A 57671-nucleotide genomic window follows, 5' to 3' on the forward strand; every position below is an offset into this window, starting at 1 on the left:
CGGACACATTACAGATGGAATGGCAATTTTACAAACAGCAAACCTTGCTTCAGTTTGGGCAGAATTTGATGCTTACGAAAACCAAATTTCAGAATTCAGTAAAGGTCAAAAGATAAAGGTTATCAGCAGCGCCTATCCCGATAAAGAATTTGATGCCAATATTTCGTTTATAGATCCTGTTTTGAATACCCAAACCCGAACAGTGACTGTACGGGCAATTCTTAATAATAACAACGGATTGTTGAAACCTGGAATGTTTGTTACCGGTAAAACTGAGGCGAAAGACGCTAATGGAGGTTCACAGCTTATTATTCCAGCCAGTTCGGTTATGTGGACAGGGGAGCGCTCTTTGGTGTATGTTAAAACGAATCCCAACGAACCGGTTTTTGAAATGCGAGAAGTAGTTTTGGGCAATCGGTATCAAGATGGGTATATTATTTTATCGGGAGTAACCAACGGTGAAGAAATCGTAAACAATGGTACTTTTACCGTAGATGCGGCAGCGCAATTGCAGGGTAAAAAATCAATGATGAATCAATCTAAGAATGTATCTGCTATTTCTGAAACGAAAATAGAACTTTCCGCAGAGGCAGGGAAGAAATTCAGAAAAAGTATAAAACCTTATTTACAGATGAAAGATGCTTTTGTAAGTGAAAAAATTGAAGATATTCAGACTTTCGCACAGCTTACTTTGGAGCAAATCAATGCAATTCCCAAATCTGAAATGGAAAAAATGCAAAGTATCCATTTAACTGAAATTAAAAAAGCGCTTACTGCTATTTTGGGAACTACTGATATTGAAAATCAACGGGAACAATTTGTTGTTTTAAACCAAAACATGGTTCCTTTGATTAAGAATCTTCATAATGTGAACCAGAAATTGTATATTCAAAAATGCCCGATGGCACATAACAACCATGGTGCAGTTTGGATAAGTAGCACAAAAGAAATTTTAAATCCGTACTACGGAGAATCAATGCTTACTTGTGGCTCTGTAATCGATAGTGTTTATTGATTTTTTTATTTAAAATGCCCATCAGCAAAGTCCATATAACTTTCCCAGTCAAAGCGCGCCATATCATGAGCGCCACCACGTATGTGGTATCCTTGCATTTCAGACAGTAAGGGTTTGTTTAGTTCAGGAAGGCTTTCGGAGGGAAGGGTATTAAATCCGTAGAGCTCATAAGCTGGATTTGCATGGTACAAAGACAAATATTCCCCGTACGGGTCAGCATTTACATCCTGTTCTGCACTTCCAACGTAAACAGGTCTAGGCGCTATAAGCGCTAAAAGCATGTGCTGATCAACAGGTAGTTCTTCTTCTTTTTCTGCATATTTGTGAAACTCTGGCGTAAACCAATGTGGGAAAATTCGGTTGATAGCCTCAATGTCTTCGCCCACGTCGCGCCTAAATAAAGCAGCACCACCACAACCGGAATCATTGGAAATTACCATGGCAAACCTTTCATCCAAAGCACCCGCCCATAAAGCTGCTTTTCCAAGTCGTGAATGCCCAAATACAGCAATTTTATTATTATCAATAGAATTATCTTTTACCAAATAGTCCATGGCGGCGCTCAATCCGTAAGACCAAGCTGCTATGGCACCTGTGTTTTTTAGTTGTTCTTTGGCGAGAAGCTTGTAGATTCCTTCTTGAAATTTCGTTGGATTGTCTGGTGCAAAATCACCGTAATGCATGGTAGCAATACCGTAACCTCTGTCTAAAATACGTTCAATAGACCAACGGTTTGTTCGTACTCCACGCGATTTATCGGTAGCTGTATTATTAAAAATATAAAATGCTGGATTATCCCTTATAAATCCTTTGGGTAAAGGAATGTTTTTATCAAGGTGCACGCTATGATTTCCGAAGAAATTAAGTCCTAAAAATAAGGGTGCAGGTTGTTTTACTTTTTTTGGAAGGTAGATAAGTAAATCTGCTTTTACGGTATCACGTTCTTTTATAAAATGAATGATAATGTTTTTCTGAATGGCTTTCCCGCCGAGCGCATTTTCATCCGTAGAAGTTACCTCATGCCGAATTTCGATTTCTTCTTTTGGGAAAGTTCCGTAAACATGTGTTTCGTAAAGGTCTATCAATTCTTTTCTCCTTTTCTTTTCCCAACTACTTACGTTTTTTATTTTTTTTCCTGAATTACTTACCAAAAGTTCTGGCAGGGGATGGGTTGTATTGGTTTGACCGAAAGTGAAAATTGGAGTGGAAAAAAGCACCAAAATGGTTAAAAGGGTGGAAAATTTCATTTTGTTTATGGGTTGGTTTTTTCAAAAGTAATAAAAGGAATCCTTTTAATGGATTATGATTAACTGTTATGTTATATTTGTGACATACGAACGTATTTTAGCAATGGATATAGCCGAAAAAATAGCATCGCTCCGCAAAGAACTTTCCCAGCATAATTACAACTACTATGTGTTGGATAATCCCGAGATTTCCGATTACGATTTTGATATGAAGCTGAAAGAGCTTCAGAAATTGGAAGCAGCCAATCCAGATTTTTTTGATCCTAATTCGCCTACGGTTCGTGTAGGTGGAATGGTTACCAAAAATTTTGAAACGGTGGTGCATACACATCGGATGTATTCTTTGGATAATTCCTACTCTAAAGAAGATCTGGAAGATTGGGAAAAGCGGATACAACGTATTTTAGGCGATGCATCGGTAGAATTTACCTGTGAATTAAAATACGACGGTGCCTCTATGAGCCTAACTTATGAAAATGGTCAGTTAGTTCGTGCTATAACCCGTGGTGATGGCTTTCAAGGGGATGATGTTACCAATAATGTCAAAACCATTAGGTCGGTACCATTAAAGTTGAAAGGGAATTACCCGCCGAAATTTGATATTCGAGGGGAAATAGTTTTGCCTTTGGAAGGCTTTGCAAAAATGAACCAAGAGCGAATTGAAGCCGGAGAAGAACCGTATATGAATCCGCGTAACACGGCGAGTGGAAGTTTAAAACTACAAGACAGTGCTGAGGTGGCGAAACGTCCCTTGGAATGTTTGCTTTATAATATTGTTGGCGAAAATTTAAATGTGAGTAGCCAGTTTGAAAGCTTGACAAAAGCCAAAGAATGGGGATTTAAAGTGCCCGAAGTTGCAAAACTCTGCAAAAATACGGATGAGGTGTTGGAGTTTGTTGCTCATTGGGATAAACATCGCCATGAATTGCCCTATGAAATTGATGGCGTGGTTGTAAAAGTGAACAATTTTCAGCATCAAGACGAATTGGGATATACTGCCAAAGCCCCGCGATGGGCAATGGCCTATAAATTTAAAGCCGAGCAAGTTTCTACTGTTCTGGAAAGTATTAGCTACCAAGTGGGGCGAACAGGTGCTATTACTCCGGTGGCTAATTTAAAGCCAGTTTTATTAGCCGGAACTACCGTAAAAAGGGCTTCTTTGCACAATGCCGACCAAATTGAGAAGTTGGATGTACGAATAAACGACACGGTTTTTGTGGAAAAAGGAGGGGAGATTATTCCTAAAATTGTCGGAATCGATTTTACAAAAAGATCTCCCGAAGCCCAAGCTGTGGAATACATAACCCATTGTCCAGAATGTGACACACCGCTTATTCGTAAAGATGGTGAAGCGCAGCATTATTGCCCCAATACTTATGGGTGTCCCCCTCAAATTACAGGTCGTATCCAACATTTTATTTCCAGAAAAGCCATGGATATTGAAGGACTTGGAGGGGAAACGGTAGAATTGCTTTTCAAGGAAGGACTAATAGATAGCTATGCTGATTTGTACACGCTGAAAAAAGAAGATGTAATTCCGTTAGAACGGATGGCAGATAAATCGGCAGAGAACTTGATAAATGGAGTTGAAAAGTCCAAAGAAATTCCGTTTGAACGTGTTTTATTCGCTTTGGGAATTCGTTTCGTGGGTGAAACCGTAGCAAAGAAACTAGCGAAAGAGTACAAAAATATTGACGCTTTAATGAGCGCTTCCGCCGAAGAATTGGTGCAGGTGGATGAAATCGGAATTAGAATCGCCGAAAGTGTAGTTGAGTTTTTTCAGAATGAAAAGAATATTGCCATTATTGAAAGACTAAAACAATATGGCGTTCAACTGGAAATTGCTGCGGAACAACTTGAAAATTTAACCGATAAATTTAAAGGACTTACTTTCGTGGTTTCTGGTGTCTTTGAAAGAGTTTCTAGAAATGAACTTAAAAAATTGATTGAGGACAATAATGGGAAAGTGGCTTCCTCCATTTCCTCTAAAACTACTTACGTGGTGGCCGGGGATAAAATGGGACCGAGTAAAAAGGAAAAAGCAGAAAAATTGGGAATCCCCCTTATTTCTGAAGATGAATTTTTAGCAATGCTTTAAATGTATGGGAAATAGCAACCTTCTAAAACTCTTTTTTGGTTTTAGCATTTTATATTTTGTTACAAGGGTTTTAGATATCAATTTGGTTGCCAATATTGCCAAGGCAAGTTTAATTCCTATCGTTTTCTTTAACTATTACTTTTCCAAAGCAAAAGTGGACATCGTTCCTGTGGTTATTTTACTGTTTTGTTTTTTGGGAGACCTTTTTACCTTACATCTCACCCCTTTTACCACTCGTGCTTTTTTGGTTAGTTACGGTTTGAGTTACCTTATTTTAGCCATAGCCTGTTTCTGTACCATTCGTGATTTTGATGTTAAAAAGCTCATTTTTTCGGCTGTGCCGGTTATTATACTTTGGTTTATCTATTTCAACTATTCTATAAAAGATATTTTCGGAGAGCAAATGGGGGATTTGTATCCCTTCATAATAGTATATTCCATCGTACTGAGTTCTTTCACCATTATAGCTTTGGTGAATTATTTCAATAACGAACAGAAAATAAATCTTTATCCGGTGCTTATTTCGGTTTCTTTTTTACTGGCGGATATTATGACGGCTATCCATAATTTTATTGTGCCCTTATTTTTTTATACCGTTACCGTAGTGGTTTTAAAGGTGATTTGTTACTTCTTTTTGATGAGGTTCATCAACACTTTCGAATTTAAACGTCTATACTAATTCCTTCGGAAGACTTTTTGTTGGCGTCGAAATAAAAATCAATCCTTCCGAGGTAAATTCCGTAGCAACCTACTTGATTGATGAGAACTTTTTTACCCTTTCGATTGGTTTCTACTACTGGTTTATCCATAAACGTATGCGTATGTCCGCCAATAATAAGATCGATGTTCTCGGTGTTTCTAGCCAGTGTAATATCAGAAACTTTGTCGGAATTGTATTGATAACCCAAGTGTGAAAGGCAAATAACCAAATCGCAGTTTTCACTTTCTTTTAATTCTTTGGTAATATCTTGGGCAATGTTAATAGGATCTAGGTAGACCGTTTCTTTGTACAGTTTTTTGCTTACGAGTCCGTCCAGCTCTATACCCAAACCAAACACCCCGATTTTAAGTCCATTTTTGACATATATTTTATACCGATCCACGTTCCCGTCCATAATGGTATTTTTAAAGTCGTAATTGGAGTTGATCAGGTTGAATTTAGCATGCGGCAGTTGGGTGAACAAACCTTCAATACCATTGTCGAAATCGTGGTTGCCAATGGTAGCGGCATCATATTTCAGCATACTCATCAGCTTAAACTCAATTTCACCTCCATAAAAATTGAAATAAGGAGTTCCTTGAAAAATATCCCCTGCATCAAAAAGTAGCATGTTCGGATTTTCTTTTCGGATAGATTCAATGAGTTGGGCCCTTCTTGCAACACCTCCCGCGTTAGGATTTCTTGCGTGGTTGGCAGGGAAAGGGTCGATATGGCTGTGCACATCGTTTGTATGAAGAATGGTAAGGTGTTTTTTGGGAGTTCCGTTGCAAGCCGTGAGCGATAATCCGCCAGCACTAATAAATGCTGTACTTGCTATGGTGCTGTTTAAAAATTGCCTTCTCTTCATTGGTTATTGTTTATAAAAGCGGTTATCAATACTGGCTCTAATAGTGTCTACTTTTTGAAAATAATCAATCAATTCGTTCCGAAGTAAATAATCAAGGTCAGTAGAAGAAATAGGGTTTTTAAAAAAGTCCATTTTATCGCCTCCCGAAGCTAAATAATCGGAAGTAGCTACAAAATAGGTTTGTTCTTTATCAATACTTTCACCATTAATGGTTACGCTGTTTAACGAATTATCTTTATTTAAAACAATTTGAATTTGTTTGCAAATTGGGTGAGCGCGTTGGTTTGTTACAAGGTATTCAATCAGTTCCTCAATTTTTTCTGAAGAAAGTTCCAAAACCAATATTTTATTCTCAAAAGGCATGAGTTGATAAGCGGTCCTTCTACTAATATTTCCTTTAGGCAGCGACGCCCTTATGCCTCCGTGATTAAGCAAAACAAAATCGATATTCTTTCCCGTTCTTTTATGGAAAACTGGGTTGGATTGCTCATAAGTAATATCGGCCATTAAATTTCCGATAGCCGTGTTCAACTCGCCTTGGTCTTTAGAAAGAGAGGTCGTGCTGAAAGCTAAAGGTTCATCAAGAACTTCTTCGATATGGGTGCGGTAGGGAGTGATAAAATTTTTAAGACTGTCTATTCCCTGAAGGGAGTCGGTGATTTTAATTTCTTTACCTGAAATCTTATAAACTTTCGTAGAATTCTCTTTGCAGCTTAGAAAAACCAACATTGTTATAAATGTAACAAAATGTGTTGTTTTAATGCGCATAAGATTCTTAATTTTAATAGCTGGATGTATTGAAAGTTTTACATTTGCAAAAATAATGGAAATGTGAATGATTTTTAAGGGCCTTAAAGAAAAATCAATAAAAAAAGCAATACAATCGGCAATTACAGGACCTAATCGGTACGGTAAAGAAAACGATGTAGTACGTTCTTTAGCAATCATTATCGATTACGATAAATTGGTAGATTATAAGCCACTTTTGGATATAGCCAAAGCAATAAACGTAAGTAATGAAAACGTATCTATTGTAGGTTATGTGTCTAAAATGTATAAAAATGTAAACTATTTAATTCCGGTTTTTTCTGATGAGTCTTTCGGAATGAAAGGAAAAGTAAAAACGGAAGAAATCGGTGTCTTTTTAAAGAAGGAATATGACATTGCAATAAATTATTACTCAGAACCAAATATTTATTTGCAATTAGTTTCCGCCTTATGTAAAAGTGATTTAAAAGTAGGCATTAGTAACGAATTGGAAGCGCTAAACGATTTGGTTCTAAAGGTAGATGAAAAGGATTTTACCATGTTCAACAAAGAGCTGGTTAAGTACCTTACTATTTTAAAAAAGATATAATTATGTCAAAGTTTTTAGGAACAGGAGTTGCCCTGGTAACCCCTTTTAGAGAAGATTTAAGTGTGGATGTGGAAGCACTTGTGGATATTGTAAACCATTCCATAAACGGTGGAGTGGAATATTTGGTAGTTTTAGGGACTACTGCAGAATCTGCAACGCTTTCCAAAGAGGAAAAAGAACTTGTAAAACAAACTATTATAAACGCCAATGCCGGTCGCGTGCCATTGGTAGTTGGTGTTGGAGGGAATAATACTGCGGAAGTGGTAAATGAATTAAAATCAAGCGATTTTTCTGCTTTTGATGCCATATTAAGTGTGTCTCCTTATTACAACAAACCGACACAGGAAGGGATTTATCAGCATTTCAAAGCAATTGCAGAAGTTTCTCCTTTGCCCATCATTTTATACAACGTTCCTGGAAGAACGGGTTCGAATGTATTGCCAAAAACCATCATTAGATTAGCTAACGATTTTAAAAATATCATTGGAGTAAAAGAAGCGGCTGGTGATATTGTTCAGGCAATGAAACTTATTAAGGATAAACCAAAAGATTTTTTAATTATCTCTGGCGACGATATGATTACCTTGCCAATGGTTTTGGCTGGTGGAGCTGGGGTTATTTCCGTAATTGGTCAAGGGCTTCCAAAAGAATTTTCATCCATGGTTCGTTATGCTTTGAGAGGAAATTTAGACGATGCTAATCACATCCATTTTCAATTAATGGACATTATGGAATATATTTTTGAGGAAGGTAATCCGGCAGGAATCAAGGCTGTATTTGAAAACTTAGGTTTGAGCACTGCGTTAACAAGACTTCCTTTAGTACCAGCTACGGATGCATTGAAGGAAAAAATAAACGGTTTTCCTCTGTTGGTTACCAACAAGATAAAAGGATAATTCTTATTTGAATATACGGGATTCTTTAATAAATAGGCTTAACTGACTAACGGTTGAGCCTATTTTTTGTATGAAAAACAGGGTGGGATGCGTTAAACTAATAATAAAATTCATTGAAGCGCGTCTTACCTTAAAAAAGGACATTGAACTCATCTTGATTTTTTGTGTTTAACCGAAAATGAAGTGAAATTAGTCTAGATGAGGCACTTATTGAAAGGCATAGCATCGCTAAGGATAAGAAAAGTAACGAAATATAGGCGAATTTCAATCATTTTTTAGGAAATAGATAAAGTCGAGATGAGTTCATTATATTCACTTCGTAAAATAGTTTTTTAAATTACATATATTTAACTAATTTTGCCCGATAAAATATCTGTACTCCAATTGTTTGGAATACGTGTAATACAAATTTATTGGAGCTAAAAAATAATTACCTTCCAAAGGGTCGTAAGTTTATGAAATATACATATTTAGCAATTTTTTTCGTTTTTACTTTTGTTAGCTGTAGCGAATACCAAAAAGTGTTGAAGGACAGTGATGTTAAGAAAAAGTACGAAATGGCAGAAAAGCTTTATAACGAAGAGGATTATAAACGTGCGAATAGACTTTTGGAGCAAATTGTACCGCAATACGTAGGGAAACCTCAAGGAGAGCGACTCATATATTTTTATGCCAATTCGTATTATCAAATGGAAGATTATTTTCTGGCGGCTTATCAGTTTGAGCGATTTTCTAAGTCTTACCCTCGAAGCGACAAGGCAGAAGAAGCGGCCTTTTTAGGAGCTAAAAGTCAGTATTTAACTTCTCCAAGATATAGTTTAGACCAAACAGAGACCGAAAAGGCAATTAGCAGATTGCAGGTTTTTATCAATACCAATCCAGAGTCTCAATACATGGAAGAAGCCAATGAAATGGTGGCTGAACTAAGGGCGAAATTGGAAAAGAAAGCTTTTGAAATTGCTAAACAATACAATAGAATATCAGATTATAACGCGTCAATAAAATCTTTTGAACTATTTTTCAAAGAATTTCCGGGATCGGTATACAAAGAAGACGCTTTGTATTACAACTTTTTGGCCAGGTACAATTTAGCAATCAATAGTATCTATTCAAAAAAAGAAGAACGTATTAACGATGCGCAGGCTGCGTACAATAAATTAGTAGCCGAGTTTAGTGAAGGCGAATATGCAAAAAAAGCTGCCAAATTAAATGAGGAATTGACCAATGAGATGGCAGATTTTAAACAATTAATGGAACAATACAGTAAATAAAAAAGTTATGAGCGAATTAAGAAATTCTGAAGCACCGGTTTCTACCGTAACGTATGATAGAAATGAAATAGATGTCCCTACAAATAATATTTATGAGGCAATCTCAATTATATCTAAGCGTGCCAACCAAATTAATGGAGATATTAAAAAGGAATTGATTGAGAAATTGGAAGAGTTTGCTACATATACTGATAGTCTTGAAGAGATTTTTGAGAATAAAGAGCAAATAGAGGTTTCTAAATTTTATGAAAAACTGCCTAAGCCACATGCAATTGCTGTGGAAGAGTGGTTAAACGATAAGATTTATTACAGAAATACAGAAAAATAGTAGGGCATGTCCATACTTAGCGGCAAAAAGGTTTTACTGGGTATTACTGGTGGTATTGCCGCTTACAAGTCGGCCTACCTAGTTCGACAATTTATAAAAGCTGGAGCAAGCGTTAAAGTGGTAATGACAGAAAGTGCAAAAGACTTTGTTACCCCTTTAACGCTTTCTACGTTATCTAAAAATCCGGTGTATTCTTCGTTTACCAATGATGAAGAAGGCAGCGAAGTATGGAACAATCATGTAGATTTGGGTTTGTGGGCAGATGTAATGGTCATTGCTCCAGCAACTGCAAACACTCTTTCCAAGATGGCCAGTGGCGCCTCTGATAATTTTTTGTTGGCTACGTACTTATCTGCTAAATGTCCAGTGTATTTTGCTCCGGCGATGGATTTGGATATGTACAAACACCCATCTACTAAAAATACATTTGATACTTTACAATCTTTTGGAAATGTAATTATACCAGCCGGTCACGGGGAATTGGCTAGTGGTTTGGTTGGAGAAGGTAGAATGGCAGAGCCTGAAGAAATTGTTTCTTTCATTGAAAAGGATGTAATTTCTAAACTTCCGCTTAAAGGAAAAAGGGTGCTTATTACTGCAGGACCTACTTATGAAGCAATAGACCCAGTCCGTTTTATAGGTAACCATTCCAGTGGGAAAATGGGCTATGCCTTGGCTAAGGAAGCCGCAAATTTAGGGGCTGAGGTGTTTTTAATTTCGGGACCTACGCATTTAGATTTGAAACACTCCCATGTGAAACTGGTTCGTGTGACTTCTTCCGAAGAAATGTACAACGCGACCCATCAGGTGTTTAATCAAGTGGATATTGCTATCCTTTCTGCAGCGGTTGCCGATTACCGACCTTCCGAAGTAGCTTCAGAAAAAATTAAAAAGAAAACAGCTGCACTTCAAATTAATCTTGAACCTACAAAAGACATCCTCGCTTCTTTAGGGGAAGTTAAAACCAAGCAGTTTTTAGTAGGTTTTGCGTTGGAGACGAATAATGAATTGGAAAACGCCCAAAAAAAGCTGAAAATCAAAAATTTAGACGCTATTGTTTTAAATTCTTTGAATGATGTAGGTGCAGGTTTTGGAAAATCAACAAATAAAGTTACTTTTATAGATAAGAAATTGAATAGCATTCCGTTTTCATTAAAGTCGAAAACAGAAGTTGCTATCGATATTTTTAATGAAATTCTGCGTCGTTTTCATGGTTAGGAAGCTTTTATGTGTCGTTTTTTTATGCGTAGCTCAATTTACATTGGCGCAAGAGCTTAACTGTACCGTGATTGTAAATTCGGAACAGGTAAATCAAACCAACCAGCAGATTTTCAAAACGCTGGAAAAATCACTTAACGATTACGTTAACCAAACCAAATGGACTAATCGTAACTACAGTAGTGCGGAGCGTATTGAGTGCAGTATGATGATTACCGTTACGAATTACGAAAACACTACCTTCAATGCAACCATTCAGGTGCAATCTAACCGTCCAGTTTACAATTCTACCTACCAATCACCTGTATTTAATTATCAAGATAAGCAGTTTACCTTTAATTATGTAGAGTTTGCTCCCATATATTTTAATCCGAATGTATTCGAATCAAATCTTACATCGGTTATCACATATTATGTTTACATAATGCTGGGAGTGGATGCCGATACTTTTACAAAAGAAGGAGGAACGCCTTATTTTAAGCAGGCACAAAATATTGTGAATCTAGCTCAAGGAAGCGGCTACAGTGGTTGGCAACAAGTTGATGGCAATAGAACTCGATGGGAATTGGTAGATAACCTTTTATCAAATACTTTTAAAGAGTACAGATTGGCACTTTATAATTACCATCGTTTGGGATTGGATAAGCTTGTGGACAATGCTACGTTGGCCAAGGAGTCCATTGCAGGTTCCATGAAATTGTTTGATCGATTGAACGACGTGCGTCCAAATTCCTTTGTGCTTCAAGCTTTCTTCGACGCTAAATCTGAGGAAATCGCCAATGTTTTTTCTGGAGGTCCAAAAGTCGATATTGTCAAATTGAAAGAAACCTTAAATCAGATTGCTCCTTTGTATGCAGATACTTGGTCTCGTATAAAATATTAGCCAAGTTACAAGTCGTAAATTATGAGTTGTTTGTTTTTAGGACGCATTAAGCAATACGCAGTAAGCTTTTTTTTGCTTCCCGCACCCAAAACCTAACACCCAACACCCATAAAACTAACATCCGTGCATCCGTGGCACTTTTCGGCAATTCATTCATAAAAAATCCACAATATTTTATTTCTGTTTGAAGAACAATTATCTTTGGGAAACTAAATTCAAGAAACTTTGTTAGCAACGCTTACTATAAAAAATTACGCTTTAATAGATCATCTCCAAGTTCGTTTTTCTGAAGGTTTTACAACCATTACGGGTGAAACCGGAGCTGGTAAATCGATTCTTTTGGGCGGACTCTCATTGGTGCTGGGGAAAAGGGCCGATTTGAGCAGTATTAAGAACAGCGAAGAAAAATGTGTGATTGAAGCAAGTTTTAAGATTGAAAACTATCAATTGGAAGACTTTTTTAAAGAATCCGATCTTGATTTTGAAAAGCAAACTATCATTAGAAGGGAAATTTTACCCAGCGGAAAATCCCGAGCTTTTATAAACGATACGCCCGTAACGTTAGATGTACTATCCCAACTAGGTGTTCAGCTTATAGATATCCATTCGCAGCACCAAACGTTGCAATTAACCGATAACGATTTTCAGTTTAAGGTGATAGATGCGGTGGCATCCAATGAAAAAGTATTGGAGAAATACACCCAAAAACTAACACAGTATCATCAAATTAAAAAAGAACTCAAAAAACTGATTGATTTTCAGCAGGAGGCAGATAAGGAATACGATTATAATTCCTTTTTGTTGCAAGAGTTAGAAGCTGCCAATTTAAAAGAAGGAATGCTTGAGGAGCTGGAGGCGACCTACGAAAAATTGAACAACGTAGAGGAGATTTCAGAGAGCATCTCTCATGCACAACAAATTTTAGGAGAAGAGCAAATAGGGACGTTAAGCGGACTCAATGAATTGAAAACGATTTTCAATAAACTTTCGCATTTTGGAGTTTCTTATAAGGAGCTGTATTCAAGGGTGCAATCTGCTTTGATTGAACTGGATGATATTCACGTGGAAATCCAACGCTTAGAGGAAGGTTTGGAAGCCGATCCTCAGCAATTGGAGGAGGTGAACAACAAGCTTCAGTTGATTTATAGCTTACAGAAAAAGCATCATGTTTTAGAGATATCAGAATTGCTGGCGGTACAAAAAGAACTGGCTGAAAAAGTTTCCAAAACAGAAAGTTTGGAAAGCGATATTAAAGAGCGGCAGTTGGAGCTTTTAAAACAAGAAGAAGAATTGGATGCCATTGCCAAAACTATTAGAACAAACAGGGAAAAGGCCATTCCTGCATTGAAAAAACATTTGGAAGCGGTATTAAAAGAGCTTGGAATGGGCAATGCACAGTTTAAAATTGATTTGGAAGCAACGAGTAAGTACTTTTCAAATGGAAAAGATGAACTTCATTTCTTATTTTCAGCAAACAAAGGAGGAAGTTTTAATGAGCTGAGAAAAGTGGCTTCTGGAGGGGAACTTTCTAGAATAATGCTCGCTATAAAATCCCTTTTGGCGCAATACATGCACTTACCCACTATTATGTTTGACGAAATAGATACGGGGGTTTCCGGTGAAATTTCCAACAAAATGGGGGAGATTATGCAACAAATGAGCAAAACCATGCAGGTATTTACCATAACCCATCTTCCACAGGTAGCCGCTAAAGGAGACGCCCAGTTCAAAGTGTTTAAAGAAGACAACCAAGGAGTGACTGCTTCCCAGATGAAAGAATTGTCGGAGGAAGAACGAGTTAGGGAGATTGCAGAGATGCTTGGTGGAAAAGAAGTTTCTGATGCTGCTACAGCGCATGCTAAGGAATTATTGCTGAAGAAAAATTAGTGCATGGCAAACGACAAAGTTGATGAATGATATCCCTGTTAAAAACAAAATAAGCCATTACGCAGACTTAAAAATAGCCCCGTTTGATCCTGCCAAACGAAAAACAAGGCCGCATAGACACCATAAATATTTTGAAATTGTTTATTTAAGCAAGGCAGAAGGATATCATTTCATAGACGATAAAGAATATAAAATCCATGCGCCTACCTTTTACTTCATAAAAAAAGATGCTGTTCATTATTGGGACATCAGTAACAATCCGGAAGGTTATGTAATAATTTTTAAAGAGGAATTTCTAGAAAACACATCCGACAAAACGCTTAATAGCTTGTTGTTTCAATTAATAAACCATCATGAAGAGCGATGCGAAAATCCGAATTTGGTAGAAACACTGTTTTCGCTATTGGTAACGGAATTCAATAAAAGTTTACATCCGAATAAGCATTATTTTGAAGGGCTGCTGAAAGCATTATTGGCACAGATTAATAAAAAATTGGAGCACAAAAATCTTTCTAAGTCAGAAGAGTTTTTAAAGTTATTGTCTGAGAGTCCTGTTAATAATGTTGGATTTTATGCAGATAAACTCGGCGTGAGCAATCAAAAACTCAATCAGTTGTGCAAAGAAAATTTTTCTAAGACTACCACAGAAATCATTGCTTATCATATAAATAAAGAAGCAAAACGACTTTTACGGTTTTCATCGAAATCTATTTCAGAAATTGCGTACACGCTTTATTTTAAGGATGATTCTCATTTTGTGCGCTATTTTAAGAAACATAACGGTATGACTCCGTTAAAATTCAGAAATACATCAAATAGACCATAATAAAATTCAAATAGACCATTTTAAGGTAAATATTACTTTTATTTTTGCCCATCGAACTAAAAACTTACCAAACCATGCGTTCTATTTTATTTTTAACTTTCTTACTTCTAATTTTTGCATTGCCTACCGTAAAGGCTCAGGTTACCGGTCGTGTGGTAGATGCCACCAATGGTGAGCCGCTGGAATATGCTACGGTAGCTATTTACAAGGCAGGTGGAAACACTTTGGTAACCGGAGTGGTAACAGGGCAAAATGGAGAATTTACCTTGGAGGATGTTAAAAAAGGAACGTATTTTTTGGAAACGTCTTTTATAGGCTATGAAACCAAAAAAGGGTCTCAATTTACGCTAGCTAAAAGGAACCAAAAGAAAGATGTTGGTGCTATAGGTATTAATCCGAGTCAGCTTTTTTTAGATGAAGTGGTTTTATCGGGAAAGAAAGCAACAGTAATTAATAAAGTAGACCGACAGGTTTACGAGACAGGCGCTTTTAAAAATAGTCTCGGCGGAAGCGGTACCGACGTTATAAAAAACTTACCATCTGTTTCAGTAGATGCTTTAGGGGAAATATCAGTTCGGGGAAGCGAAGGTTTTGTAGTGTTGTTGAACGGTAAGCCTATTCAGTCCAATGCTACTTTGATTTTGGGACAGTTACCGGCAAATGCTATAGAAAGAGTGGAGCTTATTACGGCACCATCTGCAAAATACGACCCAGAGGGAAAAGCTGGAATTTTGAACATCATTACTAAAAAAGGTGCTGCAGATGGAACTTTTACCCAAATAAATGTGCGAGGCGGTTTTCCCAGTATTGAAGATTATGACAATGCCGAACCAGCGCATCGTTATGGTGCCGATATTACACATAATATTAGAAAAGGCAATTGGAATGTTTCCATGGGCGCCAGTTACCAGCGCAACGATATTCAAGGTAGAAGGGAAGGAGACGTGTTCACCATAATAAACGATACCTTAACCCGTTTTCCTTCGGATGGAGAACGTAGTTTTGATGAGGTAAATTATTCCGGAAGGTTTACAGTGGATTTTACTCCAGACACACTAAACACCTATTCCGTTGGATTTTATGCTGGAAAGCGTTCCAAAGACCGTACGGCAGATATTTTGTATTTTGATAATCACGCAATCACCCCTGCGGATGGCGGCGATCGTATTTATACCTTCCAATATTTTAATGAAAATTTACGGATTCGGAAAGGGGATTTTGTGCTAGGAAGTTTTGATTATGCACATACCTTTAAAAACAATTCTAACATTTCAACCTCTTTTTTATATGAATATACACTGTTGGGTGGCCCTACTACGAATTTGAATCTCGGTTTTCCCGACACCAGCGTAGTTTTACAGGATGAATTTAATACCAATGATAATCCGCTTCACGGGATGCGTTTTCAAGTAGATTACCAATTTAAGCCTTTATCCATCGGTCAATTGGAGACAGGATATCAATTCAGAAATTTAGACCACACAGGGGATTTTGTATACGAACGAAGAAATCAAAATACGGGAGAGTACGAATTGGTTCCCGAATTTTCCAGTGAAGTTGATTTAACCCGTCAAATTCATTCTGGATATCTTCAACTTTCAAAATCTATGGACAAATGGGAATACAGCGCCGGACTTCGTTTAGAAGCGATGGACAGGAATTTGGATTTGAAAGATAAAATTGGAGTGGTAGATACTACGTACATGTATGATTATGTAAAGCTATTTCCTTCCGCAGCAATACAATACACGGTAAATGACGACGTAAAACTGAAAGCAGCATACAGCAAGCGCGTGGAAAGAACAACTTCTTTTAAAATGAATCCGTTTCCCGAACGTGAGCATTCAGAAACGTTGGAGCAAGGGGACCCAACGTTACGTCCGGAATTTATTGATTTGGCAGAAATAGGGGTAACCAAATCTTTTGAAGAGAAAAATTCTTTATATCTTACGGCTTATTACCGAAATGTTGATAACCTCATAAATCGTGTGAATACTGTCTATAACGATACTATTTTAAATAGAATCTATTCGAACATAGGAAGTGGTAAATCCCTAGGTTTTGAAGTGGGATCAGAAATTGAAGTGGCAGAAAAATGGTCTAATTTTGTTGGGTTGAACATTTACAATTATCAAATAGACGGTAATTTCAACGGCAAAACAATTGATGAAAACAGCTGGCAATATTCCATCAACCTGAATTCTACCTACGATTTTTCAGATACCGCTTCGCTTCAGTTTACCTTTAATTATTTATCTGAAAGGCAAACCGCGCAGGGAGAAGATTCCCGATTTTATTCCCCCAATCTTACTTTTCAGAAATCGTTTTTCAACAATCAGCTAACCGCATCCCTGCAGTGGATGAATATGGATATGGGACTTTTTGATACCAATGAACAACGAATTACAACCCAGGAACCGGGGAGCTTTTATACCACTACAAATTATGTGTATGAAGTTGATATGGTAATTTTAAACCTGGCATACACCTTTAATCAGAATAAAAACAAATCGAAGTTTATAGAAAGCGAGTTTGGAAAACGTGAATTCTAGCGGTTTTTGAAGTTTTGTCTGAAAATTTAACGAAGGGCAATTGTGCCAAAAAGGCATTTTAAAATCATCATTTAGGCTAAACGTACGGTTGTTTAGACAAACTTTTAGTTTCGGCCTGTCTAGAAAAATATTGAAAATCAAAGAAGCAGGGTGGATAAATGATAAAAATCTGTTTGAGGCCGACCGTAGGAAGGGCGAGTTATTTTTATCAGTAGCTGTGGGTTGTGTAGTATTTTCTTATATTTTTATAGCAAGCCTAGTCCCGAAGCTTCGGGATTTGGTTCGTTTTTTTATCGATGAAAAAAATGAACATATAAAGTGTAGGTACAATTAGCGCGAGTGTTATAAAATCATAATAAAGGCATTACAATTAAAATAAATTAGATAATTTTGGACTTCTTAAGTTGAATAAGCAATTAACCATAAAGAAATATGTCATATAATTTATTAAAAGGGAAGAAGGGAATCATTTTTGGAGCATTGGATGAAAATTCAATCGCCTGGAAAACAGCCATGAAGGCTCATGAAGAAGGAGCTACTTTTGTATTGACAAATGCACCTATTGCGATGCGTATGGGTCAGATTAAAGAGCTGGCTGAAAAAACCGGATCTGAAATTATTCCAGCAGATGCTACCAATGTTGAAGAGTTGGAAAACCTTGTAGAGAAATCAATGGAAATTCTTGGAGGAAAAATAGATTTTGTTTTGCACTCTATCGGTATGTCAATAAATGTTAGAAAAGGAAGACATTATACAGACGAGAAATACGATTTTACCGAAAAAGGTTGGGATGTTTCTGCGTTGTCTTTCCATAAAGTTTGTCAGACTTTGTACCAAAAAGATGCCATGAACGAATGGGGAAGTATTGTAGCTTTAACCTATATGGCGGCACAACGTGTATTCCCAGATTATAATGATATGGCAGATAACAAGGCATATTTAGAATCTATTGCTAGAAGTTTTGGATATTTCTTCGGAAAAGAAAAAAATGTAAGAGTAAATACCATTTCCCAGTCACCAACTCCAACAACCGCTGGGCAAGGTGTAAAAGGATTTGATGGATTTATAGCCTATGCAGATATGATGTCACCACTTGGGAATGCAACCGCTCAAGAGTGTGCTGATTATACCGTAAGTTTATTTTCAGACCTTACGAGAAAAGTAACTATGCAAAATCTTTTCCATGATGGAGGTTTCTCAAATACGGGTGTAAGTGATGAGGTAATGGCTAAATTCATGAAAGAAGATTAATTTGCCGAAAATAATGATACAAAGCTGTTTGAAAAGTGAGAAGCATGATTAAAATTCACTTTTTAAACAGCTTTATTGTTTATAAAAGCTAGAAAGAAGATGATGCTTGATTTCTCATTTATAATTCCTGTTTACAATCGTCCGGAAGAGATTAAAGAACTGCTGGAAAGTATGCGGGCGCTAACGGGTTCTATTCCTTTTGAAGTGGTAATCGTAGAAGACGGTTCTACCATTTCTTCGGAAAGTGTAGTAAAGCTTTTTGAAGCTGACTTGAATATTTCTTACTACTTTAAACCAAATTCTGGCCCCGGCGATTCTAGGAATTATGGTATGAAAAAAGCCAAAGGAAACTATTATATTATTTTAGATTCCGATTGTATTTTGCCACCGCAGTATTTAGAAGAGGCTAAAAAAGCGCTGGATAAGAATTATGTAGATTGTTACGGTGGACCTGATGCAGCACATGAATCGTTTACCGACCTTCAAAAAGCTATTAACTACAGCATGACGTCGTTTTTAACGACGGGCGGTATACGTGGTGGGAAAAAATCGGTTAATAAATTTCAGCCACGAAGTTTTAATATGGGACTTTCCAAAAAGGCATTTGAAGCGACTGGCGGCTTTGGGAAAATTCATCCCGGGGAAGATCCAGACCTCACCATCCGTTTGTGGAAAGCCGGTTTTGATACGGTTTTAATACCGGAGGCGTTTGTTTATCATAAACGAAGAATTTCTTGGGAAAAGTTTTATCAGCAAGTTCAAAAGTTTGGTCTAACAAGGCCTATTTTAAATAAGTGGCATCCTGAGACCAAGAAAATTACCTATTGGTTTCCATCTGTTTTTGTTTTAGGCTTTCTTGTTTCGTTGTTGTTTTGGGCCGCTGATGCACCTTTGTTGCTAAGGTTGTACGGTTTCTATTTCTTGGCGGTTTTCGCGGAAGCACTTTATAAAAATCGCAGTGCCAAAATCGCATTACTTTCTGTTTTCGCCGTGGTTGTTCAGTTTGTAGGTTACGGATTGGCTTTTGTGAAATCTACTTTTTTAATTACCTTTTCCAGTAAAAATCCGGAAGATATTTTTCCAAAACTTTTTTTTAAGTAATCGAATTAATGGCAGGGAAATTTTTCACATATTTAAAAGCGTTACTAAAAAAGCCAAAAGCATCAATTTTTTTGATGTTTTTATTCATTTCTTCCTTTATTTGGTTTTTAATTTCCCTTTCCGACAATTATATTTCCCATGTAACCTTCAATTTAAACTACATGTCCATTCCAGAGGATAAGCTGGTTTTGGGAAAACCTAAAAAGAATATAACGGTTGATATTGAAGCTTCGGGATTTAAGATATTGAACTATAGAATCTTCAGAAGGGAATTGAATTTACCGTTGGATAATTTCAAAGAAAAAAAAGGAGACCATTTTTACATGCTTCCAGCCCAGGTAGAAAATGTAATCAACAATCAGTATAAATCTTTAGTGGTGCGTAAAATGAATCAGGATTCATTGCTGCTGGATTTAGGGGTGAACAAGAAAAAGTATATAAAAGTAGACCCCGATATTCATTTTGAATTTGCTGAAGACCATCAATTGAAGGATTCATTAAGAATTCAGCCCGATTCCATTTGGGTGCGTGGCCCGGAAGATTTGGTGAAAAAAATTAAGGAAGTAACCACGGAAAAAGGGAACTATAACAACGTAAAAGGCAGTTTTGAATACGTTTTGCCTTTAAAAATCCCAGATTCCGTTAAAGAACTGGAATTTGAAACCAAAAGAATTACGATTAGCGGGACGATGGAGCGGTATTCAGAAAGAATTATTTTGGTACCAGTGCAAGTTCAAAATTTACCAGAAAACACCACGCTAAAATTGTATCCCGATAAAGTCAAACTTATTTGTAAAGCACCCATTTCGCAACTGAAAAATATAAATGAAAACGGCTTTAAAGTGGTTTGCGATTATAATGATATACAAAAAAATAGCGCCGTTGTTATACCGCGATTAGTAGAGAAACCTAAGTATGTTACATCCGTGAAAATGTTGGATATGAAATTGGAATTCTTAATAAAAAAGCAGTAATGTTTGTAGTTGGTTTAACAGGAGGCATAGGAAGTGGAAAATCTACGGTAGCCAAATTTTTCGAAGAAATGGGTGTGCCTGTATTTATTGCCGATGCCGAGGGGAAGAAATTGATGGCGAATAACGAAAGTGTTAAGGAAGCTGTGAAGTCTTTTTTGGGCAATGAAGCGTATCAAGCAGATGGTAAACCCAATACGGCTTATATTGCAGGCATTGTTTTTAAGGATAAAAATAAACTTCAGCAATTAAATTCAATTATCCATCCAGCGGTAGCGACTTCATTTAAAAGTTGGAAAGAACAGCAAACAGCCCCCTATGTCCTAAAAGAAGCGGCTATTCTTTTTGAAAGTGGAAGTTTTAAAGATTGTGACTACATTGTAACTGTGTCTGCTCCAGAGAAACTACGTATTGAAAGGGTGCTGACGCGTGATAACACTGCAAAAGAAGCCGTAGAAGAGCGCATGAAAAATCAGTGGCCCGAAGAGGAAAAAATAAAGCAATCTGATTACGTTATCCAAAATATAAATTTAGAAACTACGCGAGAACTTGTAGGAAAAGTACATTCGTTATTACTTAAAAAAAGTATTTCAACCTAAAAATTTAACATTTTTGTTAACGTTAGGTTAAATGCTTAACATACCTTATTACAAAGCCTTAATTTTGACCAAATGAGTAGACGCTTATTTGTACTTCTGGTAATCTTAATGAGTTTGTCCTTGATGGGGATTATATTCGTTCAGGGTTATTGGATTAAAACAGCAGTAGACGATAAAGAGGAGCAATTCTCCAATATGATTTCCCAAGTCCTTCATTCTGTTTCAGAGAAAATAGAAGATAGGGAGATAAGGGATTATTTCGATAAGTATATTAAGCTTAAAGATAGTATTGGAGATCTAAAAGGAGCCACCTTACGAGAGTTTTTCTTTGTTGAAAAAGATAGGAATAATAACGAAACGCTTATTTATTCCCACGGAATTTTAGAAGAAGATTATGGCATTTCTTCCACGTTCTTTGATAATAACAATGCAGATACAGCAACCATTAAAAATTATACGAGCAAACGCACTACGCAAATTTTTAAGGAGGAGTATGGTATTGATGGTAAGGTGTATTCTCCTGTAGAACGAATTGAAAAGATAGGAGGATTTTCCGCTTTAGATAAAGCACAGTTTGAGGATGTTTTTAAGGAAGCGGCTAAAAGAGTGCCAATTCATAAGCGGGTTAGTAGACAAGAAATTGAACTTTTGCTTCAGAAAGAACTTAAGAATCGAGGAGTAAAACTCAACTTTGAGTATGGAATTTTTAGCAAAGGGTTAGTGACCAAAGTTCGGTCCAGCAACAGGATACAAATGGCACAATCTCGTTACAAAACAGCCTTGTTTAAAGATAGTGAAGGGAATAGCAACTACGACTTGTTGGTGAGTTTTCCTGAAAAAAAGAAATTTCTGATTTCTTCTATAATTGAAATGGCAATACTTTCGGTGGTATTTACGCTTATCATAATCATAGCATATTCAAGTGCACTGTATCAATTGATAAAACAAAAGCAGATTTCAGAAATAAAAACGGATTTTATCAACAACATGACACATGAGTTTAAAACGCCCATTGCCACTATTAATTTGGCATTGGATTCTATGAAAAACCCGAAAGCTTTTGAAGATCCGGACAGGGTAAAGCGTTATTTGCAAATGATTCGGGACGAGAATAAAAGAATGCATGCTCAAGTAGAAAATGTATTGCGTATTTCGAAACTTGAAAAGAATCAATTGGATATAAGTAAAGATAAGGTAGATGTTCACGATATTATAGACGAAGCGATTGCTCATGTAGAGTTGATGGTGGAAAATAGGGGCGGACGCATAAAAACGCATTTAGATGCACCAAGGAGTGAAATATTAGGAAACGATTTTCATCTTACCAATATACTGGTGAATATTTTGGATAATGCTAATAAATATTCCCCGAATGCTCCGGAAATTGATGTTTATACCGAAATTGTAAAAAATAGCATTGTTATAAAAATAAGTGATAAAGGAGCCGGAATGAGTAAAGCCGTTCTTAAAAGAATATTTGAAAAATTCTATCGTGAATCCACTGGGAATATTCACAATATAAAAGGACACGGTTTAGGGCTCGCTTATGTAAAAAGCATTGTAGACGATCACCAAGGTGAAGTTTACGCAGATAGTGAAAAAGATAAAGGAAGTACCTTTTTTATAAAGTTACCTTTAATATAGAAACATGGAAACAGTAAACAAAAAGATTTTATTAGTAGAAGATGACCCCAATTTCGGGATTGTTCTTAAAGATTACCTTTCAATGAACGATTTTGATGTAACCCTAGCCAAAAATGGGATGGAGGGATATGAAAAATTCAGAAAAGATCACTACGATTTATGTATACTTGATGTAATGATGCCTTACAAAGACGGATTTACATTGGCCAAGGAGATTAGGGAAAAGGATGAAAATATTCCGATTATCTTCTTAACGGCAAAGACCATGAAAGAGGATGTTCTGAAAGGTTATAAAGTAGGTGCAGATGATTATTTGAACAAGCCCTTTGATTCGGAAGTATTATTATTTAAAATCAAAGCGATTATTCAAAGGAAGTCAACAGAATCGTTGGCCGATAGTAAGCAATTTGAATTTGAGATTGGTAATTTCCATTTAAATTCGAAGTTACGATTCTTAACTTATAAGGAAGAAGAGCCGATAAAACTATCTCCAAAGGAAAATGAATTATTACGTTTATTAGCATTGCATGAAAATGATTTAATGCCACGGGAGTTAGCGCTAACAAAAATTTGGAGAGACGATAATTATTTCACTTCCCGAAGTATGGATGTTTACATCGCCAAATTAAGAAAATATCTTAAAAAGGATGACGATGTAGAAATATTAAACATTCACGGTGAAGGGTTTAGGTTGGTTGTAAAAAGCGAAGCCGAAAACTAAGGTTGTGAAAAGTCAAAATGTTAGCAGTTTAAAATAACCTAAACTGTTTGTGATAAAAAAAGGATGTCAAAAAAATGGCATCCTTTTTTTATTGTAAAATTCTTAAAAAATTATATAATTGCATGCCAATCGCATTTTAGACCCTACCTATTTTTATAAATTTAACAATTCGTCTTCTTATTGTTAAATTACTGTAAATTTTCACTATTTTTACGGTTCAATCAACTTAAAATAAACAAATGAACAAATTATTAGTTACAATGACACTGTTATTGTACTGTGGTTTTGCGTTTGCGCAATCCGTTAGTGGTAGGGTATCAGATGGACAAGGAACCCCTTTGCCGGGAGTAACCATTCAAGTCGATGGGACTTCAAAGGGTACAACAACCGATTTTGACGGTAATTACACTTTAGCCGCTGCAGAAGGCGATGTATTAGTGTTTACCTACATCGGTATGAAAGCAATCACCAAAACGGTTGGAGCCAGTACAGTTATCAACGTAAGTATGGTAGAAGACGCACAAAGCTTGGACGAAGTTGTAGTTACGGCTTTGGGGATTTCAAGAGACAAGAAGTCGTTAGGATATGCCACTCAGGAAGTGGATGGTGATAACTTTACATTAACTAACGAGCAAAATGTACTAGGCTCTCTGTCTGGTAGGGTAGCGGGGGTTCAGGTTACTGGGTCTTCTGGAGCTAGTATGGGGGGAACTCAAAAGATAAAAATAAGAGGGGTTAACTCAATTAGTGGAGGGGATCAACCTTTAATTGTTATCGATGGAACACCAATTTCAAATGCAAACTTTTCGGGAAGTGATCAAGCAGATTATGGTAATCTCGCTCAAGATATAAATCCAAACGATATTGCGGAGGTAAATGTTTTAAAAGGACCTGCAGCTTCTGCCTTGTATGGAATTAGAGGACAGTTTGGTGTAATAATGATAACTACTAAAAAAGGGAAAAAAGGACCAAAAAAGGTAGGGGTGCAGTTTTCTTCTTCGTTCTCATTGGAGTCGGCGTATAATTTTATTCCATTACAAAATTTATATGGAGGAGGTTCAAGTCAGTCTTTCAGAACTTTACCTAATGGAGATCCTTACGTAGATATTAGTGTGGATGAGAGTTGGGGTCCGAAAATGGATGGTACTCCTGTAAGGCAAGTTTTCAGTTTTTATCCACAAGATCCAGAATACGGACAACTTACTCCTTTTGTTGCACACCCGAATAACGTTGAGGATTATTATAATACAGGGAGTACATTCAATAATAATATATCCATTACCGGTGGTAATGAAAATACCTCTATTAGATTGAGTGCGAACCATACCAATACAGAAGGTGTTGTACCTAATACACATTTAGATCGTACCAATATTGGTTTAAGTGCGAGTTTAAATTTATCTGATAAACTTACGGTATCTAGCAATATAAATTATGCAGGAAATGAAGGTCAGCGACCTTCTCAAGGGTCAGAATACGGGGGAAGTTATTTAGTGCAGTGGTTTCAAAGAAATATAGATATGAACCGTTTGAGGGATTATAAATATGATGATGGTACATTTTTGCACTGGAATTTAAGGAGACCAAGTTCAAGCACTGGAGAATTGACTAATTTTAGTCCGCTTTATTGGAACAATCCATACTTCGAAGCATATGAAAATATAAGCACGGACACAAGAGATCGTTTTTTTGGGGATATTGGGATGTCCTATAAAGTAATTCCTGAATTAGAGATAAGCGGCTTTTTAAGAACCGATATGTTTACTCAGAATATAGAGGAAAGACAGGCTTTTGGCGGAACAAGATTACCATCATATTCAATAGGAAAATATCAAAATAAAGAGTTTAATTATGAACTTTTAGCTCAATACAAAAAGTCTTGGGATAAATTTTCATTGGATGCGACTTTAGGTGGTAATATTTATAAAAGAAATTATTCCTATCTTTCTCAAAGTACTGTAGGTGGACTATCATCACCTGGATTTTATAATATCGATGCTTCAATTGATAGACCAAATACAACTTCCTATCTTCTTCAGAAAGAAATTAGAAGTTTCTATAGTTTGGTGTCTCTTGGCTATGATGGCACATATTTTATAGACGCCTCTATAAGAAATGATAATTCGTCTGCTTTACCAGAGCAGAATAATTCTTACTGGTACCCTTCAGTATCCGGAAGTGTGGTTTTTAGTGAATTAATTAACTGGAAGCCATTGAGTTTCGGTAAAATAAGAGCAAGTTATGCTCAGGCAGGTTCAGATTTAAGTCCATACCAAACAAGCGTTTATTATGGTGTTGGAACGGTATATGATGGAGTGAATACACTTTTTGTGCCAGACAGACTGAATAACCCAGTTATTGAACCTTCATTTTCAAACTCCTTTGAGGCTGGGATGGAACTTAACTTCTTCAGCAATAGACTGGGCTTTGACTTCACTTATTATCAGCAAAAAAATAAAAATCAGATATTGAATTTGGACGTATCTGGAACCAGTGGCTATAGTTCTAGTATTATTAATGCGGGACTTATAGAAAATGATGGTTATGAATTAACAGTTAGGGCTACACCTTTGCAAAGTGAAAATTTTGCTTGGGATTTTACCTTTAATATAAACAAAAATGAAAGTGAGGTAGTGGAACTTGCACCTGGTATAGATGTATACACATATGATTCTACAACCTATGCAAGTGTTACGAGTTATTTAAACTCTTATGTTGGAGAGCCATTTGGTAGCTTAGTTGGACAAGCTTATCAAAGGGATGAAGCTACTGGACAGATATTATTGGACGACAATAATATGCCTTTATATACAGATGCAACGCATAACTTTGGTTCTGTTTTGCCAGATTTTAATGGTGGTTTTCAAAATACATTCAGAATTGGTCAATTTGCTATTACAGGAATGATTGATTTTCAAGGTGGGGGGCAATTTTTTAGTAGATCTAAAATGCTAGCTGTAAGAACTGGACAAGATGCTCTAACGGTTGCTACAAACGACAACGGTATGAACGTAAGGGATCCTTTAGATCAAGGCGGGGGAGTTAAGGTTAGCGGTATTTCTGCTTCAACTGGTCAAGAAGTGACAGCTTATGTAGACGCCCGTTCCTATTATAGAAATACTTTGGGAAGAAGAATCTATGAAGAGTGGCTGTACGACGCTTCATATGTGAAGCTAAGGGAACTAAGGGTACAATACACCTTAGGAGAATCTTTAATGGATAAACTTCCTTTTGAAACCATGAGTTTATCATTAATTGCTAGAAACCCTTTAATGATTTGGCAAGAAGCTCCTGAAGGGATAAATCCTTCGGAAATATCTACGGGTGCACAATCCATTAGTTGGTATGAATCTGGACAACTACCCACCGTTAGGTCTTATGGGGTGAATTTAAATGTTACATTCTAAACAGATGAAGATGAAAAAAATAAATATATATATATTGTTAATAACACTCGTATTGAGTAGTTGTAGCAATTTTGATGATGACATCAATTCCAATCCGAATGCTCCTAATCAAGCTTCGGGAATGCAATTAATTGCACAAGCTCAATTGTCCCTTCCAGGTCTTAGCTCGTCTCCGCAAGGTGAATTTATGGCTCAATATCTGGCAGAATCTCAATATGTGGGCGTGTCTTTATATCCCATGCAAAATACTAGCTTTTATGGATGGTATCAGGGACCATTGGCAGACCTTGAAGCGGTTTTAACGTCTGAAGATTTATCTGCTGCAGATGGACCTGTAGTGAATCAATTAGCAGTGGCTAAAATTCTTAAGGCATATTATTTTTGGAATATTACAGATAGGTGGGGGGATGTTCCTTACACGGAAGCTTTAAAAGGGCAAGAAAATTTTACGCCGAAATATGATACCCAGGAGTCTATCTATAATGATTTGTTTAATGAACTTAAAGAAGCCGCTAATATGATGGTAAGCGGGGACTTAAGCAATGATATAATTTATGGAGGCGACATGCAAAAATGGAGGAAATTGTCAAACTCTATAAGACTTTTGATGGCATTGCGATTATCGGAAGTAGATCCTGCCAAAGCGCAAGCCGAATTTGTTGACGCAATGGGAGATGGTGTACTTTCTTCCAATGAAGATAATTTATTTTTTCAGCATTTGGCTGAAGCCAATAATCAAAATTATTGGTATTCCCAAATTGTGGACAGAAACCGGGAGTGGTGGGCGATAACTGAAGGCATGGTTTCTCAAATGAAGCCTTACGATGATCCTAGATTACCAATTTATGCTAATCCTGCACGAAGTAATGGAGAATACGTGGGTATGTTGTATGGGGAGGAAGAAAATATTGGGACAGAGGAATATTCATTACTTGGTGATGATATCTACGCTCAAGATGCCCCAGTTTATCTGCTAACCTATGCACAGGTTCTTTTTGCTATGGCAGAGGCATCAGAACGTGGTTGGATAGCTGGTGATTCAGAAGGTTATTACAAGACAGCAATTGAGAATTCAATTTTGCAATGGACTGGAACTACAGATGGTGTTTCGGATTATTTAGCACAACCCGATATAATGTTTAACGGGAATTCTGCTATGGAACAAATTGCTTTACAACGTTGGATTCATCTGTATATGTTTGGTTACGAAGCGTGGGCAGAATGGAGAAGAACAGGATTACCGGATATATTTGTTTCACCTAATGGAGTGGATATTCCAACAAGACTTGGTTATCCAGACAATGAAGCTTTTAATAATGAAGAAAGCTATAACGAAGCTATTCAGAGACAATTTGGTGGTCAAAATGATATTTATGGCAAGATTTGGTGGGATAAATAGAAAAATACTACTTTTCCTTTAATTTACAAACGGCTCGATTTTCGAGCCGTTTTTTTATTCCCTCTCCTTATCAATAATCTATTTGTTGAATTTTTCTTCGACTTATTAAGTGTCGTATTTCAGAAACAGCTTAAACTATTCAATAAGCCTTCATAAAAACTACACTACTCTTTCTTTTTAATTTTAAGACTATTTTATGTTAAAAACAGCTTATATTCTTTAAATTATATTTTATTTCTATATTTTAATGCTTTATTTCATTAATTTGATTGGTGATATAAATATTTAAACAACTTAAAATTTGAATATGAATAGAGTATTAATTACAATGACACTGTTATTGTACTGCTGTTTTGCTTTTGCACAATCGGTTAGCGGTACAGTAACAGATGCACAAGGGACACCATTACCAGGAGTAACTATCCGGGTAGATGGAACTTCTATCGGTACCACCACCGATTTTGACGGAAATTACACCATAAGCACTTCACAAGGAAATGTTTTAATATTTACCTATGTCGGCATGAAGACTATAAGCAAAACTGTTGGGACAAACGCGGTTATAAATGTCAGCATGATGGAAGACGCCCAGAGCTTGGATGAAGTTGTAGTTGTAGGGGCTTTTGGTCAAGCTGCCAAGAAAAAATCAGTCAGTAATGCAATTCAATCGGTTTCCTCAGAGCAGTTACTGGAAGGGAACCAAAATAATATGGTTAATGGCTTGCAGGGAAAGGTGTCGGGAGTTACCATTTCGAATTCTGGCGGTGCTCCAGGAGCTTCTTCCGTGATTTTAATTCGAGGAGGTAATTCTATTACGGGAAATAATCAACCGTTATTTGTGGTGGATGGTATTCCCATAGATAACTCTACTGAATCGAGTTCTCAAGTTGCAAGCATAAACCGGGCATCGGATATTAATCCAGAAGATATTGAGAGTATTTCGGTTTTAAAAGGACCAACAGCAGCGGCTTTATATGGTATTCAGGCATCAAATGGTGCGGTAATAATAACTACCAAGAAAGGAAAAGCCGGCGTTAGTAAAGTAAGTTATTCCGGTTCGCTGTCAGTCGATCAAATTTTGGGTACTCCAGATGTTCAGACTATATATGGACAAGGTGAAGAAGAGTCGGACGGAGAGATTAATCCAGAATCTTCTTTTTCATGGGGTAATAAAATCCTTGATGGATCACCAATTTATAGAAATATTGATGATTTCTACAAAACCGGGATTACACAAAATCATAACGTTAGTTATTCCGCAGGAAGCGAAAAAAGCAATATCTATTTTTCAATTGGTGACATTTCCCAAGATGGGATTATTCCTAGTACAGCTTACGATAAAACGTCCTTCAAAATAAATGCAAATTCAAAGTTTGGAGAAAATTTTACCGTTGGCGTTTCCGGAAATTATATAAATACTTCTATTGCAAGTACAAGACAGGGTAATGCTACTGGTGGTAGCTTTAACAGTTTGCTGTCATATCCTGTAAACGTGAATGCAAGAGATTATTTAAATCCGGATGGCTCCCAGAAGAAATTTTTCAGCGATCAGCAATTCGATAATCCTTATTGGAGTATCGCAAACAGTCCCAATACCAACGATGTCAGACGTTTAATAGGGGTTATAAACTTGAATTATCAATTTTTAAACGACTTTCATGTAACCTACAAAGTAGGTACGGATGATTATAATGAATATAGTAAAAGAATCACTGGAAATGGATCTTTGGTAGAAAATAGAGAAGATGGTTTTATAAGTCAATATGAAAAAGACCACTCCAGGTTCACTTCCATGTTGTTGTTGCGGTACAATAAGAAAATAACGGAAGATATTACTTTAGATGCCATGATGGGTAATTCGATTGAAGAGTTGGATATTCGTACGACCTACACTTCTGGAGACGGATTTCAAACACCGGGCATATACAGTGTGGCCAATGTGGCAAAAGAAGATCAAACAGTTAATGAGTTGATTCGTCGGAAAAGAATTATAGGTTTGTTTGGTGAGTTAAAGCTTGGTTGGAAGGATGCTCTATTTTTAACAGCAACAGGAAGAAATGATTGGACCTCGACGATCCGTCCTGAAAAAAGGTCTTTCTTTTATCCTTCCGTAGGAGCGGCAGCGATACTTACCGATTTGTTCGAAATTCCAACCGATGGCACCCTAAACTATTTAAAGTTAAGAGGTACATGGGCTAAAGTAGGTAAAGATGCACCCATAGGGGCTTTGGAAAGCTCATTAGGTAAAAACATTAATGGCTCCGCTAGTTCGGCCTATGCTTGGAATGGGGTTAATGTAGGGAATCCTGATTTAGAGCCAGAATTTACCGATAGTTATGAAGTGGGGGCCGAAGTAAGATTTTTGAACAATCGGTTGTCTCTGGATATGTCCTATTATTATAGTTTATCAGATAATCAGATATTGAGGGATATTCGGGTGCCCCCAACAACAGGAACCTTTTTTGCCACACTCAATGGCGGATCTATAAAAAATACCGGATTTGAAGCTTTACTCTCCGCAAAAATCTTAAGACCGAAGAACAATGGATTATTCTGGTCTTCTGATTTCAATTTTGGGATGAATCAAAGTACTGTGGAAGAGCTGCCTGGCTTTTTAAATGAAGTATATCTTTCCGATTCATTTACTTTTCGAAACTCAGCAGCAGGAGCAGCTATTTTAGATGGTTCTCTATTCGGATTGAGAGGTAGGCAGCCAACAAAAGACGATAATGGTAATATCATTATTGATGATAGTGGCTTACCCGTTTTAACAGATCAAACTTATCCAAACGTAAATAGAATGCCAGATTGGACTCTAGGGATAACAAATACGTTTAGATATAAAGGAGTTTCTCTTTCTTTTTTATTGGATATAGTTTATGGGCAGGACGTGTACAACGCTACCGAGTCGGCCATGATTTACTACGGACAAAGCCCTATAACGCTCGATAGGGGTGAACAAGTTACTTTTACAGGTGTAGACCCAGTTGGGAACCCTAGGGAAGTTACCACTACAAAGGACCAAAACTATTATACTAATTATTACTCCTTAGATTCTAACAATTTTATTGAAGACGGTTCATTTGCCCGATTAAGATATATAACATTATCCTATAGGTTTCCAAGGGAACTAATCGAAAAATTCTCGTTGTCCTCATTGGAATTATATACCACGGGAAGAAATTTATTCACAATTACGAATTATAGTGGAGTAGATCCAGAGGTTAATACTTTTGGAGCAGGGGTATCTGGTGCAGGTTCCACCTACATCGATAATCTCGGTACTCCAAACACCAAAGGCTTTGACTTGGGTTTGAAATTCACATTTTAACATAACAACAATGAAGATAGTAAAATATATATATATACGACATTATTGATAGTAACTGTTTCGTGTTCAGATGATTATTTTGATGTGAATACTTCTGAAACAGCTCCAACTACAAAATCACTGGCACCCCAATACAGAATTCAAGGTGCTATTGAAAATACTACCGGTACGGCCCAATATAGGGGAACGCGGGAAGTTCTTGGAATTGTACAATATGGATCACAAAATGTGGCGAACTATTATTCAGAAACCTGGAGCTCTTTTTTAACATCAGGTAGCTATTTTTTCTGGCAAAATGCGTATGTGTATGCTTTGCCAAATACTGCAGATTTAATTGTTTTAGGCAGGGAATACAACGCCCCCAATTATGTAGCGGTTGGTAAAATTTTAAGGGCCTATGTTTATGGAATGGCGACAGATCAGTATGGTTCGATTGTGACGGAAGATACTTACGATGGAGAATCCTCCATGAATCTTACACCTCAGTTTGTTAACCAAGAAGAAGCTTACAAAACAATTTTTTCTTTGTTGGATCAGGCTATTGAAGAATTGGATCAACCCAGTGAAATTGGTTTAAATATTGAAGAAGGAGATGTTCTTTATGAAGGCGATGAGAACTCTTGGAAGCAATTTGCTTATGCCTTAAAAGCACGGTATATGAATCATTTGTCTAAGAAATCTTCTGGAGAGCTGACTTACAACCCTCAAGAGATAATAAATTTATGTCAAAAAGCATTTTCATCAAATCAAGACAATGCTAAAGTTCAGTTTCTTGGGGGGGAGGCAGTAAACCAAAATCAACCATTCAGTGAGGATGGTTTTGGATCTACGCGATTTGATTTCTTTTCTGAGTTTTTTGTGAAATTACTTAAAAACCCTCTGAATTTAGAAGAACCTTTTGAAGATCCTAGGTTGCCCACAATTGTACCGGAAGCAGTGAATGGAGGATACTTCGGAGTTAGAACGGGAGCTGGAGTGGACACCGACACCGATTCTTATGATAATTATTCCATAGGAAATGGCGGTTTTTACACCAAACCAGATTCCCCAACCTACATGATGACGTATAGTGAAGTTAAATTTATTGAAGCCGAGGCCAGATTTAGATCTGGCGATAAAAGTGGTGCTTTTGCGGCAATGAAGGAAGGGGTGCAAGCAGATCTAGATAAGTTAGCAGTTCCTCCAGCCAAAATAAGTACATATTTAAACAAGTTGGATGATGAAGTGGGCATTTCGAAAATTACCTTGTCTCATATAATGGTACAGAAGTATATAGCCAACATGTTGAATCCAGAAACATGGGTAGATATGAGGAGAATGGACTACGATGATACTATTTATCCTGGCCTAAAAAGACCGGAAAATGTTAATTTGGATATATTTCCTAATGAAGATGATTGGATTCAAGCCATGATGTATGAAAATAACGAAGAAAGTAGAAACTATGAAAACATTCCAGATAACAATCCAGCAATACGATTAACGACTCCTCTTTGGTGGAATATGCCGGAATAATCTTATTTACTAAAACTGAAATCCCAAAACTTAGGATAACAAAAGTTGACTAGGTTTTGGGATTTTTACGTTTTATATTAGCCTGTAAAACAATTTAATGCAGTAACAAGCTTTTCGATGTCCTCTTTTGTATGGTGTGCGCTAAGCACAATTCTACTCATCAATTCATCATTTTCTGTTGGGTAGCGAAAACTAGTTATCAAGATGTTGTTTGCAAGTAAATGTTCAGTAAGCCTTTCGTTGAAAAATGTGAATGTAGGATGGTCGCTTAACTGAACAAACAATTCTTTCTTCTTCAAATTGTTATAAAATAAATCTTGGTTTTCCCGCAGTTTCTTAAGTCGTTCTTCGTAAATGCTAGATGCATCTTTTAAAGTTGAAACTGCCGCAGGAAGAGCAGGAGAAGCACCACCATAAGTATCTGTTTTTTGTATAGATGCTATCCTGGTTTGAGTGCCAAAAATGGCGCCTGCTTGCACACCAAATCCTTTTCCCAGAGAACCACAGACCACTATTTCTTTGGCGTTAAATTGTTTCAGTAATTTATACACACCTTCGCCAGTTTTCCCAAGAACACCAAATCCGTGGGAATCGTCAACAACTAAAATGGTTTCAGTGAGATCCAAATTTTTTAAGAACGGATAACTGGGGTAAGTGTTTTCAGTAAAATCGACTGAATCAAAGAATATTACTTTTTTTTTATCTTTTTCAGATTGTTGAAATACTTTTAAAAAATGATGGTAATCTATACAAGCGGTTTCATTTTTAGTGAAAAGCGATGAATGTGTATGAGGAACAATCAATTTTTGGTATTCTTCCGAAGAAAAATAATGACTAACCAGTTGGGAAGCCAAATATCCGGATGAGAGCGTACAACAGCTTTCGCTGCCAATTTTCTTTGCTAAATATGATTCTACTTCTTCAAAAATAGAGAATTGTATATTCGATTTTCGGGAAGCACCATAGTTGGTTCCGTACTTTTGAATATTCTCAATAAAAATTTGTTGAAAATCGGACAACGTCTGCAAGCCCAAATATGCCGTGCCTCCAAAATAAAGAAAGTCGCCTAATTCAGTAGTGATTTTTCTATCGGGAAATTCATCAACTTTTGTAATCATAGTTATAATAAGGTTACCCCAGATCCTCCTTCCGAAGGGAAAATAACTTTACCACCTTCTAAAATTTCAACGCCTTTTGCGATATCGTGTTTTAAAAGCATGGCACCATCCATATCTACATAATCCAATTGCGGCAATAGTTGTGCGATAGCAGAAATTCCTACCGAAGACTCCGTCATACACCCAACCATTACTTTCATTCCCAACTCTTTGCCGCGTTTAATCATTCGTAGCGCAGGTGTAAGTCCGCCGCACTTCGTTAATTTTATATTAATTCCGGTAAAGTGCCCATGACATTTATCCACATCTTCTTCAGTAATGCAACTTTCATCAGCAATAATGGGCAGAACACATTTGTCGATTATCTGCTTGTAACCTTCTAAGTTATCAGCAGGTAAAGGCTGTTCTAAAAACTCAACTCCCAACTCTTTCAATTTTGGAGCAAGTTCCAGCGTTTGCTCAGGAGTCCATGCATTGTTGGCGTCAATTCTAAAAATAGCGACGGTATGCTCCCTTAATTGTTTTACAATTTCAAGGTCGTTTTGTGTTCCTAATTTTATTTTATACAGAGGCCACGGTTTTTGGAGCATTTTCTCCACCATTTTTTCTACGGAATCAATCCCGATAGTGTAATTGGTTATAGGATAACTTTCGTTGCTTGTTCCCCAAATTTCATACAATGGTTTTCCTTGAAGTTTACCATAAAGATCGTGTGCAGCTAAATCTAAAGCGCATATAGCAAAATTGCTTAACCCTTTGTCCTTCAAAAAAGTATGAAAACCTTCAGGTTTGTCAAAATTGAAATCATTGATTTCTTTTTCAATGCCACGAATTTCTTCCATCATGGAAGCAACAGTAATTTTGTAATACGGATTGGCGGTGGCTTCTCCATAGCCCGTTTTTCCGTTAAGGTGAAGACCAACTACTAAACTGTCTTGAAAATCGTGGGATTCACGAGAAATACTGAAGGTGTGCTCTAATTCCAGCACATATTTTTTTAGGGAAACTTGCATGAAATGTTGTTTTGTACGAAGATATAAAATGAACTATTAAAACAGCGTGTATTGTAGAAAAAAAGCGAGCATTTACTCTGCAAAGAATAAATGCCCGCCGTTGGGTTTGGTTGGTTGTTGGTATGGTGTTTTAATCAATCTTTACATTTTCTACAATTTTCGGACTTCCATTGTAGGAAACTTCGCCACCAGAAGATTTATGAATGGCTATTTCATTGGCAGCGTTTACTTCAATGTCTGCACCGCTACTGGCATCGGCTTTTACAATTTTAGCTTTTAATCGGTGGGCATTTATATCGGCGCCGCTGCTAGCATTGGCCTTTAGTGTTTCTGTAACACCGTACACTTCAATTTCGGCACCGCTGCTCGCTTTTAAAGTGACACTAGTTGCTTGTAATTCGGCTTCAATGTCGCTACCGCTGCTGGCATCCAAGGAAATTTCGTTGGCTTCAATAGTTCCCATGGTACTCATGTCTGCTCCGCTGCTGCTTTCCAAACTAACAATTTTGGGCAAGGAAACATAGACTTTTTTAGAAGAAACCCTACCAATAGGTTCTTTACAGCTAATTTTTAAGGTTCCATTGCTAACGCTTGTTTCTATTAGGTCGATTACATTTTCATCAGCCTCTACTTTTATGGAAGTACTTTCTGATTGTGTTACAAAAACGTCCAGCCCTTCGGTAGCTTTTACAGATTCAATGGTTTCATCAGCTCCGCGCTGTTCGGTAATTACATTTCCATTTCCTTTCACGCCGCCACCAAAATTTAGGTTGCACGAGACCAGGAACAGTGAGATTACGAAAGATATTACTACTTTAATTAATGTACTCATGATTTTAGTTTTTTTGATTGATTTACAGACTGTCTTTTACTACAGTTTTAGGTTCTTCAATTTCTAAAGAATCTATTGTTTCTATTTCTTCGGAAGGATTTTCTTCTTCTGAAATTTCCTCTTCTACAGGGCAATCTAGACATGTAAGCACTCCTAAGTCGTCCATTAGCCAAGTGTGGTTTGCCAAAGACCTTCCGTAGTAATTTTGATCATTTTTAATATCCCCTCCAATTTTATAACGTACTGAATTGTGAATCTTAACAAATCTATCCTGTGGTATAAAAACAGTTATTTCTACTTCTTGGTCACGAAACTTATTTTTAAAATCGGTAGTTAGGTAATTGTTCAAGTATAAAACATTGTTATCCAAATTAAAAGAGTATTCTATTTTATCAGCTCTTTCAAAAGCATTGCTGTAATTATTTCCCTGCGATTTTTTCTCAATTTCTATCCGTGCTTCGTTGTTTGGGGATTGCTTAATAGTGACTTGCACCACTTCACTGTAGATAAGTTTTCTATCGCCGTCCATTGCAATATCAAAATCAGAATCACGGAAATACCGATTCTTTAAGTTTTGGGCTTCTACCATACGTATCTCTAAGGTATCCGCAGAGGTTAGCGGGATAGTTTGCGTTTCCGTTGCGGTGGCATTAAAACTGTATTCGGTCGCTGTTTTTACTCCTAAAGTTATAAGACCAATAATAGATAGCAGCCAAACCCCTAACAGTGTAAATTTAGCAACATTTCCTATGGATTTCAAGTTGTTAACTAAAATCTTTAATCCTAAATAGAATAAAAAGAAAAATGGAATTCCAATGGCAAAGAAAGACAGGAGGGAGATAAGCCACACAGGGGCGTCTACCGTTATGTCTATATATTCTTGCCAGGGCTGGTGTCCCCAGAAGTCAATCGTGCCTGCTGTGAATAAACCTATGAAAAGCGCTATTAAAACTGTGGCGGCAGTAACAATTACAATAATTCCAATGAACTTTGCTAAAACTTTAAAAAAGAATAGAATAACGGACATTATCGAGTCAAAAAAATTCTTGGAATTTTTTTTTACAGAAGCGCCCATCTTGTCGTAATCTACACTTTTCACTTTTTCGGTAACACCATCAAAGCCTTCCTTGATTTTTTTTTCGATATTACTGATGTTAACCGGTTCCCCTGTCATGGCAATTTTCTGGGCAGTGGTAGCTGCTTCTGGAACCAAAATCCAAAACAGAATGTAAACCAAAATACCAAATCCTGAAAAAATAGTGGTAAGGATGAAAAGCAAGCGTACCCAAAGAGCATCGATACCTAGATAATGACTTAAACCAGCGGAAACACCACCGATATATTTATTATCGGTATCCCTAAATAATTGCTTACGTTCTTTTTTGGCGTGTGAGGTTTTTGCTTTTGGCTCATCCTCAAAGATTTCTTCATCTACCAAATAATCTTCCGGTTGTCCCATAATGGCGATCACTTCCTCTACTTCTTTGATGGTAACCACCTGCCTATCGTGTGATAGTTTTTCAGAAAAAAGTTCCGCTATTCTTGCTTCAATATCAGCAATTATTTCAGCTTTACCTTGGGAGTCGGTAAAAGATCTTTTAATGGCGTCCAGATAGTGCTGGAGCTTTATATACGCATCTTCATCTATGTGGAAGAAGGTGTTTGCCAGGTTTATATTGATTGTCTTATTCATAGTTAGTGCTTTTATTTTGTTACCAGGTTAACTGCATTTCTTAACTCGTCCCAAGTGGTGTCGAGCTCTTTTAAAAATAGCTTACCTTCATCGGTAAGGGTGTAATATTTTCTTGGTGGGCCAGAAGTGGATTCTTCCCATCGGTAGCTTAGCAAGCCGGCGTTCTTAAGTCTTGTGAGTAAGGGGTAAATAGTACCTTCTACTACAAGCATTTTTGCGTCCTTTAGGGTTTCTAGAATTTCAGAAGCATATTTATCCTCATTTTCTAAAATGGATAGAATGCAGTATTCTAAAACCCCTTTGCGCATTTGTGCTTTTGTGTTCTCTATATTCATGGTTTCATGATACTTTTGTTAAACGGTTCGTTTTTTGATTGATCTTTTTGATTTGATTGATGATGATTAATGCTATTTGATGAATGCAATAGTAAAAGGGTATTTGTAAGCCGTTCCTTCATTGGCACGAATGGTGGCTATAATGCTGCAAAATACATCCATTATTAATAGAGCTATACCCAACATTCCCAAAAGTGAAATTAGGCCCGCGTTCCAACCGAAACCGCTGAAATGCTCGAAATTAAAATCCACTGCATGTCGGTTATGCTCCAAAAGGTCTGCAAGTCCCACAAATTCCCAAGCTGTAAATAATACTACAGGAATTGCTATTAGGCCCAGCACAATGCTGTATAATAAAATGCTTATTTGAAAATTGATGGCCTGTTTTCCATTTTCATCTACAAATGGCAATTTTTCCCTGTTGGATGTCCACAAGAGTAGTGGAATAATAAAGTTCCCAAATGGGATAAAATACTTGGAAAAGGTTGAAAGATGTATAACCGCCGCCAAGTTTTTTTCATGTTTACTGATGGTTGATTCCATGTTCGTTTTTTGATTTGATGCTCCAAAATGGAGAGTTGATTGATGATTAATTAGAAATTGAATTATATAACCTACTAATTTCTATTGCAAATATATATCTAAAAAAAGGTATTATGCAAAACATAGTACTCTAATTTAACAAGAATTTAAGAGTATTAAGGAATGTTTTATAAGAAGTAATTTAAACTTTTTGAGTTGAAGCGAACCTGCCTCGCCGGCAGGCAGGAATTAATGGTTTTGTGCCTCTATGAAGTTTTTTTGAGCTGCATAGCAGTGCTACGGAGCAAGAAAAAGAAGAAATAGAGGTGCGAAATAGCAAATTTTTAGCCAATTTGTAAAAGTTTAAATAACTTCTTTAATTACTTTTGAAGAAATTATCCATTCCGAAGAATGTTGTCGTGCATTTGGAAAGGAAATTTAAAAAGTTTTTAAAACCTATTATATATGAAATTAACTCCTTCGGAACTCAATAAATTCTCAATGTTTAAATTGCCTTCTGCTTGGTTGTGTGGGGTGCGTGTAATGGCCATTAATGATGAAAGTTGTACGACATCTGTAAAGCACCGATGGATTAACCAAAATCCATTCAATTCTATGTTCTGGGCAGTGCAAGGAATGGCTGCGGAATTGTCAACAGGTGCTATTGTAATCGGGAAAATACGCGAGCAAAATCATAAAATATCCATGCTCGTTGCTAACAACAAAGCGAACTTTTCTAAAAAAGCCACAGGAAGAATTACTTTTGAATGTAACGACGGTCATTTAATAGATGAGGCCATTAAAAACACCATCGAAACAGGGGAAGGACAAACCTTTTGGATGCAGTCCATCGGTAGAGATGAAGCTGGAGATGTAGTTTCCACATTTGATTTTGAATGGACCGTTAAAGTAAAATAATTTAGAAGAGACTTTTATAATTTTTTGTACTGCCCTAATCCCTGAAACGGATTAGGGTATTTTTATTGGCGACTATTTTTATTTTAGAATTTCCAATTTGCATAGAGCTTTATAGCTTCTTCTTTTAATATGCTTAATAAAGATTAAAATTTTTAACGGAAACACGGTAAATAATCTATTATAAGCTAGTTAATTACTGAATGTGTATTAGGGATTTTACTCTTCATTTGAATTGCTTAATTTTTTTATGATTAAAAAATAATGAAATAATACTCTATTATCAACCATTTAAAGAGTATATAGGTTTTTTTGTAGAAAAAAAACTAACTCTTAATTTTTTATTATAGAAAATTTATATATGTTTGTGTTGTGTATATTAATTAACAAATCTATTTAAAAAATGAACAAAAAATTACTTATTGTCGCTATGCTCTTCGGAGTGGTCCTGGTTTCTAATGCTCAAGAGCAAGGGAAATTTAGAGTTGGATTGGATATCGGTTACACTATACCTAAAGGTGGTGGTGGTGTTATGTTTGATATCGAACCCAAATACAATATTGCAGATAACATGAATGTTGGTATTCGTGTAACCAGTGCTGCAATGGCGAAAGAAATTGAAGCGAGTGGAGGATCTGCCGAAGCTAAACTTTCCTCTACAGTATCTTACTTAGGTACATACGATTATTATTTTCATAGTGGTTCTGGATCTTTCGCGCCTTACTTAGGAGCTGGTTTAGGTTACTATGGTCTGGGAAATTTTGAATTTGACTCAGATACTGCTTTTGACGGAGCTGAATTGGATGTTGATGGAAAGTTTGGAGGAATGATTCGAGGTGGTTTTGAATTGGGTAAATTCAGACTTGGAGTAGAGTATAACATTATTCCTAAAACGGACTTGGGTAGTTCATATGACGATGGCATGGGGAATAGTGTAACAACTTCAGGCGAAATTAAAAATAGCTATTTCGGAATATCCCTTGGATTCTATTTAGGTGGCGGTAAATGGGGCAAATAAAATTTACACACCATAATATAGTTTTAAAGGTCGTCTAAGTTTCTAGACGACCTTTTTTAATCCTGCTTATTTATGTCATAAACCTCTGTACAGGGTTGCATAGGTGGTTTAAACCTCTAGTTCTTTTTAAGGATCTAACGTTCTGTATTGTTTATTTGCATAAATGACTCTTAAAATATTGATTTTCATTACGTTAAAATTTTTACAAAAGCAAATTTCTGCTTCAAATGAACTATGATTTTTCCCAATAGAGTTAATAATTATTCAATTTTGTTATTTTCCCAACTGATTCTGATAACTTAGTGATATAATTTGTTCTATTTTTGGTGACTGATAAAGATTTATAAGAATGTCTGAATTAGATTCGAGAATATTATTTGAAGAATTGGAGGCTTTTTTTGAACAAAAAGGAAGCACTACTGCAGATGGTGGAGTGTTAAAAATTGATAGTGAAAAAGGAGTAGGAGAAGTTTCTTGCGTGCAATTATTTAAGGGATTGGAATTACTCTTGTTTGATGTTGCCTTGCAACAGCCCTTAGAATTTAGCTATAAAACGGAGAGTGATGCATTTATCCATTTTCTATCGATACAAGAGGGAATGATGCAACATAGTTTTGGTCCTGATGAGGAAATGCAAACCGCGTTTCGTTTTCAAAATGTAATTTTAGGAAGTACAAAAAAGGCTACATCTTATTTCTATCTTCCTAAAAACACCAAGCTTAAATTTGGTTTAATCACTTTGTTCAAAACCAATTTTGAACCTTCCCATAATTTTAGAGGTCAACTTCCAGTTTTGTTGAATAACATTTTTAAAGGCTTTGCCGGTAAACATAGATACACCTATTTTGGAGATATTTCGGACAGGGATTCGGCCTATTTAAGTAAAATTTTTAAACTATCTAATCATCGATTAGAAGATAGACTAAATGTTGAAGCTGCTGTGTATCATTTGTTGGCCTCCAAGTTAAAGGATCACGATCAGGATCAATCTAAAGAAGCGAGAAAAGACGAATTAACCCAAACGGAAATTTCAAGTCTGTTAAAACTGAGTGAATATATAAGCAGAAATTTAGATAAAACCTTAAAAATTAAAGAGCTTGAACGGGAGAGTGGATTAAATCAGAAAAGAATTCAGTACGGTTTTCAACAATTTTTTGGGTTCAGTGTAAATAAATACATAGTGAATTTAAGAATTTTAAAGGCTAAAGAGCTTTTGGAAAACACCGATTTAAGTATATCTGAAATAGTTTTTAAAATTGGGTTGAGCAGTCGTAGCTACTTTTCTAGAATTTTCTCTGAGAAATACGGTATCCTTCCCAAAGAATACAAATCAAATTTGCATTTGTCTAATCCAACTTTTGAGCTTTGCTATTATTCCACAGCAAGCAAAAACCTGAAGCATGATGATTTTAGAGATATTTTACATGAAGCAAATAAGTTTAATGAAAAACATTCCATAACGGGCTGCCTTATTTATCATGAAGGTTATTTTATGCAGTTGCTGGAAGGAAACAAAGACCATGTCGAGTCTATATATCAACAGATTAAATTAGACAAAAGACACTCAAACCTTAAGATTATGTTTACAGGTTTTAAGTCTGGACGTATATTCGACGAGTGGAGTATGGCTTTTATCGAGGAACCTTCTGTATTTAGTATGAATAATCTAAAAGACTTTAAATTACTAAGCGTCGATATGCTTCGAATGCTCGATAAGACATCAAAAAGTAAACAAGATAATATTTTACAAACCAAATTGATGTGGGAAAGTGCTAGAAATACACTTATTTTAGAAGCTGAAAATCATACTCAAATTGCAATTTAAATTTTCCTGAGCATTTTATAATCCCGATACAGTGCTTATTTTTCTTAATTAAGGTATTGAAAGACGATTTTCAATTATAGTTTTGTGGTTATTGTATTTAACATCTTAGCCCAATAAAAAGATAGTTCTTTAAATAATTCAATTGTGTATTACCTATAATTTTAGAGAATGACTAACCAACTTACATTTTCTGTTGTAGTATTACCTATTATTTAAGAGCTATCTTTTTCATGAAATCTACATTGTTTTCCCTCACAAACGTTTACTGAAGTTCTTTAAAAGAAATTGCTTTGCTTTAGGAGTTTCTGTTTTAATTATCAGATTTATAATATTTTAGATATTACTTTTTGAAATAATCTTCCCTGTGTCCATTTTATCTTATGTTTAATTTCGATTGTTGCAAGGATATCTTCAAATGTGATAATCTTGGTTCTACAAGTTGGTTACTTTTACTAAAAATTGCTATGCAAAGAAAAAATGAAGCATTTAAAAGAAGTTTTCAAAAGTTAAAATAACCTTTTAAGGTAGTTAGCCTTGCACAATGCTAAACTGTGCTTTTAAAGGAATTTTTTTTGATAGACTTAAATTGTTTCAATAGTGGTGGTAACATAGTTACCAGGTTGGTTTGTTTAGGAGAAAGGTCCTATTTAATAGGGCCTTTTCTTTTACTGCAACATCCAAGACACTGATTTGCTACCAATGAAAGTTGTAAAATGTATAACCAATCCTGTATCTTTCCATTGGGTACAGCTAAATTATAATCAATATGATAGCTGCTTTTTTATCGATTAAAGAATTCGCAAGTTTCCAAACGGAAGCCGTGGAAAAAATTCGATTGGCTACTGAATCTGGTGGAATTTACGTGAGTAACGTAAAGAAGGGTACTGCCATTATTGGTGCTTCGGAAGAAAATACTAAAGACCATTTTGCTTTTAATTACTTTCAGCATTTCAGTAAATATGAATATAGCGGAATGTTCTATGACCACGACAATTTTAAGCTTACAAGCTTGGTGTATCCTTTGCTCGATGCTTATAAAAGAGACTTAAAAATTATTTCTTTTGATATTATTTACCATCGTGTCAATCCAATAGCGCCTAAATATTTACCACTGAAGAGAGATATTAGGCAATTTGCAAACTTGTTTATTAAGAACATAATCTTTAGTCAAACCCATACCAGTTTAAAAAGTACTAAAATACGATGGAAGTCAGCCGAAAGCTTACTTACTGGAATTATATATTATTTAAAAAAGCACCATCCCGAGAGTTGCACCATACCACATGTTATAAGTATTATCAATGAATATACCTTAGTGGAAATCACTAAACTATTGAATGCGGATGATGAAGTGGTTAATTTGTCTTCGGAATTTTTGCAGTTGGCAAATAACGAACCGACAGAGCTCAAAACACTTATAGATTTTTTAAAAGATTATTTTCATCAAGTAAGCACCGAAAGGATTTTTATGGCCTTATCTAAGGATGAAATAAATTTAAAAATTTTCTCCAATGCGGATAAGCATGTGATATCGGTTGTCAATAATCCCTTAAAGGAAACCGTTTATTCTCCTCTACTTTCGTTAGTGTTGAATACATCTATGAAAGATAGAAAAGAGTTTAAGAAGAATTCTTTTCTTTATTACAAGGAGTCGCAATGCTTTTATGTTTATCGCTTGCACAGATTGTTTTCAAAGTTGAGAAGAAACAATGTATCCATTGTATATGAATTGGATGAAAAGTTTCAAAACGACTTATTTTATGGTAACAGAGTCAGCGACAATATTTTAAGCAGATTGTCCTATAAATTCATAGGCAAAGGCGTAAGTCAAATTTCGGCTAGATATAGTCAAAAAATGATTCAGCGTGTTAAAGATAAAGCGAATAGGATAGTGAAAAACGAACGCTTCGGGATGCAAAAATTGATTCTCCGCTACAGCAGTAATTTATCCCGAATTCTATCCAATAAGTTTACAAAGCTAAAATTTGGAGAATTCATCGGCCGACTCGATGATAAAGATATTATTACCAAGTTTGATACAAAAGAACAACAACGCATTAAACCTTTACCAGAAAGGGTCTACACATCTAAAGAACTCAGCGAGAACTATGAGAAAATTTTAAAGGATGTAGCCTTGATAAAGAAAGAAATATAAGCTTGTTAAACTTACTAATTACAGTTATTGGAATTCCTATAAAGTAAAAAGCTATCTCCAAATAGAGATAGCTTTTTTGATGTTTCTGATTTGTATAAACAATATTTAAATAGATTTTATTTCTTCACAATCTTCGTTTGAGCCACCATTTTACCTTTTTTATCTACCAATCGTAGCAAATAAACACCTGCCGGAAAACGACTCATATCAATCCTTCCTTGGTTAGACGCTTCTACCTTGAAAGAGCTGACCAATATTCCACTTAGATTGTATAAGTATCCTTCGCTAAGTACGGCCTTGCCAACCAGTTGATAACTAGCTTCACTTCGCACCGGATTCGGATAAATATTGATAGTGAACTTTTCAGGTGAATCCGCGTTTGGTAAATCAGCAATAGATTGCGCGCTGCTACTTGTCACTTCAAAAATAACCGATAGTGGAATTCCAGCTTTCCCTTTTCCGTTTTTCTGATCGTAAGGTGTAGCGGTAACATAATTGGTTCCTAGCGGAAATTCAACCGCATTAAGGTCCGTACCATTATTTTTATCACCTTTCAAAGCGTACGGAATTACGTTTTCCTTCTGAAAATTGGTTTTTCCGTTAAAATCGAAAACAACACTTTGAGTTCCAATGGCTGTAGCATTCGCAACAATACTAAATGCATTCGCATCATAATCATCTAAGTTTATAACGGTCCCATTTTCTAAAGTTCCAATTTCTTCATCCGTTTCGGCATTGAAGAGTGTGAAACTAGAAACCATCAATGGTGATTGCGTTACTTCAAAAGAAACTGTTAACGGAATACCCATCATGCCGCTACCATTTTTCCCCGAGTAGGGAGTCGCGGTGATGGTGTTATCACCCAAAGGAAACGCCACAGGGATGAATTCTGTTCCATTTTTCTTATCGCCATCCAGTGCGTATGGAGCGATATTTTCTTTCTGGAAATTCTCTTTTTCATTAAAATCGAAAATCACGCTACCTACAGGCAAATCGCCAATATTGGCAACCACGCTAAACGCATTTGCGGTATAATCATCCAAATTGATAACATCTCCCTCTTCAAGTGAACCAATTTCTTCATTGGTGTCGGCATTAATAAGCGTAAAGCTTACCACTTCAGGAGCGTCAAGTACATCCAATGTAACTGGAATGTTGATTTCTGAACGGATAGGATCGTTACTACTTACCACAATATCACCGGTAAAGGAAGTATTGGCTTCAAGTCCTTCCGCGGAAAAAGTTATAGGCACTTCGGCTGTTTCTCCAGGCTCCACCGTTCCAGAAATAGGAGGTGTAAAAGTAATCGCCAATCCGTCTGTTAAGAATTCTGTATTGAAAATCACTTGAAGGCCTGATAATCCTCCAGGGCCTTCCAGACCAACCGTGCTGCTTGTACGAATGGTGGAATTCACATTTTCGTATTGCATTTTTATACTTCCATCAGGAAATAAAATTACTTGAAAAGTTACCGGATCTGGTACGGGTAAGAAAGGCGGAAAGCCAAACCCTGGAACTGCTTCGTACTGAACGATAAAATATTCCGAAGTCCCCATGTAGAAGACACCCGTTCCGTTTTGTGGCTCCAAATCGTCCCAAAGTCCTGCAATAAGCATATTCGGATTGGCAGGATCTGGAATTTGAGTATTGATAAAGTTACTTCCAGTTATTTCAGCAAATGTTAAAAATCCGTTTGCTCCAATCGTCACACTATCTTGCTCTTCTCCGAAGAACTTAAATGGAAAAGGAAGTGCAACCGTTTCTTCATCATCAGCGCCAACATTCGCTACTTCACCACTTTCACTTATATCCATAAAATCATATGCCGGTCCGCCACTATTATTGTCTACCCAAGTGTATCCAAATGTTCCCGGACCGCCACTGGCATTGAGTGGGGAAGGACCAACTCTGGTATCCAACGCTTCTTTGCTTCTAATTTTTGCATACTCCAGTTTTTCATAGGTCGCCACTTTTTGATTGGCTTCACCTGCCTTACCGAAAAAGGGTGGTGATAAGGCATAATTAAGTGTTGAATTACCGGTATTGCTAATTGTAACGGTTTCTGTGATTTCTTGCTCACGAACCACTTCTAGGTTCAAAGAATCTGGAGTCACTTCAATTACAGGAGGATCAACCCCTTCTCCAAAAAGATACACTATGGCGGTTTCCATTCCAAAAGCATCATTGCTTTCAATAATTATTTTGTCCTCTATAAATCCGACCGAACTTGGTTTAAAGGTAACCCCAATTTGTAGGGTTTCGTCGGGAGCTAAGGTTATTGGTGCAATGGTATCTAAAATAAAATCACTGGTTTCATTGCTTATCGATGTAATTTCTAAATCTTTGGAACCGGTATTTTCCAGCAAGAAATTAGCTTCAGATTCCAAACCAACAAAAATTGGGTCGTATTGTAAAGTATCTGGAGTTACAGAAATTTCAGGAAAACCAATCACCGTTAATTCAAAAAGAGCGGAGTTTAACGAATCGCTTGGAGCGTTACTGGACACCATGAGCTCGTCAAAGTACACGCCGTCGTTCAATTCAGTAGCATCTAAAGTAACCGATAATTGTTTAGAGCCTCCGGCTGGAACAACTCCCGAAAGCGGACTCACATTACTGATTAAATCTGTAAAGAAGATGGATGGTTTTACAAAGCGAATTGCCAAATCATCTTTTATATATTCGGTATTAAAAGCAACTTGAGCACCATCAGTACCATCAAAGTTTTCTATACCTACTGTGGCAGTATTTCTAAACGGAGCGGTTTCTACATCCTCGTAATAAAAATCGATATTTCCATCAGGGAATAAAACAATTTGGAAGGTAACTGTTTCATCTACTTCACCAAAGAATATTGGTGCTTGCGTCCATTGAACCACAAATTTACTTCCATCATCAAAATAATGAACCGATCCATTGTCGTTTTGCGGTTCCAAATCGTTCCAGAACGCAGCTATCACAGCGTTTATGCCATCTTCGGTTGGAATTTGTGTATTTACGTATGTCAATCCGCTGGGATCTTCAAACGTTACGAATCCATTCGCATTAATAATTACCGAAGCATTGGTTTGTCCATAGAATTCAAAAGGAAAAGAAATGGCAACTTCAGTAGAACCATCCCCACCAAGATCGGTAGTTATTTCTGTTCCTACTGCTGTAATGTCTTCAAAATTAAAAACAGGTCCGCCGGGCTCATCACTATCTATCCAAGTATAACCAAAGCCATTGTCCGTTCCAACACTGTAATCAACACTAGCACCTTGCCGGTTGTCTTTAAAACCTTTTTCCTGTTGCAGGCTAAAACTTTCAAAATTTATCCGTTTGGTGTCATTCAATTTCACATTAGGATCGGCTAGAGCAGCCGCCACGGCGAGATCTGGAAAGGAAAAAATTAATGGTGCCTTTCCATCATTTTTAAGTGTGATTTCTGTATCAATGGTAGTTCCCGCATCGGTGGTAAGCATAACTTCCTGAGGGTCTAAAACCGCGATTGGCGGTTCTACACCCACGCCATTCACAACCACTTCCAGTGTTTGGGTGTTATCGGCGTCACTTTCAATGGTAATAATTCCATTTATATTTCCTGCTTCGGAAGGTGTAAAAAGCACTTTCACTTCTAAACTATCGGAAGCTGCAATGGTTGCGGAAGTTGGATCAACCGAGAAATCGGCGTTATCCGAAGCAATATTAGAAACATTCAATTCTGCGAGTCCGTTATTTATTATGGTAAACGAACGTTCCCTTTCTGCGCCAATAAAGACATCATTGAACAATATGAATTCCTCTGAAAGGGCAATTTCTGAAACTTGTCCGGCAACTTCAAAAGTCGTAGCTACGGAGGCTTCAGGTGTAACGGGATCATTACTTGCTACCAAAATATCACGATTGTATGTACCGTTGGCCAAATTTTCGCCGTTAAATGTAACCGTAACATCTACCGATTGTCCCGGAGAGATGGTTCCTTCCGAAGGTTCAAGCGTAATGTAACTTTCTTCGGAAGCTCCGCTAAGCGCCCTAACAAAAAATACAAACCCCGACGGATTGTAAGTGGCGCCGCCATCTCCGCTGAAAAAATAAGTATTAGGCCTTTGGGTGGCATCGTTATCTACCCCTTGCGGAAATTCAATACCATCAGGGTATTTGTGTACTACCCAAAAAGACTCGCCAGCCGTAAACGTAAGTGACTCGCTGAGTTCTTCTGCAACTAGAATACCTTCTTCGCTGGTTTGGTTGAATGTTTGGGTAAGCAGTAATTCGCCATCGTTGGGAGTATCACCGCCACGATAGATTTCCAAAATAACTGGAGCGTCGGTAACCGTTTCTGTACGGTACCCATTTCGTACCGCTGTAAGGGTAAACTCGTTTTCAGCGTCAAATTTTACAGCACTTGTATAAGCGCTTGTTTGTACGCCAGCAAAATTATCAGGAAACGGAATGCCGCTATCATAAAAAATGGAATCTTGAAAAGTAGCATTGTCTAGAATTTGAACAGAAGGCACACTACTTTTTTCAATTACTCCTCTTGACTTCTCTTTAAACGGACCTGCATTTCCTTCGCCATACCTTGCTAAATCCAGATTGCTTAAAAGTAAATCTGTTGGAGCGGAAGGGCTATCAAACTGAAGCGGCCCAAGCGATGTTGTAAAATCCAAATCGCTTTCTCCTGAGTTGGAAATACTAAAAGTTTCCGTTTTTACAGGAGGCATATCTGTTTGTACATTCACCGAAGCGCTCAATGAGTCTGGATTTACACCAATGGTTGGTGGTTGCAAAACGGTTAGTGAAACCGGAATATCCACCGGAGAGTTTACAGAATCGTTGCTATTTACAGTGAGAGAGGCTTCGTAATTTCCTGGGTCAATCGCTCGGGCATCAAATTTAACTTGAACCGTTTGGGAAGATCCTGGTGGAACTACGCCTGCATTGGGAGCCACCGATACAAAGAATGCATTAGGATCGCCATCAGTAATTTCCAAGTTGTCTACATCAAAGGTAGATCCTGTTTCTTCCATTGCTGAAAGAAATACCGCCTGTTCGATTATAGGGGCAAAACCCTGTCCTGAAAACACCAATTCGTCATCAAAATAAATGGAAAAAGTAGCATCATCTTTATCAACGATTATTCTCAATTCGAAATAGCCGGAAGGGATGGATGCTTCAATTTGAACAAAATTGGGATCTGTTAGTACATCAATAGTTCCATCGGCATTAAAGCGTAATCTAGTCACCACGGAGCCAGCAGTTGGCGATTGCGGAATTACTTCCCAAGTAGTGCCGCTTCCTTGAATATTTATTTGTGCACTTAACACCATAAAAGGTTCGTCTGCTGGAGAAATGCTGGGCGAAAGCGCTAAAATACTTCCAGGTCGCGTGCCTCCAAGTCCGTCTGAAACACCTCTAAAATGCTGGTTTCCTTCAAAAGAGTTTTCAGTAGAAATAATCCAGTTATCGGCGTATTGAGAAGCCCAGCCCAATTGTCCGTTGAGGTTACCAGGGGTGAATTCCTCAAAATCGGTAGCGTAAAGGGAAGTTATTACTTCCGTAAAGTCATTATTTTGAGTTTTTACCAAGGATGCTATTCCGGATGTTTTAGCCGAAAGATTGGTAAATTGCTTTTTACTTTTACCCGCTTTGGTGACAGCTTTGTTACTGAGAGCCACTTTTTCAGCGAATTCCATCGGCGGTTCATCATTTACGGTAATATTAAAATTAAGATCGGCATCACCGGTATTTTCAATAACTAAGTCACGGGAGACAATTTGTAGCTGCTGAATGGTTTCTTCAAAAGAATTAGGCGTGACTACCAAAAACGGAGTTTCCGTGCCGTCCAGTACCCTTACTTCAACAGGAACGGCTATGGCCTCAACCAATTCCGGCGCAGTAATGAAAAGCGTGTCGTTGTATACTCCTTTCAATAATCCAGCGGTATTTAATTTAATTTCCAGTGAATCTGAGCTTGCAGAAGGAATGGTAAGTTGTTGCGGTTGGATAAGTTCAATGGTCGTATTTCCAGCATTAGCTGCAGCTGTTGCCGTAATGGAAACATCTGCAATATTGGAAATAGTAATCGTTCTTCTTATGGTGTCGCCAACAAAAAGCTCCTCATCTATAGAGTTTGGAGAGACCAATAGAGGTGGAGCTTCTGCATCGTTTATAACCCATCCCATATCTTTAAAAAGTCCGCGCGTAATATCTCCAATATCAAAATTGGATTCTGCGGTTCCCACTTGTGGAGTCATTAAGGAATTTACATCACCTGCTGGGAAAGCCGCTTCATCCCAATGTGCTAGGCTGGAGCCTCCCTGCCAATTAGACGGCGCATACAGTTCTGGTCGCATACCGGCCAAAGCGGCAACGGCAAACGTGCCTCCCATGAAAATATCACCACCTGTAAAGGCATCGCCTAGTTCAGTGGAAGGATCTGGAAAGTCCAATAACGAAGTTCCATCGCCATCTTCAATAAAAACGCCAAAAATAGACGGTAAACCGTTAGACCGAAGTGTTCCAACTCCGTTGTTGAATCCGCGAACGGTGGTAAAACCAAGTCCGTGTCCTGCTTCATGTAGTGCAACCGTAACAAAATCGAACAATCCAGAAGGCGTGTTTCCATCGGTGCCGAAATACCACGGAATACCATTTCCAAGGTTTACGATTAAATCGAAGTTTTCATCAGGAAAAAGGGTTTCACCAGCAATGGCATTTGCCAATGCTGCTGGATATAAAACGTCGGGATCGGGAGCTCCTGGAACTCCACTAACGTTGTACGCCGGACCGGCAGAAGCAAGTACTCCTGGGCCGAGATCGGCAAAATCTGCAAAAATTTTAATAGGGACGGGGGAGACAATTTGAGTAGCCCAAATATCGAGGGCAAATTGAAAGGCTGCTTGTGCTTCTGGGTTGGCTTGTGCGCCAGGACCGTATGTTACTTGAATTTCGGCTGTAGCCACATTTTGCATACGCTGTTGAAGCCCTTTACTTCGCTCGGGAGGAATATTGACCCGAGTGTTCATGTCTTGAAATTTAGCAGGACAAATTACTGGGGTTGCCGGTAATTTTTTTGGCTGCTGAGCGAATACATCCAACTGGCAGAAAAAGGAGAGGAGGAAGGCCAGTGCAAGATGTATGGGAAAGTAATTTTTTCTCATAGTTATCTGGTTAATATGTTAAAGAACTTATTGTCAGCAATTTAATAAAACTTATCGAGGAAATTGGCGTATTATCGATGTTTTTTATGTTAAAATATTAGTTTACAGATAATTATGATTCTTCAAAAAAGCATTAAAATAGGCGCCTTTTTGGGGACAGTTGTGTGTAGTCTGAAACAATAAAACTTCCAATAATCACTGATTGTGTGTACGTACACATATTTTTACATATATTTGTTATGTGTACGTACACACATTTTTGAAAGTCGTAACCAATCAACAAAAAATATAATAATGAGCAAAGTAGTAGTTTTAACAGGTGCAGGAGGAGTTTTATGTAGTACATTGGCAAAAGCATTGGCAAAAGAAGGTCGCAAAGTTGCAGTTTTGGATTTGCGTAAAGAAGCCGCGGACAAAGTAGCAAATGAAATAAAAAATGATGGAGGCGAGGCATTGGGTGTAGCCGCAGATGTTCTAAAAAAAGAATCGTTGGAAATCGCAAAAAAAGAGATTAACGAAGCTTTTGGTTCTGTAGATATTTTGGTAAACGGAGCGGGAGGAAACCATCCGTTAGGAACAACATCCAATCCGCATTTTTCAAAAGAAGATCTGGAAAACAAGGCAGAAGGATTTAAAACGTTTTTCGATTTGGATAGTGAAGGAATTCAGTTTGTTTTTAATCTTAATTTCATCGGTACATTGTTGCCAACACAAGTATTCGCCAAAGATATGGTAGGTAAACAAGGATGTAGTATTTTAAACATTTCTTCCATGAATGCCTTTACGCCATTAACCAAAATACCAGCTTACAGTGGAGCAAAAGCAGCAGTTTCTAATTTCACCCAGTGGCTGGCAGTTCATTTTTCCAAGGAAGGAATTCGCGTAAATGCACTGGCTCCTGGATTCTTCTTAACCGAACAAAATAGAACCTTACTAACACAGACGGATGGAAGTTTAACGGAAAGGGGTACAACCATTATCAATCAAACCCCGATGGGTAGATTTGGTGAGCCGGAAGACCTTATTGGCACCACCCTTTGGTTATGTGGGGAAGGAGCTTCATTTGTTACCGGAGTTGTAGTGCCGATTGATGGTGGTTTCAGCGCTTTTAGTGGAGTATAGTATTTTTCTAATTATAATTTAATCTCGTAGTTAAAAATCAGTCTGCCGACCTTTGTTGGCGGGCTGTTTTTTTACTCACTAAATGTGATTTGCAATGCCTTGATTGCTTACACCGAGGTTGTTTACTAATTATTCTCAACATTATTTGCAACGTTTACTCTTCAGCAATAAAATCTTCAATTGCCAAAAAAAATAAAAAGTAAGTGTCCCTCACCGTATTAAAATTTATTTGAGACAAACTTTTAGCCGTTGATTGTTCATCATAATCAAAAGAGATGGAAGCGATGTCAAAACCCAACGTGTTTTGGCTATTCGGCTTACGTTGTCCCAAAATACTGTCGTTAAGGGTTATAGAACTATTGAGAAAATTCCGTTGTTCCCTCGTTTTGGTATGGAGGTGTTGTTTTTGATTGGTGTTGAACATTAAAATGAGCTCGTCCGTTTTTAAGCGTTCATCGCCTTCCAAAGCTCCTAATGTGATTTTTGCTAAGGATTGAGGTTCCGGTAATTTGTTTATCGATGGAATATTATACAAGTAGCCACCTTTTACAATTGGTTTGCATCCGTGTATTAACGTGAATTTTTTCTTCGGAAGGTTTTTGTCTTCGTAGATTAAATATAGCAACCATCCTGCCGCGCTGCCACCGAGCAAATGCCCTTGCGCGGCTCTTACATTGGCTACCGTGAACTCTCCGTTGACGTTTTTTTTGTTTTTTAATAAAGAAGTGACATCAGCAAAGCAAACGTAAGGCTTTGCTATACTATCAATTTTATCAGCTATAATTTCTCCTTTTACGGATTGGTAGTTTGCATCTCCTGGGAGTTTTATTTTAATTTGATTATAGGTTTCAATACGTTTTATTTCTTCTGAATATAGGTACTCCGTATTTCCTTTTACCATTTCGCCTTTTTCGTAAGGGTAAGTTGCTGTCCAATACAAACCGGCGAAAACGATATTTTCAGCTGAAATAGGAAGTTGTAAATGTGCTGAACTCGAACTAAACGTTTCCACATCGTAATCTATATCCGTATAAACCATAGCTAGCCGATCATTTTTTTCGGCTCCGTAACCTATATGATTGTATGGTTCTGAAGCATGGATGCTCAAAATATTATTTCCAATCACCGTACTCTCTCCCTTGAGAACAAACTCATTTTTTGGAAACAATCCTTTTTCTTGTCCATTTGCAATAGAGGAAATAAGAAAAACAGAAATTAGAACCTTTTTTGTGAAAATAGATTTCATGAAAACGAGTAAGTGTTGTTCTCTTAAATATACTAAAAACTGCTGATTTTAAGGATGTTTATTAAAACGGTCTAATTCTGTTGAGAAATGAAATTTAAAACGGTGCAAAAATTCCTTGTGATTTTAGTGTAAAATCTACTGAACTTTATATTTTTGCAATCACAAAATACGGGATGTGGCATCCTGAAGCTTGGGAGTAGCGCACGCGATTCCTCTCAAACACAAACCATCGAACAGGTGAAATTGCCATTAACGGGATGTGGCGCAGTCTGGTAGCGTACACGCATGGGGTGCGTGTGGTCGCAGGTTCAAATCCTGTCATCCCGACAAGATAATGTCTGGCTTTGAAAAAAGTTGGGCATTTTTTATTAAAACCTGAGCCAAGCTGGGCTTGAGGGAATGGATTTAATAAAAAAGGGACGAAACGTTGTAGCGGCAGGCATTATTTTGCAACAAATGCGATGTAAGGGGATTATAAAAATCCTGTCATCCCGACGAATCTAGAAATAATTTAAATAAAAAACCACTGTTAGTCTTTTAGATTTTCAGTGGTTTTTTTGGGTTAATTGACTATTTCTTGACAATCGATTCATTCATATTAAACATTTCTTAAGGCATAGAATATGTTGCTTTATGGTAGTTTTGGCTCAAAATAAAATGATTGTCAAGACTTTTCTAGAACGTTAGAATTTTCACTTCAATGTTTTTCAAATTACATATAAACAATCAATCGGGGGTATTTTTTTTCAGGAGATGGTCTAAGAAAGAATCATTTGAAAATTTATTCAATCAATTTCTAACTATAAACCAATATAATCTACGAGAAAGAATATTTTTTTAATTAATGCAGTAAATATTTGTTTCTGATAAAATAATAAATTACTATTGTAGGAATGATACTATTATTTTTCCGTTAAAAATTAACTAAAACCACCTCTAACCCCGTGAAAGGTAAATTATTACTCGTTTTTATTCTATATTTTTTCTTAACCCACTCAGTTGAAGCTCAAATACTAGATGCGCAACTTTTAGAAATGAAATTCTCGAATGACGGGTATCCACAAAGGTTTACCAAAGCTGAGAATGGGTTTTACTTCATGGCAAATCGAAAGGAATTGTGGTTCACAAAAGGAACTGTTGCCGAAACTAAGCTTATAGCCGATTTTGGTAGATCGGGTAGCATACGTAATATATTGCCCGTGGGCAACTCTGTTTATTTTGTTGGCGAGAAAAATTTCGGAAGTGTTGAGTTGTGGGTTAATCATGGTACTGAAAATGAGGTGATCCAACTTACAAATAGAGATTTAACATTTAGTCAAAGCGAATCTATAATTAATCTAATTGTTTTAGGGGATAGGGTAATATTTAGTGCTTATGCAGAATCTCATGGTATGGAACTTTGGATTACAGATGGAACAGAAATTGGAACTCATGTGTTAAAAGATATCAATATAGGTGAAGAAAGTAGTTCTCCTAGTAACTTTTTTATTTTTAACCAGCAACTAATATTCAAAGCATATACTCAAGAAACAGGGATGGAATTATGGACTACAAATGGAACAGAAGAGGGTACTGTTCTTTTAAAGGATATCCGAAAAGGAGAGGACAGTTCGATGAATGTAAGTGTGGGATATCAAGTCTATAAAGATAATTTTTATTTTTTTGCAGATGATGGCATAAATGGCTATGAACTATGGAAAAGCAACGGTACATCAAATGGCACCAATTTGTTTAAGAATATCAATGAGGGAACGCTTTACGACGGAAGTGGATCTACAATGAAAGGTGGGGTTCTGAATGATAAATTAATATTTTTTGCCAATGATGGCATTCACGGCGAAGAAATTTGGCAGACTGATGGTACTGAAGAAGGGACGAATTTATTAACAGAATCAATAGAAGGAACAGCAACATCCTTCGGATCTGGTTTAAGCGAATTCGTATTTTCTAAGAAGAAAGCTTTTTTCAATATCCGAAGTTATCATGATGAGAATGATGGACTATGGGTTTCAGATGGTACAGAGGATGGTACACAGTTGATAAAGAATGTTTTAGCTAGCCATTTAACATTTGATTCAACTGAAGAGTCTATTTATTTTTTCGGTAGCGGTGATAGTTATTTCAATAAACCGTTATGGAAGAGTGATGGCACGCCCGAAGGAACGAAAATGGTTTCGGATACCGCACTTTCTTCGAATATAAGTTCTCACGAAAACGACATAATTTTATTAAATGAGAAAGTATTTTTTGCGGGTGAAACTGAATTTAACGGAGTAGAAATGTGGAAATATGATGAAGATAAAGATGAAACATCGTTCTTTTATGACTTTAATCATGTCTACGGAGTAAGTCCAACACTTCTAACACCTGTTGGCGATAAACTTTTTTTCAGAGGGAATAAAGAAGGTACCTTCGATTTACTGACTTCCGATGGGACCTCGGAAGGAACTAGGTATCTTACAATAAATACTGAAGGTCAAGGAGTTGATGATGAATCTGAATTCATAAATTTCAATGGGAAACTAGTGGTCAGTGCAAATGACGGAGTACATGGATATGAATTATGGATAAGTGATGGAACCGTAGAGGGAACCAAAATGATAAGGGATATAAATCCAGGTAGTGCTAGTAGTATGTATAATGAGGAGTATTTAAAAACTTTTACTGTTATAAATGATAAATTATACTTCATGGCAGATGACGGCGTTCACGGTTTTGAACTTTGGGCTACCGATGGTACGGAAGAAGGAACTTATAGAATTACGGATATTGCAAAAGGTAGTGGGAACCGATATGACAGCAATCCTCAAAACCTGGTGTGGTACAAAGACATGATTTATTTCTCATCTTTTGATGGCGGGATTGATGCAATTTATAAAACAGACGGCTCTTCATCTAATGTTTCCAGAGTTGTTAATATAAAAAGATTAGAATCTATCAGCGTTATAAATGATAAACTAATTATAGTTGCAAATACTTCAGATACCACCTATGGACCACATGATATTTGGGTTTCAGATGGAACCTCTAAAGGGACCTCTCATTTAATGTCTTTTGGCGATGGTATTGATAGTTCTATTCGACTTCTTACCATTCTTAATGATGAATTGTATTTTATCGCCCGCTATCCAAATCCTAGATATGAAAGTTTTCCAGAATTTTCAGGTGAAACTGTTTATAAAACGGATGGTACAACGGAAGGCACTATTCCACTATTTATCGGCAGCGAACATTCCATTCACAATCCAGATGTTAACAATCTAATTACCTGTGGAGAGTATGTCTATTTTGGAGTTGGTGATAGTTTTAACGTTGCAAAAGAGCTTTGGAGAACAGACGGTACGGCAGAAGGTACTTTGCCGATTGTTACACAACAAGAAGGAGTGATAAACATAATAGAGGACATAGAGTGCTATAGAGATAACGTTGTATTCCGACAGTATGCTTATCCAGAAAAACTATGGATTACAAATGGGGATCCAAGCAATGTTAATAGCATGGATTTCAATATTATTAATGGTTCACTTTTTAGTAGATATTCTAGTTTAACCACTGTTGGGGATAAGCTATTTTTTGAAGGAACTTCTGATAAAAGCGGTAGCGAAATTTACGTAACTTCTCCTTTGGAAGTTAGATCCTCAGAGAAT

The 57671-nt window shown here is 36.9% G+C and carries 39 protein-coding genes and 1 tRNA gene (2 of these 40 cut by a window edge); 29 read left to right on the forward strand and 11 right to left on the reverse strand.

The features are described from left to right. Positions 1–1015: the 3' portion of an efflux RND transporter periplasmic adaptor subunit gene (locus NDQ75_RS07245; RefSeq protein ID WP_251762023.1), read on the forward strand. 749 nt of this gene lie to the left of the window's left edge; 1015 of the gene's 1764 nt are visible here — the last part of the coding sequence; the start codon falls outside the window, past its left edge; it ends in the stop codon at positions 1013–1015. Between the two features lie 5 nt (positions 1016–1020). Here the strand turns inward: NDQ75_RS07245 and NDQ75_RS07250 are convergent, their stop codons facing one another. Then, complete coding sequence (locus tag NDQ75_RS07250) at positions 1021–2262, reverse strand: alpha/beta hydrolase family protein (RefSeq protein ID WP_202026792.1); 1242 nt, start codon at positions 2260–2262, stop codon at positions 1021–1023. Positions 2263–2365: 103 nt separating this feature from the next. On the opposite strand from NDQ75_RS07250, the gene ligA reads away from it, so the two are divergent. Then, positions 2366–4360: an NAD-dependent DNA ligase LigA gene (ligA, locus tag NDQ75_RS07255; RefSeq protein WP_202026793.1), complete on the forward strand. Its 1995-nt coding sequence runs from the start codon at positions 2366–2368 to the stop codon at positions 4358–4360. Between the two features lie 4 nt (positions 4361–4364). Then, positions 4365–5039, forward strand: coding sequence for a lysoplasmalogenase family protein (locus NDQ75_RS07260; protein WP_202026794.1), 675 nt, complete (start codon positions 4365–4367; stop codon positions 5037–5039). Here NDQ75_RS07260 and NDQ75_RS07265 read toward each other — a convergent pair. Both NDQ75_RS07265 and NDQ75_RS07270 read right to left on the reverse strand, forming a co-directional pair. Beyond that, a complete protein-coding gene (locus NDQ75_RS07265; protein ID WP_202026795.1) occupies positions 5023–5928 on the reverse strand; it encodes a bifunctional metallophosphatase/5'-nucleotidase in 906 nt (301 codons plus the stop codon). The two genes, NDQ75_RS07260 and NDQ75_RS07265, sit on opposite strands and share 17 nt — an antisense overlap. Before the next feature lie 3 nt (positions 5929–5931). Continuing rightward, positions 5932–6696, reverse strand: coding sequence for a 5'-nucleotidase C-terminal domain-containing protein (locus NDQ75_RS07270; protein ID WP_202026796.1), 765 nt, complete (start codon positions 6694–6696; stop codon positions 5932–5934). Positions 6697–6763: 67 nt separating this feature from the next. On the opposite strand from NDQ75_RS07270, the gene NDQ75_RS07275 reads away from it, so the two are divergent. The 19 genes from NDQ75_RS07275 to NDQ75_RS07365 all read left to right on the forward strand — a co-directional run bounded on the left by NDQ75_RS07275 (position 6764) and on the right by NDQ75_RS07365 (position 33085). Continuing rightward, positions 6764–7285, forward strand: coding sequence for a DUF6913 domain-containing protein (locus NDQ75_RS07275; RefSeq protein ID WP_202026797.1), 522 nt, complete (start codon positions 6764–6766; stop codon positions 7283–7285). Between the two features lie 2 nt (positions 7286–7287). After that, positions 7288–8181, forward strand: coding sequence for a 4-hydroxy-tetrahydrodipicolinate synthase (gene dapA, locus NDQ75_RS07280; protein WP_202026798.1), 894 nt, complete (start codon positions 7288–7290; stop codon positions 8179–8181). A gap of 455 nt (positions 8182–8636) precedes the next feature. Continuing rightward, complete coding sequence (locus tag NDQ75_RS07285; RefSeq protein WP_202026799.1) at positions 8637–9452, forward strand: outer membrane protein assembly factor BamD; 816 nt, start codon at positions 8637–8639, stop codon at positions 9450–9452. 7 nt (positions 9453–9459) lie between these two features. Continuing rightward, positions 9460–9780, forward strand: coding sequence for a DNA-directed RNA polymerase subunit omega (locus NDQ75_RS07290; RefSeq protein WP_202026800.1), 321 nt, complete (start codon positions 9460–9462; stop codon positions 9778–9780). 6 nt (positions 9781–9786) lie between these two features. Next, positions 9787–10998 (forward strand): bifunctional phosphopantothenoylcysteine decarboxylase/phosphopantothenate--cysteine ligase CoaBC, encoded by a 1212-nt coding sequence (gene coaBC / locus NDQ75_RS07295; protein ID WP_202026801.1) that lies wholly within the window; start codon positions 9787–9789, stop codon positions 10996–10998. Next, complete coding sequence (porD, locus tag NDQ75_RS07300; RefSeq protein WP_202026802.1) at positions 10991–11881, forward strand: type IX secretion system protein PorD; 891 nt, start codon at positions 10991–10993, stop codon at positions 11879–11881. Before coaBC ends, porD begins: the two co-directional genes overlap by 8 nt. A 225-nt stretch (positions 11882–12106) precedes the next feature. Further along, positions 12107–13768, forward strand: a complete 1662-nt coding sequence (gene recN / locus NDQ75_RS07305; protein WP_202026803.1) for a DNA repair protein RecN — start codon at positions 12107–12109, stop codon at positions 13766–13768. 22 nt (positions 13769–13790) lie between these two features. Continuing rightward, the gene (locus NDQ75_RS07310) at positions 13791–14594 is read left to right on the forward strand and encodes an AraC family transcriptional regulator (protein WP_202026804.1); all 804 of its coding nucleotides are present in this window, start codon (positions 13791–13793) and stop codon (positions 14592–14594) included. Positions 14595–14668: 74 nt separating this feature from the next. Further along, complete coding sequence (locus NDQ75_RS07315; protein WP_207190408.1) at positions 14669–17146, forward strand: TonB-dependent receptor domain-containing protein; 2478 nt, start codon at positions 14669–14671, stop codon at positions 17144–17146. A gap of 432 nt (positions 17147–17578) precedes the next feature. After that, a complete protein-coding gene (locus tag NDQ75_RS07320; protein ID WP_202026805.1) occupies positions 17579–18397 on the forward strand; it encodes an enoyl-ACP reductase FabI in 819 nt (272 codons plus the stop codon). 99 nt (positions 18398–18496) lie between these two features. Further along, positions 18497–19498, forward strand: a complete 1002-nt coding sequence (locus NDQ75_RS07325; protein ID WP_202026806.1) for a glycosyltransferase — start codon at positions 18497–18499, stop codon at positions 19496–19498. 74 nt (positions 19499–19572) lie between these two features. After that, positions 19573–20472 (forward strand): CdaR family protein, encoded by a 900-nt coding sequence (locus NDQ75_RS07330; RefSeq protein WP_242513601.1) that lies wholly within the window; start codon positions 19573–19575, stop codon positions 20470–20472. After that, positions 20472–21068 carry a dephospho-CoA kinase gene (gene coaE, locus NDQ75_RS07335; protein WP_202026808.1) on the forward strand — a complete coding sequence of 199 codons (597 nt, stop codon included), beginning with the start codon at positions 20472–20474 and terminating at the stop codon, positions 21066–21068. Before NDQ75_RS07330 ends, coaE begins: the two co-directional genes overlap by 1 nt. Before the next feature lie 72 nt (positions 21069–21140). Then, on the forward strand, positions 21141–22712 hold the full coding sequence (locus NDQ75_RS07340) for a sensor histidine kinase (RefSeq protein WP_202026809.1): 1572 nt from the start codon (positions 21141–21143) through the stop codon (positions 22710–22712). Between the two features lie 4 nt (positions 22713–22716). Beyond that, positions 22717–23433: a response regulator transcription factor gene (locus tag NDQ75_RS07345; protein WP_202026810.1), complete on the forward strand. Its 717-nt coding sequence runs from the start codon at positions 22717–22719 to the stop codon at positions 23431–23433. Between the two features lie 239 nt (positions 23434–23672). Further along, positions 23673–26840: a SusC/RagA family TonB-linked outer membrane protein gene (locus tag NDQ75_RS07350; protein ID WP_202026811.1), complete on the forward strand. Its 3168-nt coding sequence runs from the start codon at positions 23673–23675 to the stop codon at positions 26838–26840. A gap of 10 nt (positions 26841–26850) precedes the next feature. Then, positions 26851–28239, forward strand: a complete 1389-nt coding sequence (locus NDQ75_RS07355) for a SusD/RagB family nutrient-binding outer membrane lipoprotein (RefSeq protein ID WP_202026812.1) — start codon at positions 26851–26853, stop codon at positions 28237–28239. A 307-nt stretch (positions 28240–28546) separates the two neighbouring features. Then, positions 28547–31570: a SusC/RagA family TonB-linked outer membrane protein gene (locus tag NDQ75_RS07360; RefSeq protein ID WP_202026813.1), complete on the forward strand. Its 3024-nt coding sequence runs from the start codon at positions 28547–28549 to the stop codon at positions 31568–31570. A 45-nt stretch (positions 31571–31615) separates the two neighbouring features. Then, positions 31616–33085, forward strand: coding sequence for a SusD/RagB family nutrient-binding outer membrane lipoprotein (locus NDQ75_RS07365; RefSeq protein ID WP_207190409.1), 1470 nt, complete (start codon positions 31616–31618; stop codon positions 33083–33085). Positions 33086–33162: 77 nt separating this feature from the next. Here NDQ75_RS07365 and NDQ75_RS07370 read toward each other — a convergent pair whose 3' ends face one another. From NDQ75_RS07370 to NDQ75_RS07395, 6 genes are all read right to left on the reverse strand, one after another. Next, positions 33163–34203, reverse strand: coding sequence for an aminotransferase class I/II-fold pyridoxal phosphate-dependent enzyme (locus NDQ75_RS07370; protein WP_202026814.1), 1041 nt, complete (start codon positions 34201–34203; stop codon positions 33163–33165). A gap of 2 nt (positions 34204–34205) precedes the next feature. Then, positions 34206–35216 (reverse strand): dipeptide epimerase, encoded by a 1011-nt coding sequence (locus NDQ75_RS07375; RefSeq protein ID WP_202026815.1) that lies wholly within the window; start codon positions 35214–35216, stop codon positions 34206–34208. A gap of 130 nt (positions 35217–35346) precedes the next feature. Further along, positions 35347–36048 carry a head GIN domain-containing protein gene (locus NDQ75_RS07380; RefSeq protein WP_202026816.1) on the reverse strand — a complete coding sequence of 234 codons (702 nt, stop codon included), beginning with the start codon at positions 36046–36048 and terminating at the stop codon, positions 35347–35349. A gap of 22 nt (positions 36049–36070) precedes the next feature. After that, a complete protein-coding gene (locus NDQ75_RS07385; protein ID WP_202026817.1) occupies positions 36071–37741 on the reverse strand; it encodes a PspC domain-containing protein in 1671 nt (556 codons plus the stop codon). Positions 37742–37752: 11 nt separating this feature from the next. Continuing rightward, positions 37753–38076 (reverse strand): PadR family transcriptional regulator, encoded by a 324-nt coding sequence (locus NDQ75_RS07390; RefSeq protein WP_202026818.1) that lies wholly within the window; start codon positions 38074–38076, stop codon positions 37753–37755. A 72-nt stretch (positions 38077–38148) separates the two neighbouring features. After that, positions 38149–38619, reverse strand: a complete 471-nt coding sequence (locus NDQ75_RS07395; protein ID WP_202026819.1) for a DUF4870 domain-containing protein — start codon at positions 38617–38619, stop codon at positions 38149–38151. Between the two features lie 444 nt (positions 38620–39063). On the opposite strand from NDQ75_RS07395, the gene NDQ75_RS07400 reads away from it, so the two are divergent. The 4 genes from NDQ75_RS07400 (at position 39064) to NDQ75_RS07415 (ending at position 44511) form a co-directional block, all read left to right on the forward strand. Next, positions 39064–39516, forward strand: coding sequence for a DUF4442 domain-containing protein (locus NDQ75_RS07400; RefSeq protein ID WP_202026820.1), 453 nt, complete (start codon positions 39064–39066; stop codon positions 39514–39516). A gap of 400 nt (positions 39517–39916) precedes the next feature. Next, positions 39917–40531 (forward strand): outer membrane beta-barrel protein, encoded by a 615-nt coding sequence (locus NDQ75_RS07405; protein WP_202026821.1) that lies wholly within the window; start codon positions 39917–39919, stop codon positions 40529–40531. Positions 40532–40880: 349 nt separating this feature from the next. Then, positions 40881–42356: a BLUF domain-containing protein gene (locus NDQ75_RS07410; protein WP_202026822.1), complete on the forward strand. Its 1476-nt coding sequence runs from the start codon at positions 40881–40883 to the stop codon at positions 42354–42356. A gap of 766 nt (positions 42357–43122) precedes the next feature. Next, entirely contained in the window at positions 43123–44511 is a 1389-nt protein-coding gene (locus NDQ75_RS07415; RefSeq protein WP_202026823.1) for a type IV secretory system conjugative DNA transfer family protein, read from the forward strand. 116 nt (positions 44512–44627) lie between these two features. Here the strand turns inward: NDQ75_RS07415 and NDQ75_RS07420 are convergent, their stop codons facing one another. Continuing rightward, on the reverse strand, positions 44628–51656 hold the full coding sequence (locus tag NDQ75_RS07420; RefSeq protein WP_202026824.1) for an Ig-like domain-containing protein: 7029 nt from the start codon (positions 51654–51656) through the stop codon (positions 44628–44630). A gap of 294 nt (positions 51657–51950) precedes the next feature. Here NDQ75_RS07420 and NDQ75_RS07425 point away from each other — a divergent pair, with 294 nt between their 5' ends. Beyond that, positions 51951–52778 (forward strand): SDR family oxidoreductase, encoded by an 828-nt coding sequence (locus tag NDQ75_RS07425; protein ID WP_202026825.1) that lies wholly within the window; start codon positions 51951–51953, stop codon positions 52776–52778. Positions 52779–52932: 154 nt separating this feature from the next. On the opposite strand, the gene NDQ75_RS07430 is transcribed toward NDQ75_RS07425, so the two are convergent. Beyond that, positions 52933–54024, reverse strand: a complete 1092-nt coding sequence (locus tag NDQ75_RS07430; protein WP_202026826.1) for a hypothetical protein — start codon at positions 54022–54024, stop codon at positions 52933–52935. A gap of 253 nt (positions 54025–54277) precedes the next feature. Between NDQ75_RS07430 and NDQ75_RS07435 the strand changes: the two genes are divergently transcribed. Both NDQ75_RS07435 and NDQ75_RS07440 read left to right on the forward strand, forming a co-directional pair. Next, a tRNA-Pro gene (locus NDQ75_RS07435) sits at positions 54278–54351 on the forward strand. A gap of 770 nt (positions 54352–55121) precedes the next feature. Then, a protein-coding gene (locus NDQ75_RS07440; protein ID WP_202026827.1) for a T9SS type A sorting domain-containing protein crosses the window boundary here: on the forward strand, positions 55122–57671 show its 5' portion. It continues 1113 nt past the right edge of the window; only the first 2550 of its 3663 coding nucleotides appear in the window; it begins with the start codon at positions 55122–55124; its stop codon lies beyond the right edge, outside the window.

This window comes from Galbibacter mesophilus (assembly GCF_023721415.1).
Classification (GTDB): domain Bacteria; phylum Bacteroidota; class Bacteroidia; order Flavobacteriales; family Flavobacteriaceae; genus Galbibacter; species Galbibacter mesophilus.

What these genes read in the sequence shown, in the direction of transcription:
- NDQ75_RS07250 (WP_202026792.1), bottom strand. Translation starts at nt 2,262, where the DNA reads ATGAAATTTTCCACCCTTTTAACCATTTTGGTGCTTTTTTCCACTCCA.
- ligA (WP_202026793.1), top strand. Translation starts at nt 2,366, where the DNA reads ATGGATATAGCCGAAAAAATAGCATCGCTCCGCAAAGAACTTTCCCAG.
- NDQ75_RS07260 (WP_202026794.1), top strand. Translation starts at nt 4,365, where the DNA reads ATGGGAAATAGCAACCTTCTAAAACTCTTTTTTGGTTTTAGCATTTTA.
- NDQ75_RS07265 (WP_202026795.1), bottom strand. Translation starts at nt 5,928, where the DNA reads ATGAAGAGAAGGCAATTTTTAAACAGCACCATAGCAAGTACAGCATTT.
- NDQ75_RS07270 (WP_202026796.1), bottom strand. Translation starts at nt 6,696, where the DNA reads ATGCGCATTAAAACAACACATTTTGTTACATTTATAACAATGTTGGTT.
- NDQ75_RS07275 (WP_202026797.1), top strand. Translation starts at nt 6,764, where the DNA reads ATGATTTTTAAGGGCCTTAAAGAAAAATCAATAAAAAAAGCAATACAA.
- dapA (WP_202026798.1), top strand. Translation starts at nt 7,288, where the DNA reads ATGTCAAAGTTTTTAGGAACAGGAGTTGCCCTGGTAACCCCTTTTAGA.
- NDQ75_RS07285 (WP_202026799.1), top strand. Translation starts at nt 8,637, where the DNA reads ATGAAATATACATATTTAGCAATTTTTTTCGTTTTTACTTTTGTTAGC.
- NDQ75_RS07290 (WP_202026800.1), top strand. Translation starts at nt 9,460, where the DNA reads ATGAGCGAATTAAGAAATTCTGAAGCACCGGTTTCTACCGTAACGTAT.
- coaBC (WP_202026801.1), top strand. Translation starts at nt 9,787, where the DNA reads ATGTCCATACTTAGCGGCAAAAAGGTTTTACTGGGTATTACTGGTGGT.
- porD (WP_202026802.1), top strand. Translation starts at nt 10,991, where the DNA reads ATGGTTAGGAAGCTTTTATGTGTCGTTTTTTTATGCGTAGCTCAATTT.
- NDQ75_RS07310 (WP_202026804.1), top strand. Translation starts at nt 13,791, where the DNA reads ATGAATGATATCCCTGTTAAAAACAAAATAAGCCATTACGCAGACTTA.
- NDQ75_RS07315 (WP_207190408.1), top strand. Translation starts at nt 14,669, where the DNA reads ATGCGTTCTATTTTATTTTTAACTTTCTTACTTCTAATTTTTGCATTG.
- NDQ75_RS07320 (WP_202026805.1), top strand. Translation starts at nt 17,579, where the DNA reads ATGTCATATAATTTATTAAAAGGGAAGAAGGGAATCATTTTTGGAGCA.
- NDQ75_RS07325 (WP_202026806.1), top strand. Translation starts at nt 18,497, where the DNA reads ATGATGCTTGATTTCTCATTTATAATTCCTGTTTACAATCGTCCGGAA.
- NDQ75_RS07330 (WP_242513601.1), top strand. Translation starts at nt 19,573, where the DNA reads ATGTTTTTATTCATTTCTTCCTTTATTTGGTTTTTAATTTCCCTTTCC.
- coaE (WP_202026808.1), top strand. Translation starts at nt 20,472, where the DNA reads ATGTTTGTAGTTGGTTTAACAGGAGGCATAGGAAGTGGAAAATCTACG.
- NDQ75_RS07340 (WP_202026809.1), top strand. Translation starts at nt 21,141, where the DNA reads ATGAGTAGACGCTTATTTGTACTTCTGGTAATCTTAATGAGTTTGTCC.
- NDQ75_RS07345 (WP_202026810.1), top strand. Translation starts at nt 22,717, where the DNA reads ATGGAAACAGTAAACAAAAAGATTTTATTAGTAGAAGATGACCCCAAT.
- NDQ75_RS07350 (WP_202026811.1), top strand. Translation starts at nt 23,673, where the DNA reads ATGAACAAATTATTAGTTACAATGACACTGTTATTGTACTGTGGTTTT.
- NDQ75_RS07355 (WP_202026812.1), top strand. Translation starts at nt 26,851, where the DNA reads ATGAAAAAAATAAATATATATATATTGTTAATAACACTCGTATTGAGT.
- NDQ75_RS07360 (WP_202026813.1), top strand. Translation starts at nt 28,547, where the DNA reads ATGAATAGAGTATTAATTACAATGACACTGTTATTGTACTGCTGTTTT.
- NDQ75_RS07370 (WP_202026814.1), bottom strand. Translation starts at nt 34,203, where the DNA reads ATGATTACAAAAGTTGATGAATTTCCCGATAGAAAAATCACTACTGAA.
- NDQ75_RS07375 (WP_202026815.1), bottom strand. Translation starts at nt 35,216, where the DNA reads ATGCAAGTTTCCCTAAAAAAATATGTGCTGGAATTAGAGCACACCTTC.
- NDQ75_RS07380 (WP_202026816.1), bottom strand. Translation starts at nt 36,048, where the DNA reads ATGAGTACATTAATTAAAGTAGTAATATCTTTCGTAATCTCACTGTTC.
- NDQ75_RS07385 (WP_202026817.1), bottom strand. Translation starts at nt 37,741, where the DNA reads ATGAATAAGACAATCAATATAAACCTGGCAAACACCTTCTTCCACATA.
- NDQ75_RS07390 (WP_202026818.1), bottom strand. Translation starts at nt 38,076, where the DNA reads ATGAATATAGAGAACACAAAAGCACAAATGCGCAAAGGGGTTTTAGAA.
- NDQ75_RS07395 (WP_202026819.1), bottom strand. Translation starts at nt 38,619, where the DNA reads ATGGAATCAACCATCAGTAAACATGAAAAAAACTTGGCGGCGGTTATA.
- NDQ75_RS07400 (WP_202026820.1), top strand. Translation starts at nt 39,064, where the DNA reads ATGAAATTAACTCCTTCGGAACTCAATAAATTCTCAATGTTTAAATTG.
- NDQ75_RS07405 (WP_202026821.1), top strand. Translation starts at nt 39,917, where the DNA reads ATGAACAAAAAATTACTTATTGTCGCTATGCTCTTCGGAGTGGTCCTG.
- NDQ75_RS07410 (WP_202026822.1), top strand. Translation starts at nt 40,881, where the DNA reads ATGTCTGAATTAGATTCGAGAATATTATTTGAAGAATTGGAGGCTTTT.
- NDQ75_RS07415 (WP_202026823.1), top strand. Translation starts at nt 43,123, where the DNA reads ATGATAGCTGCTTTTTTATCGATTAAAGAATTCGCAAGTTTCCAAACG.
- NDQ75_RS07420 (WP_202026824.1), bottom strand. Translation starts at nt 51,656, where the DNA reads ATGAGAAAAAATTACTTTCCCATACATCTTGCACTGGCCTTCCTCCTC.
- NDQ75_RS07425 (WP_202026825.1), top strand. Translation starts at nt 51,951, where the DNA reads ATGAGCAAAGTAGTAGTTTTAACAGGTGCAGGAGGAGTTTTATGTAGT.
- NDQ75_RS07430 (WP_202026826.1), bottom strand. Translation starts at nt 54,024, where the DNA reads ATGAAATCTATTTTCACAAAAAAGGTTCTAATTTCTGTTTTTCTTATT.